The following is a 57,671-nucleotide window of genomic DNA, read 5'->3' as shown; positions in this document are numbered from 1 at the left end:
GTGACGCCATCTGCGGCTTCGCGTTCAGCAGGGCTTCCGCTTTGGCCACGGCATCCATCTGCGGAATTGCACCCTGTGCGTCGTAATACAGGCCGATGCTCAGATTGACCTTGTGCGCACGATCGTCCTGCTTGAAGGTTTCCATCAGGGTGAGAATTGGATCGCCAGCATAGGCATCAACATTTTGAAACACGGTGCAGATCTCCATTTAATAATCAGTCATTCTGACGACGGTTAACCCCGCGTCACATAGTCATCCAGAGGATATTACACGAAGTAACGGCCCGGGCGATGGTTCATGGCAATAATCAGGTTCAGGATCAGCGCGCCGATAATTGAAGCCACCAGCATCTCGCGGCTGACCACAAACAGCGAAGCCAGCACTACACAGGTATCGACACCCATTTGCAGTTTGCCGGCGCGGATACCGTAGCGATCCTGTAGCCACAGCGCGAGGGTGTTGATGCCCCCGAGGCTGGCCTTGTGGCGGAATAACACTATAGACCCAATACCCGTCACTACGTTACCGAACAATGTCGCATAAAATGGGTCCAGCGCCGCAAAATGAATAAACATCGGGTGCAGCTGGGAGAACAGCGACACCAGGCCGACCGCACAGAAGGTTTTAAGGGTGAATGCCCAGCCCATACGTTTCACCGCCAGCCAGTAAAACGGCAGGTTGATGGCAAAAAAGGCCAGGCCAAAGGTACTTTTGGTGATGTAGCTAATCAGGAAGGCGATCCCCGCCGTGCCACCGGTCAACGCCCCGGCCTGCTTCATCAACGTGACGCCAAATGAGACCATCAGCGTACCCAGCACGATCGCCATAATATCTTCGACCAGGGTATGGGGGATTTTTACGGGTTGTTCTACGACGTTATCCATCTTGTTTCTCGGGGGCTAAGTTGTGCGATTATCTGCCTGATAGTTAGCAAAAATCGCACCAGCTCAGAGTGTGTAAAGCCCTCTGAATCATCCCGAAAAATTAACCCGTTGAATAAAATGCGCTTTAATTTTACATTTCGTGCGTAAAATTCGATTTATGTCGTCATTTTACGCATATTTCATGGTTTATTCGCACAGTTCACGCATCAGCAATGATGCAGATGCACGAAAACAGTGCATACAATGCACTATTTTGGCGCATTGTACTCACACCTGCGCCAGCATGCCGTTCTCTTTCAGGCGATTCAGCACCACCGAGGTTTTCACATGCGCGACGCTTTTATGCCCGGCCACCAGCTGGCTAATCAGCGCACTTAACCCCGCAAGATCGGCCACCGCCACCTTCAGCACATAGTCGGCATCGCCGGTTGTTTTGTAGGCGTCTACAATCGCCGACTGCTCCGCCACCATGCGGTGGAAGCTGTCAACGTACTCCTGGGTATGGTTGATCAGGCGCACTTCAATCAGGCCAATCACCCCCATGCCCACCGCGTCTGGCGACAGCCGTGCGTGATAACCGAGGATCAGGCCCGCCTGTTCAAGATTGATGCGCCGGCGGGAGCACTGAGAAGCAGATAATCCGACCAGGTCACTCAGTTCCTGGTTGGTCAGACGCCCGTTGCTTTCCAGTAAAGTCAGTATCTTAAAATCAAAATCATCGATCTGGGTCATCGTCATTCCATACCGGTTCAGGGGACAGCTTACTGACAGATAACCGTATTTTTTGTCGTGTTGTCCAACACTATTTTTTGCGGGGGATGAAACGGAGATCGAACCGGGAAGGAAGTGCGGCCCAACGCGGAGCCGCCTGTTTCACTTTGATATTATTCGTCGTCGTACTGCGGACCGGCGTAGTTATCGAAACGCGACCACTGGCCGTTAAAGGTCAGACGCACCGTACCGATAGGGCCGTTACGCTGTTTACCGAGGATGATTTCGGCCACGCCTTTGAGGTCACTGTTTTCGTGATACACCTCATCGCGGTAAATAAACATAATCAGGTCAGCATCCTGCTCGATGGAGCCAGATTCACGCAGATCGGAGTTGACCGGGCGCTTATCCGCACGCTGCTCCAGCGATCGGTTAAGCTGCGACAGCGCCACCACCGGCACCTGTAGCTCTTTCGCCAGCGCCTTTAACGAGCGGGAGATTTCAGCAATTTCCAGCGTACGGTTATCCGACAGCGCAGGCACGCGCATCAGCTGCAGGTAGTCGATCATAATCAGGCTGAGGCCACCGTGCTCGCGGAAGATACGGCGGGCGCGGGAACGCACTTCGGTCGGGGTCAGGCCGGATGAGTCATCAATAAACATGTTCTTCTTTTCCAGCAGAATACCCATAGTGCTGGAAATACGCGCCCAGTCCTCATCATCGAGCTGGCCGGTACGAATTTTGGTCTGATCCACGCGCGACAGCGAGGCCAGCATACGCATCATGATCTGCTCGCCGGGCATCTCGAGGCTGAAAATCAGCACCGGTTTATCCTGCAGCATCGCGGCGTTTTCGCACAGGTTCATCGCAAAGGTGGTTTTACCCATCGACGGACGCGCAGCAACGATAATCAGATCCGAGCGCTGAAGCCCGGCGGTCTTTTTGTTGAGGTCCTGATAGCCGGTATCCACGCCGGTCACGCCATCGTGCGGCGTCTGGTACAGCGATTCAATACGGCTGATGGTGGCTTCGAGGATCTGATCGACGCTTTTCGGCCCTTCATCTTTGTTGGCGCGGTTTTCAGCGATCTGGAATACGCGGGATTCCGCCAGATCGAGCAGATCTTCACTGCTGCGCCCCTGCGGATCGTAGCCCGCATCGGCGATCTCATTGGCTACCGAGATCATCTCGCGCACTACCGCACGTTCGCGCACGATGTCGGCATAGGCACCGATATTCGCTGCACTTGGCGTGTTTTTCGACAGTTCGGCAAGATAGGCAAAGCCGCCTACCATGCTCAGCTCGCCTTTGGTTTCCATCGATTCGGAGAGCGTAATCAGGTCAATGGGTTTACCCATTTCCAGCAGGCGCTGCATTTCCGCAAAGATCATGCGGTGCGGACGGCTAAAGAAGTCCTGCGCCACCACGCGTTCAGAGACGTTATCCCAGCGTTCGTTATCCAGCATTAAACCGCCCAACACCGACTGCTCAGCTTCCAGCGAGTGCGGGGGCAGCTTCAGACCTTCCATCTGGCGATCGCGCGGCTCTCGGTTTTCGAAGGATTTGTTGGTGGGTTTATTTCCTGCCATAGTGATGTGCTACCAAAAATCGTGTGGGGGGACGCGTAAGTATACTCGTTTGCACCGCTGCCGTCCTCCTGCTTTAAGTCCGAACCCACGGAGTGAACATGGCAAAACGTATACAAATCAGCCAGCACGGCGGGCCTGAGGTGATGCAGGCGATCGATTTCGATCCCACCGATCCGCTGGTCGGTGAAGTGCAGATTGAGAATAAGGCGATAGGGATTAACTACATTGATACCTATGTGCGCAGTGGTCTGTATCCCGCATCGCTCCCGACCGGGCTGGGCAGCGAGGCCGCCGGGATAGTGAGGCGCGTGGGGCCTGGCGTGACGGCGCTGAAGCCGGGCGACCGCGTGGTTTACGCTCAGGCAACGCTGGGCGCCTACAGCGAGCTACACAATGTGGCGGTGGACCGGGTGGCGCTGCTGCCCGATGTGATTTCTTTTGAGCAGGCCGCCGCCTCATTTCTTAAGGGCCTGACGGTTTATTATCTGCTGCGCCAGACCTACGTGGTGCAGCCCGACGAGCGCTTCCTGTTCCATGCCGCCGCCGGTGGCGTTGGACTGATTGCCTGTCAGTGGGCGAAGGCGCTGGGCGCGCATCTGATCGGTACCGTGGGCTCTGCGGAAAAAGCGCAGCGGGCGAAAGATGCCGGTGCATGGGCCACCATTAACTATCGCGAAGAGAATATTGCCGAACGCGTCAGTGAGCTGACCGAGGGGAAAAAACTGCGCGTAGTGTATGACTCGGTCGGCAAAGATACCTGGGAAGCATCGCTCGACTGCCTGCAAAGGCGCGGGCTGATGGTCAGCTTTGGCAACGCCTCCGGCCCGGTGACCGGGGTGGATCTGGCTGTTCTGAATCAGAAAGGTTCGCTGTATGTCACCCGCCCTTCGCTCTACGGCTATATCACCACCCGCGATGCGCTGACCCAGGCCAGTAACGAACTGTTCTCTCTGCTGGCCAGCGGCGCGATTAAAGTCGATGTGCCGGAGTCGCAGAAGTTTGCGCTGGTGGATGCCCGCCAGGCACATCAGGCTTTGGAAAGCCGCCTGACTCAGGGTTCGAGCCTGCTAATCCCATAAACAAATGGGGCCTCCTTGCGGAGGCCCCATTTGTTTCTTTCTTTTTTTAGTTCGCGCTGGGTGTAGGGTCAGCGGCGATGAATACGCTTTGTTTCAATCCAGCCATCCTGACAGAATTTATAAGCAAAAAATATGTTTAATTGCGAATTGCTCTGAATAATTTTTCACGATGTGATCCAGAGCGCATTAGTTTCTGTAGCGCAATCACAACCTATTGAAATCATCAGGATAAGCGGTTTCTACCACCGTCGGGCAGTTTAATATAAGCGCGATATACCCACACCGCAGCGATCGCCAGCAGCAGCCACGGCAACAATTTAATCACAATCGCGAACAGCCCGCCGACAAACATTACCAGCGTTGCGACGATCAATGCCGCCACAATCCCCAACAGGGAAATGCCGGTCAGCATTAACATTAGAAAGAAACCGAGCACAAACAGGATCTCAATCATGACACTCTCCCATCAATAATCACTGGGAGAGGTATTACAAGAAGCGTGCCATATAGGGACAAGAGATAATTCATTGAAAAATATGAGAAATGATTGACCAGGCTTAAAAAAACCTGGTCAATTTAATCAATGTCTGGTTAAGCGTTAACCACGATCTTATCAGCAACCAGCGACAGCGCCTGCTCAACGACGTCAACGCCCGCACCCGCTTTGTGCGCATTTTCACTGAGGTAGCGACGCCACTGACGCGCGCCGGGAATGCCCTGGAACAGGCCAAGCATATGGCGGGTCACGTGACCAAGGTAGGTGCCCGCAGCCAGTTCGCGCTCAATGTACGGATACATTGCCCGCACCACTGCAACCGTATCGGCAACCGGCTGCGTGCTGCCAAACAGCTCGCCGTCAACGTGGGCCAGCAGGCCCGGGTTTTGGTAGGCTTCACGCCCCATCATCACGCCGTCCAGGTGCTGCAGATGGATTTTCGCCTCTTCCAGTGATTTCACGCCGCCGTTTAACGACATCGTCAGATGTGGGAAATCACGCTTTAGCTGGTAAACGCGATCGTAGTCTAACGGCGGGATTTCGCGGTTCTCTTTCGGGCTGAGGCCGAAGAGCCAGGCTTTACGCGCGTGAATAATAAACGTCTCACAACCACCTTCTTCCGATACCTTACGGATAAAGTCGCAGAGAAATTCATAGCTGTCCTGGTCGTCGATGCCGATGCGGGTTTTCACCGTAACCGGAATCGAAACCACGTCGCGCATCGCTTTAATGCAGTCGGCAACCAGCTGCGCTTCGCCCATCAGGCAGGCACCGAAGCGACCGTTTTGCACGCGATCAGAAGGGCAGCCGACGTTAAGGTTCACTTCGTTATAGCCACGCTCTTCCGCCAGCTTCGCGCACTGCGCCAGCGCGGCCGGATCGCTGCCGCCCAGCTGAAGTGCAACCGGCTGCTCCTCCTGGCTGTAGGCCAGATAATCACCCTTACCGTGAATAATCGCCCCGGTGGTGACCATTTCGGTATAGAGCAGACTCTGACGGGTCAGCTGGCGATGGAAGTAGCGGCAGTGGCGATCGGTCCAGTCAAGCATCGGAGCGATGGAGAAGCGATGTGCAGGGAATTTTTCCAACTCATCGGCGTTATCGATGTGCAGAGACATGGATTGTGATTCTTGATTCTGATGCATTTAAATTCTTTGGAGGAGAATGGATAAAACATGTCCTACTATAGCACAGTGCAGGTTCAGTGAGCAGAGGCGCAAATCTAGCCTTGTCGCTTCTTTTATTAAAACAGTCGTGAAACGGCCTGATGATTGTGCTTTCAACCCCGTGTATATCTGCGTATGTGCCTTCTTTACAAGCTCATAATCGGGACTCAGATGACTTTCAGCCGATCAATGATAAATGGGTTAGCCTGTAGCAATAACAGTAACTTTCTTGGCGCGCCGGTTGGCTGACGCCGTTTCGTTTCCCAACTTTTGACCAGGCCATAGCTGACACCCACAGCTACGGCAAAATCCTGCTGCCTCAAACCGGTCGCCTCGCGTATTGCTCTGACATCAATTTCACTAAAAGTATGAATATGTTCCAGAGCTGGCTGAAGTTAATGATTCCTGCTGAACAGGCCATTCGGGAGCAGTACAATTATCAATCAAATAAGGTGTACATGGTACATTTTTAATGATCCATTTTATTTTTCTGGAAGGTGTCCCGGAAAACACGAAGCGACGGCAAATTCGGCGTTTTGTGGCAGACGTGATAAAATAACATCTTGATCATGCCTGAGGGAAAACGATGAATATTACCAGTGCCGAAAGAATCCTGTCGCAGGCGGAAGTGATTTGTCAGCAGCGCAGCGTGCGGCTGACCCCGCAGCGTATGGAAGTATTGCGCCTGATGACTGAGCACAACGCTTCAATTAGCGCCTACGATTTGCTGGATTTACTGCGGGCATCGGAACCTCAGGCCAAGCCCCCTACCGTTTATCGTGCATTGGATTTCCTGCTGGAGCAGGGTTTTATTCACCGCGTGGAATCCACCAACAGCTACGTTGTTTGCCATCATTTCGAAGAACCGTCGCACACTTCTGCGATGCTGATCTGCGATCGCTGCGGTTCGGTGGCCGAGCAGCATGCGGATGGCGTTGAAGAAATCCTTAAAAAGCTGGCGCAGAAAACCGGTTTTACCCTCGCCCATAGCGTGATTGAGGCGCATGGTTTATGCCAGCGATGCAGCGAAGTGGAAGCCTGTACCCATCAGGATGCCTGTGACCACGATCACAGCGTGCAGGGCAAAAAACGCGGGCGTTGAGGATAGTCTGTCTGCGGAAGCGAAAATCCCGCAAGACGGATATTCAGTCTGCGTCAACGAAACTGATATGCGCTAACGATGTTACGTGGGCTAAAAACAGTGTTGATTCAGCGGGTGGTAGAGCTCGGCGGGGGTAAAGATTTAACAGTGGCAGTAGTTGAAGCGCTTTGGTGGCACGTTCCTTGTGCCAGGGGGTAGGAGCTTCATCCTGAATACATATCATTACCAGCGATGATTGTTGCGGCTTTCCCAGTCGCTGAGTTCCTTTTCGGCCTGGTCTTTCTGGTAACCATAGCGTTCCTGAATTTTACCGACCAGCTGGTCGCGTTTACCTTCCACAACCGTCAGGTCGTCATCGGTAAGCTTGCCCCATTGCTCTTTCACTTTCCCTTTAAACTGCTTCCAGTTGCCGCTGATTTCATCATTGTTCATAACAGACGCCTTCTGGCTGAGATTACTGGTCTGGAATATTTCTATTCGTCACTCCGCTCAATAACCAGATAATTATCTGACTAAACGCCGAAATTACAGATAATTATAGTGCAAATTTCGGAAGGTGCTGCGCACAGGCCAATCTGAGTGCCTTCAAAGCCTGAAATCCAACGCTAGAAATCAAAAAAAACCAGCCCGTTCAGCAAGCTGGCCGTTGTTCAGGGAGAAGTAAGCAAATATTTCCGTCAGCGCGACAGGGTAAACCAGGTGCCGTTTCGCCAGTGCCGCTGCCAGATAAACCACAGGCTGATACCGCGCAGCAGCAGGAATACCGTTACCGCCAGCCACAAACCGTGATTGCCCAGCAGCGGAACGGTAAACAGCGTCAGCCCAAAGCCCGCTGCGGCCACCACCATGCTGTTACGCATTTCGCTGGCGCGGGTGGCACCGATAAACATGCCGTCCAGTAGATAGCAGCCTACGCCAGCCAGCGGCATCACCACCTGCCACCATAAATAGCGATCGGCCAGTTCCCGCAGAGGCTCCAGAGAGGTCAGTAGCGCCACAATATGCTCACCGCCGAAGGCATAAATCAACGAGAACGCCAGCGCCACAACGCCGGACTGGCGGCAGGCCGCGTGCCAGACGCTGAGCAGCTGTCGGCTGTTTCCCGCGCCAAAGGCTTCACCCGAGCAGGCTTCCACCGCATAGGCGAAACCATCCAGCGCATAGGCGGTGAAGGTCAGAAACATCAGCAGAACCGCATTGACGGCAACAATATCGCTACCGAGCCGGGCACCGAAGATCGTCAGTGAGGCAAAGCACACCTGCAACAGCAGCGAACGCAGCATAATGTCGCGGTTCAGCCTCAGCAGGCGGGCCAGATTACCGCGCCATGCACTCAGCAGCAGACGCAGCGACAGGCCACGCATCACCATCGCACGCCACACCAGCAGCAGGCCCACGAGCAGGCTGACGTATTCAGCGATAGCCGTCGCGGCAGCGGCGCCCTGCACGCCCCACTTCAGGCCGATAACAAACCACAGATCCAGCAGGATATTCACCAGGTTGCCCACCACCAGCAGGATCACCGGCGCACGGGCATACTGCACGCCAAGCAGCCAGCCGAGCAGAACCAGGTTCGCCAGCGTGGCGGGCGCGCTGAGCCAGCGGATCTGCATAAACAGATCGGCCTGATGCAGCACGTCTTTACTGCCGCCGGTCAGCCCCAGCGCCAGATGAGTCAACGGCGCTTTCAGCAGAATAAAGGTGAAACCTGCCAGCAGCGCCAGCAGCAGCGGCTGCATTAATGCTCGCGCCAGTGCGGGCTTGTCGTTCGCACCGAAAGCCTGTGCGGTCAGCCCGGTGGTGCTCATGCGCAAAAACAGCAGCAGCATGAACAGGAAGCTGGTAATGGTGGTGCCAATCGCCACGCCGCCGAGGTAGGTCGGGCTATCGAGATGGCCAATAACGGCGGTATCCACCAGCCCGAGCAGTGGCACGGTAATATTGGAGAGGATCATCGGCAGCGCCAGCCGCCAGAGATTTTTATCGGCAACCGTCAGCAGTCGCATTATTTTCCAACCGGAAGCAGGGAGAGACGAAGGATCGCAAAACGCGCCGCAGAGGGCAACGCGTCAGGTTTACCAGGGAATTACAGCCAGTTGCCGTTGCGGATAACACCGACGGCCAGACCTTCAATAGTCAGCGTCTGCTGGCGCAGATCGACAACGATCGGCTGAAACTCGCTGTTTTCCGGCAGCAGGTGAACGATGTTACCCTGTTTTTTCAGGCGCTTAACGGTAACTTCGTCATCAATACGCGCCACAACAACCTGGCCATTACGCACGTCTTCCGTTTTGTGCACCGCCAGCAGATCGCCGTCCATGATGCCGATATCTTTCATCGACATGCCGCTAACGCGCAGCAGGAAGTCCGCATTGGGTTTGAACAGTTCCGGGTCCACCGAGTAGTGACCTTCGATATGCTGCTCGGCCAGCAGCGGCTCACCGGCGGCAACGCGGCCAATCAGCGGCAGCCCCTCTGCTTCTTCCATCATCAGACGAATGCCGCGTGATGCACCGGAAACGATCTCAATCACGCCTTTCCTGGCCAGCGCTTTCAGGTGTTCTTCAGCAGCATTGGGGGAACGGAAGCCAAGCTGCGAGGCAATTTCTGCCCGCGTCGGCGGCATGCCGGTCTGGTTAATGTGGTCGCGAATCAGGTCGTAAACCTGCTGCTGCCGTGCCGTTAGTGCTTTCATCCCGCCCCCTGGTTGTTTATACAGTCAACTGTCAGTATATACAGGTATTTGCGCGTTGAAAACCCAAAGCTGGCTAAAAAACAGCAGTTTGTTGAATTTCGGAAAACCTATCGCAAATGTGCGATCAAGAGCATTGCCCACACAAAAACTGCCAATATTATACTTAATAATACGGCGGCGGAGCCCATATCTTTGGCACGCCCGGCCAGCGGATGAATTTCACTGCCGATACGGTCTACTACCGCCTCAATGGCGCTGTTAAGGATTTCGACGATAATCACCATCACCACAGAGCCGATCAGCAGCACGCGGGTGACGGCGTCAACATCCAGCCAGCAGGCGATCAGGATGGCGATAATGGCGGCGATGGCTTCCTGGCGGAATGCCGCTTCATGTTGCCAGGCAGCACGTATACCTTTCCAGGAATAGCCCGCTGCTTTTACAATTCGAGTCAATCCGGTGGCGTTATTTGCCATAATCAGGGAACCCTTTGGGAAGTTTAACGTCAATGAGAGGGTGTAGCACATTTTGCAATACCACAGATTCTGTTAGCGCTTTCTGGTATGCTTGCGGCGCTTTGCTAACAAGAGGCTTCATGTTGTCTATGTCAGGTTGGCGTAATTTATATTACAAACTGTTGAATCTGCCAGTGAAATTCCTGGTAAAAAGTAAGGCAATCCCGGCCGAACCGGTTGCCGAGCTTGGGCTTGATACTTCTCGCCCTATTATGTATGTGCTGCCTTATGATTCAAAGGCCGATCTCCTTGCCCTGCGCGAACAATGCCGCAAACAGGATCTCCCCGATCCGTTGCATCCGCTGGAGATCGACGGCACCATGCTGCCCCGCTATGTGTTTATCCATGACGGTCCGCGCGTGTTCCCCTATTTCGTACCAAACCTTGAGTCGGTTAAGCTGTTCCATGACTATCTGGACCTGCACCGTAATCATCCCGATCTGGATGTACAGATGGTGCCGGTATCGGTGATGTTTGGCCGTGCGCCTGGGCGCGAAGTACAGGGTGTCGAGCAGCCGCATCTGCGGGTGCTGAACGGCATTCAGAAGTTCTTTGCGGTGATCTGGCTGGGTCGCGACAGCTTTGTGCGTTTCTCGCCTATCGTTTCTCTGCGCCGCATGGCGACCGAGCACGGTACCGATAAAACCATCGCGCAGAAGCTGGCGCGCGTGGCGCGTATGCACTTCGCCCGTCAGCGGCTGGCCGCCGTCGGCCCGCGTCTGCCGGTGCGTCAGGATCTGTTCAATAAGCTCCTGCAGTCCAAAGCCATCGCCAAAGCGGTGGAAGATGAAGCGCGCAGCAAGAAAATTTCCCACGAAAAGGCTCAGCAAAACGCCGTTGAGCTGATGGAAGAGATTGCGGCGAACTTCTCCTATGAGGCTATTCGCCTGACCGATCGCGTGATGGGTTGGACCTGGAGCAAGCTGTATCAGGGCCTGAACGTTAGCGGCGGCGAGCGCGTGCGCCAGCTGGCGCAGGATGGTCACGAGATTGTCTATGTGCCCTGCCACCGCAGCCATATGGACTACCTGCTGCTCTCCTACGTGCTTTACCACCAGGGGCTGGTGCCGCCGCATATTGCTGCCGGGATCAATCTGAACTTCTGGCCTGCCGGCCCGATTTTCCGCCGCCTGGGTGCCTTCTTTATCCGTCGTACCTTTAAGGGTAACAAGCTCTACTCCACGGTGTTCCGTGAGTACCTGGGTGAACTGTTTACCCGCGGCTATTCGGTTGAGTACTTTGTGGAAGGTGGCCGTTCGCGCACCGGACGCCTGCTCGATCCGAAAACCGGCACATTGTCGATGACCATTCAGGCGATGCTGCGCGGCGGTAATCGCCCGATCACGCTGGTGCCGATCTACATCGGCTATGAACACGTGATGGAAGTGGGGACCTACGCGAAAGAGCTGCGCGGTGCGACCAAAGAAAAAGAAGGCTTTATGTCGATGGTTCGCGGGCTGCGTAAACTACGCAACCTCGGCCAGGGCTACGTCAACTTTGGTGAACCTCTGCCGCTGGTGACCTATCTGAACCAGCGCGTACCGGAATGGCGCGACTCTATCGATCCTATCGAAGCCCAGCGCCCGGCGTGGCTGACTCCGGCGGTCAACGATATTGCGCAGAAAGTGATGGTGCGCATTAACAATGCCGGTGCGGCGAACGCCATTAACCTGTGTGTTACGGCGCTGCTGGCATCGCGCCAGCGCTCTATGACCCGCGAGCAGCTGACTGAACAACTGGATTGTTACCTACAGCTGCTGCGCAACGTGCCCTACTCCAGAGACTCTACGGTGCCGGATGTCAGCGCTGAAGCCCTGCTGGAACATGCACTTGGCATGAACAAGTTTGAGCTGGAGCAGGACAGTATCGGTGAGATCGTCATTCTGCCGCGCGAGCAGGCGGTTCTGATGACCTACTATCGCAATAACATTCACCACATGCTGGTGATGCCGTCGCTGATCGCCGCCATTCTGATACAGCATCGCGAACTGAGCCGCGAGGAGCTGCTGCGCCAGGTCAGCGTGGTTTATCCGATGCTGAAGAGTGAGCTGTTCCTGCGCTGGGAAATCAGCGAGCTGCCTGCGGTACTGGATGCGCTGGTCGCCGAAATGGCGCGTCAGGGACTGCTGCTGGCCGAAGAGAGCAGCCTGCATCTGACCCCGGGCCGCTTCCGTACGCTACAGGTGTTGGCTGCCGGCGTGCGTGAAACCCTGCAGCGTTATGCCATTACCTTCTCAATTCTCAGTGCTAACCCGGCGATTAACCGCGGTACGCTGGAAAAAGAGAGCCGTACCATGGCTCAGCGCCTGTCGGTGCTGCACGGCATCAATGCCCCGGAGTTCTTCGATAAAGCCGTGTTCACTTCGCTGGTACTGACGCTGCGCGATGAAGGCTACATCAGTGATTCCGGTGATGCACAGGTTGAGCAGACCCAGAAGGTCTACCAGCTGCTGGCAGATCTGGTGACGCAGGATGTGCGCATGACGATTGAGAGTGCCGTCGCACACGACTGATAAAACCCGCTGGTTTAGGCAAAAAAGAAGGGGCAGACCGCAAGGTTGCCCCTTTTCTATTATTTCTTCTGCTACCAGATGCTCAGTGCAATACCGACAAACAGCACCAGTCCGACATAGTTATTGTTCAGGAATGCCTGGAAGCACTTCTCACGCTGGCGGTCGGCAATCAATTTCTGCTGATGGATAAATAATACAGCAGCGAGTAACAGCCCCCAATAGAAGATGCCGCCTAAACCACTCAGCCAGCCGGTGAGCGCCAGCAGGGCAAGGGTCGCCAGCTGCAGCAGCCCGATAATCAGCTTGTCCTGGCGGCCAAACAGAATCGCCGTTGATTTCACGCCAATCTTCAGATCGTCGTCGCGGTCAACCATCGCATACTGCGTGTCGTAGGCCACCGTCCAGCAGATATTGGCCAGGAACAACAGCCAGCAGGTTAACGGCAGGGTTTCGTTTACCGCCGCCCAGCCCATCGGAATAGCCCAGCCGAAGGCCGCGCCCAGCACCACCTGTGGCAGATGCGTGTAGCGCTTCATAAACGGATACATCCACGCCAGCAGCAGCCCGCCCAGTGACAACCAGATGGTCATGCTGTTCATGGTCAGCACCAGCAGGAAGGAGATCAGCACCAGGCTGACGAAAAGCACTTTTGCCTCACCGCTGGTGACCGCGCCGCTCGGCAGCGGACGTTGCCGGGTGCGTTTAACATGGCCGTCGATTTTACGGTCGGCAAAATCATTGACCACGCAGCCTGCCGCACGCATAAAAATCACGCCCAGCACGAAGACAATCAGCACGTTAAGCGGCGGCACCTTCATTCCGGCCAGCCACAGCGCCCACAGCGTCGGCCACAGCAGCAGCAGCGTGCCAATCGGTTTATCAACCCGCATCAGGCGGATATAGGCAGAAAGCTTACTCATTTGCAGACTGGTCTCCACGCTACTGATTCTCCTCAGTGTTCGGATGGGCATACAGGGGAGATGCCGGTAAAAAGAGTTCCGTCAGCAGCAGTGGTTTATCCGACAGGCGCAGGCGCGAGCGCCGCCCCCACAGATTACCGCTGCGGCCAACGTCAATAAAATCGCGGGTTAAGGTCGAGCTGGTAAACAGATAGCGCCCGAGGGGCACGGTACCCAGCTGCTGCAGCTTCTGCTCCGGGCCAATCAGGGTTGATTCCGGCACCAGCGTTCTCGCCACCAGCCAGGGAATGCCATCGCCGCACAGCTCGATTTCCCTCAGCCAGAAACGGCTGTCTGCGGGCAGCAGTTCAGCATCACTTCCGGCCTCCTGCGCGGCAATAAATCCTTCACGCAGCAGGTTTACGGTCACCTGCTGGCAATGGCGTTCAAAACGCCGGGTCATCGAGTCTTCTTCCATCAGCCAGTCGAGCAGGGAAGCGGTTAACAGGGACGATGATTCGGGTAGCCAGTCGATAGCGCGCAATAGCGGCAGCGCGTTCTCAGCCATAGCACTTCTCCGCAAAAAATTCAGAAGCAGAGTGTAACGCAGACACCAGAGCCAAACCTATCAAAGCGGGGCAATTACGCAGAAATTTATGGGTAGCACAGAAGGACGGAAAAAAGGTGCGCCGCACGGCGCACCAGTCATGGAGCCAGCCCAGCAATATGGGGATGTTATCCCTTGCCTTTCACACTGCTGATAAAGGTTTGCCGCGCCGATGTGGAGCCCAGACGCTCGGCTTCATTCATCAGACGCAGTGCTTTGTCGATATCCCCCGCCTTCACCGCCTGGCGGATGCCCTGGTTGAAGTAGGTTTCGGTGTCGCTGAGCATCGGTTCCGCTTTCGCCGCCGGAACCGCTGGTGCAGGCGCAGCAGCTACCGCTGCCGGTGCAGTCGTACTGCCAACCACCACCGGTTGCGGCTGCGGCTGGTTAAACACCTGGCCTATCATCACGTTGCCGCTGCCCTGCTCCGCTTTCACCTTCAGCGTAATCTGGCCGTCGCTCACGTGAGCGGCAACGGGATCGGGAATGGACGGCACGGCGTTACCCACGCCTTCAGCATAGGCCTTCGCCGGGTTTTTCAGCTGAGTCGTGGTGGTGAGATCCTGACGGGTGGTATACACCAGCAGGTAAATTTGTTTTTGCCCCAGTGCCGGCGTTAGCTTCAGCGTCCCTTCCAGCCGGTCCTGCGAGACAACGCCGGGTTTCTGATACGGGAAGTAGCTGCCGGGATAGAAGGCGGCCGGGCGCATTTGTTCGTCCAGCACCAGGACATTAGGTACATAGACGCGGCGATCTTTCACCACGCTGGTGAGGGTAATTTCCAGCGAGCCGCGGTCGGCTGGCAGGGTCACGGCCGCAACCGGACCGGTAATTTCGCCCTGGTTCAGGCTCTGGGAGGAAGCGTTCAGCGCAATGTCGTTACTGGCAGGTGGCGTGACCGGCAGCCAGGAGAGGCGCTGGAGTGCAGAAGCCGGAATGGCCGGGGCCACCGCCGTATTCTGTGGTGAAGTAAAGGTTGCCGCCGTAGCGGGCAGGATTGATGCGGAAGTCAGTCCCGCAATCAGGCACAGTGACAGCAGATTTTTTTTCATTTTATGTTCCTTGAACGGGCTACCCCGATCCCGCCAGGCAATGCAGTTTCGGGGCTTAAGAGAGACGGGTGGGCCTGAGCTGGCCCACCCGCGACTGGCTGTTACCACCAGGCTTCCATCTGTACGCCGAAGCTGACTTCGTCGTCGTTACCGCGGCTGAAGGTTTTAGCGCTGGTATCGCTGTAGGCGGTGCCGGAGGTGTATCCGGTATCGTCAGAGGTGGCGTAGCCCCACTTTTCATCCCACTTCGCGTAGGTAGCAAATACGCGGATCGCCGGGCGCGACCAGATGCTGTCACCGGCCTGCCACTGCTGGGCCAGGGTCACTTTATACTGACTGTTGCGCTCGCCGGTTTCCTGCGACTTCACGTTGTCGTAGCCCACTTCCAGCAGGGTGCTCATGATCGGCGTCCATTTGTACATCGGGCGCACACCCGCGGTGTACCAGGTGGTGCCGTTTTTATTGTCGCGATCCAGATCCTGGAACATGGCAACGTACATCAGGCCCCACTTGTCGTTAAAGTCCAGCGCACCGTGGTCGATCACGCGAATCATATGGCCGTTGTTATCGATGCTCGAACCTTCTGAGCGGCCGTTACGCTGCGAGGTCAGCGCATCGGTGGCGTATTGCACGACAAATTTGTTGTAGCCGTTATAGATAGTCTGGGTGTGCTCGCCGGTCAGCATCCAGCCATCTTTGGTAGCGCCGTCCGCCAGAGAATAACCGTCCTGCACGTTGGCACGACCGTAGTCCACGCCCAGTTCCAGTACGCCGCCCGGGTTCACGTTCAGCTCGGCCACGCGCACGTCGAAGGTGTCGTTAACCGTCGGAACCTGTTTCTGCTGGTTATCGATAAAGCCGTAGGAGCCGCCCGCTTCACCGTTGCGGGTCACCGCCATGGACAGTTTACCTGCGCCCAGATCGATGTTTTCCACACCTGCACCCGGACCGGAGATGTCCCAGTAGTAGAAGTCGATCATGTGAACATCATGACGCTGGTAGAAGCGCTTACCGGCCCACAGGGTCGATCCTGGCAGCCAGTCGATCAGGTTTTTACCCTGAATGTTCACCTCACGAAAGCCCGGGTCAACGCTTTCGAAATCTGAACGCTGTGAGACGGCATACGCCAGGTTGGTATCGAAGTAGAAGCTCTTGTCACCCTCTTTCCACAGTTCCTGACCCAGTTTCAGCTCCGCATAGGTTTCACATTCGTTACCCAGACGGTATTTGCTGTTGGCACCGGTAGCCTGAAAACACTGCTGCTCGCCGCCGCTACCGGTCCAGCCGATACCCGAACGCGCATAGCCTTTAAAATCAACCGCTGCCGCCTGGCCGGAGATGGCCATCGCAATGGCCACTGCCAGAGGATATTTCAGCTTAATCATTATTGTGCTCCTGTTATCACTGCTTTAGCTGGAGTGCTTCTACACCCGGTTCCTGTTGCAGCCGACGACAGGCGCTCCCATCTTCACGGAAAAGATGGCAGCGCTGCGGCGGCAGGCCGATGGCGTAATGGGCACCTTCTTCTACCAGCACCACGTCATTCTGGCGGTAGACCAGGTTCTGACGCAGGGCGGGGATCTGGATATGGATCTGGGTTTCGTGGCCAAGCTGTTCGACAACCTGCACCACGCCGGAAAGACTGACGTCGGCAACCTCGCTGGGCAGCAGGTGCTCGGGGCGAATACCGAGCGACATATTGCTACCGGGCTGGACGTCAGCGCTGTCTACCGGCAGCCAGATCTTCTGGCGATTCGGCAGCTCCACCTGCACCTGATCGATAGCGGTGGCGGTGACTTTGACCGGCAGAAAATTCATCTTTGGCGAGCCGATAAAACCGGCGACAAAGCGGTTAGCGGGATAGTGGTAAAGCTCAAGCGGTTTACCGACCTGAGCTATGCGCCCCCCTTCCAGCACCACGATTTTGTCGGCGAGGGTCATCGCCTCAACCTGATCGTGGGTGACGTAAATCATCGTGCGCTGAAGGCGCTTGTGCAGTCGGGAGATCTCGATGCGCATCTGAACGCGCAGTGCGGCATCCAGGTTGGACAGCGGTTCATCAAGTAAAAAGACCTGTGGTTCCGCTACCAGCGTACGGCCAATCGCCACGCGCTGGCGCTGGCCGCCTGAGAGGGCCTTCGGCTGTCTGTCCAGCAGGTGGGCCAGCTGCAGCACCTCGGCCACCTTATTGACCCGCTGCTGAATTTCCGCTCTCGCCACGCCGGCCAGCTTCAGGCCAAAGGACATATTTTCCGCCACGGTAAGATGGGGATAGAGGGCGTAGGACTGAAACACCATGCCGACACCGCGACCGGCAGGAGGGACGTCATTCATCCGGCGATCGCCAATGAGCAGCTCGCCCAATGTGATCTCTTCCAGCCCGGCAATCATGCGCAGCAGCGTTGATTTTCCGCAGCCTGATGGCCCCACGAACACCACGAACTCCCCTTCGGCAATCGTCAGGTCAATCGCATCTGATACCACCACGTCACCCCATGCTTTGGTGACATTATTCAGCACCACGCTGGCCATCCGCTTCTCCCGTCCACTGACTGTTGATGGCCGGAGTGTGCGGCAGCGCGCGGAAAGCTAACTCATCCACCGCTGGATTTTTTATGGGGGAGGAGAAAGGAGGATGAGAAAAACGCCCCCGCCATCAGCCATCGGGTCGGCGGGCGAATTTCGTGACGGCACTGGCAAAAATAACGGCTGTTTTTTGTGGCCGGGAACGCAGAAATGGATTTTTTGTTAATTCGATCACAGAAAGTGATTGGGGGGAGTAGAGCCGGGGATGACGCAGTTCTCCTTGCTTAACAGCAGACTGCAACCGCATCCCGGCTTCATACCCTTAGAGGAACGAATAATGGCGAAGTTCAGATTAGCGAGTAAAACACTGCTGCTGTGTACCCTTTCCAGCCTGTTGCTCCCTGCGCTGGCGCAGGCAAAAATAGAAGAAGGCAAGCTGGTTATCTGGATCAACGGCGACAAGGGTTATAACGGCCTGGCGGAAGTCGGTAAGAAATTTGAGCAGGATACCGGCATTAAAGTGTCGGTAGAACATCCGGACAAACTGGAAGAGAAATACCCGCAGGTGGCGGCCACCGGTGACGGCCCGGATATCATTTTCTGGGCGCACGATCGCTTCGGCGGCTATGCCCAGTCCGGTCTGCTGGCCGAAGTGTCCCCGGATAAAGCCTTCCAGGACAAGCTCTATCCCTTCACCTGGGACGCCGTACGCTATAACGGCAAGCTGATTGGTTATCCGATCGCCGCTGAAGCGCTGTCGCTGATTTACAACAAGGACCTGCTGCCTGAGCCGCCAAAAACCTGGGAAGAGATCCCGGCGCTGGATAAAAAGCTGAAGGCCAAAGGCAAAAGCGCCATCATGTTTAACCTCCAGGAGCCGTACTTCACCTGGCCGCTCACCGCCGCTAACGGCGGTTACGCCTTTAAGAAACTCGCCGACGGCAGCTATGACCTGAAAGATGTTGGCGTGGCGAACAAAGGCTCGCAGGAAGGGTTACAGTTCCTCGTCGATCTGATTAAGAACAAGCATCTGAATGCCGATACCGACTTTGCCATTGCCGAAGCGGCCTTTAATAAGGGCGAAACCGCGATGACCATCAACGGTCCGTGGGCATGGGGCAACATCGACAGCGCGAAAATTAACTACGGCGTGGCCCTGCTGCCGACCTTTAAAGGCCAGCCGTCGAAACCGTTCGTCGGCGTGCTGAGCGCGGGCATTAATGCCGCGAGTCCAAATAAAGAGCTGGCGAAAGAGTTCCTGGAAAACTACCTGCTGACCGATGACGGTCTGGCGAAAGTCAATGCCGATAAACCGCTGGGCGCAGTGGCGCTGAAGTCGATGCAGGAGAAGCTGGCAAAAGATCCGAAAATTGCCGCCACCATGGAGAACTCGCAGAAGGGTGAAGTGATGCCAAACGTGCCGCAGATGAGCGCCTTCTGGTATGCAGAACGCACCGCGGTGCTGAACGCCATCAACGGCCGTCAGACGGTCGATGCCGCGCTGAAAGATGCCCAGGCGCGTATTACTAAATAATCCCCGTTGTCTGCCAGGCGGGCGGAAACGCCCGCCGCTGCTGTAAGGAATTTTTATGGCGAACGTTGCCGGTAAGCATGGCCTGAAGTGGCTGATCGTTACCCTGTTTGCGCTGTTTACCGGCTACCTCGTGGTGCTGATGTATGCGCAGGGTGAAGTGTTGTTCGCCGCGCTAACGCTGATTGTTCTCAGCGTTGGGCTGGTGATTTTTGCTCAGCGTCGGGCCAGCGCCTGGCGTTATGTCTATCCGGGACTGGCGGGCATGGCGCTGTTTGTCCTCTTCCCGCTGGCGGCGACCATCGCCATCTCCTTTACCAACTACAGCAGTACCAACCAGCTGACCTTTGAACGGGCGCAGACGGTGCTGCTGGACCGCCAGTATCAGGCGGGAGAGCGCTATAACTTCAATCTGTGGCCGCAGGGCAATCAGTGGGTGTTGCAGCTGACCGCCGACGGCAAGCCTGGCTACCTCTCAGAGCCGTTTAGCTTTGATGATAAAACGCCACAAACCCTGACGCTGAAAGAGAGCGCGGAAACCCCGCAGGGCGAGCGCGCCATGCTGCGCGTGGTAACGCAAAACCGCCAGGCGCTGGGGCTGATTACCGCCACCCTGCCCGACGGTAGCAGCGTGCGGATGAGCTCGCTGCGCCAGTTCTCCGGGACGCAGCCGCTGTATAAGCTGGCGGCGGATGGCAGCCTGGCCAATCAGCAAACCGGCACGGTTTACTGGCCGAACGATGAGGTTGGTTTCTATCAGGCAAAGGATGCTAACCAGCTGTGGAGCGGCGATCGGCTCAGCCCCGGCTACACGGTGAGCATTGGCTGGAAAAACTTCCTGCGGGTGATGACCGACGACGGCATCCAGAAACCCTTTATCGGTATCTTTATCTGGACGGTGGTGTTCGCGCTGCTGACGGTGATCCTGACCACGGCTGTCGGGATGGTGCTGGCCTGTCTGATGCAGTGGGAGGCATTGAAGGGGCGTGCGGTATATCGCCTGCTGCTGATCCTGCCCTACGCGGTGCCGGCCTTTATCTCTATCCTGATTTTCAAGGGGCTGTTTAACCAAAGCTTCGGCGAAATCAATATCATGCTCAACGCCCTGTTTGGCTTGAAGCCGGCCTGGTTCAGCGACCCGACGCTGGCACGCAGCATGCTGGTGGTGGTCAATACCTGGCTCGGCTATCCCTACATGATGATCCTCTGTATGGGGCTGCTGAAGGCGATACCGGACGATCTGTATGAGGCCTCGGCGCTGGACGGTGCCACCACCGTGCAGAATTTCTTCCGCATCACGCTGCCGCTGCTGCTGAAGCCGCTGGCGCCGCTGATGATTGCCAGCTTTGCGTTTAACTTTAATAACTTTGTCCTGATCCAGCTGCTGACCAACGGTGGACCGGACCGTCTTGGCACCACCACGCCGGCGGGCTATACCGACCTGCTGGTCAGCTATACCTGGCGTATCGCCTTTGAGGGCGGCGGCGGGCAGGACTTCGGCCTGGCGGCGGCGATTGCCACGCTGATTTTCCTGCTGGTAGGCGGACTGGCGGTACTGAATCTCAAAGCCACCCGCATCAAAGTTGACTGAGGTAAGACATGGCTATCGTACAACCGAAATCGCAGAAACTGCGCCTGCTGCTGAGCCATCTGCTGCTGCTGGGCTTTGTGGCCATCATTATGTATCCGCTGCTGATGGTGCTGGCCATCTCGCTTCGCCCGGGGAATTACGCGATCGGCTCGCTGCTGCCGGAGCATATTTCCTGGGATCACTGGAAGCTGGCGCTCGGCATCCCGGTGGTCCATGAAAACGGTAACGTGACGCCGCCGCCGTTCCCGGTGCTGCTGTGGCTGTGGAATTCAATCAAGGTGGCAGCCATCAGCGCAGTGGGCATCGTTGCCCTCTCTACGACCTGCGCCTACGCCTTTGCCCGTATGCGCTTTCGCGGCAAATCCAGCCTGCTGAAAGGAATGCTGATTTTCCAGATGTTTCCGGCGGTGCTGTCGCTGGTAGCGCTCTATGCGCTGTTCGACAGGCTGGGACAGTATCTGCCGTTTATCGGGCTGAATACCCATGCGGGTCTGATCTTCGCCTACCTCGGCGGGATTGCGCTGCACGTGTGGACGATTAAAGGCTATTTCGAAACGATTGACGGTTCGCTGGAAGAAGCTGCTGCGCTGGACGGTGCCACGCCGTGGCAGGCGTTCCGTCTAATCCTGCTGCCGCTGTCGGTGCCGATTCTGGCGGTAGTATTTATTCTGTCATTTATTGCGGCCGTTACCGAAGTACCGGTGGCTTCGCTGCTGCTGCGCGACGTTAACAGCTACACGCTGGCGGTGGGGATGCAGCAGTATCTCAACCCGCAGAACTATTTATGGGGCGATTTTGCCGCAGCTGCCGTGCTGTCGGCGCTGCCGATTACCCTGGTGTTTATTATCGCTCAGCGCTGGCTGGTTAACGGCTTAACCGCCGGAGGCGTGAAGGGCTAGTCTGATTTATTTGCCACTGCTGCTGTTCTTGCTTCGTTATATCCTGTGTTTCAGGCGGCCTTGTGGCCGCCTGTTTTTTTTTATTCGCGCTTCAGGCGATTGCTGTTCGCCAGCCACAGGGTGATCACCAGAATCAGAATCGCCAGGCAGTAGGCCAGGGTATCAAACGGGTTTTTATGGTCAACGATGATCAGGCGGATAATCGCAGTAATGCCGATGTAGACAAAGTAGCGCAGCGGAAAGTGATAACCCGACTGGAAGTACTTCACGATCAGCGCGATAAACTCAAAATAGAGAAAATAGATCACGATGCCTTCTATCAGCAGATACGACGACGTCTGTTCCCCGGTGTTCAGCAGAACGTTCGCCAGATGAATCGTCTCCTTACCGAGGAAGATCACCAGGATAACGGCCAGCGCAATCAGGCCGGCGTTCAGCAACATCTGCAGGGCAAAGGCCAGGCGGGTGGCCGGAGTATTGCGTACGGGGGGAGTCATGTTCACACCTCTAAATAGTTGTTATCTGTCAGGTATCCCGACAGATAACACTATGCGTTAGTGTGACGCAGATCACAAGATGAAGGGTTCTGGATTACCCTATTTCAGCGCCGCGATGGCACGTCGCAATCTGGGTAAAGCGCTCTCAATCTGCTCGGGGAGCACAGCGCAGACGGCGGCGCGAAACCAGCAGATCTGCCCCGACATGCCGAAGAAGCTAAACGGCACCAGAGCAAAACCCGCCTCATCAATCAGATAGCGACTTATTGCTGCAGCGCTGTCCAGCACGCCCCCCTGCGGGGTCACTTTTCCTGTCAAATTGAACTGAATGGATAAGTAAATACCCCCCATCGGCTCGATCGAATCAACCGGTAGCCCTGCGTTTTTTAACTGCTGCACCCCCTGATGTAGCAGCTGCAACGACTGTAGAATTCGCGTTTTGAAGACATCAAGATGCTCGAACAACCTCTGGTGATCGCTGAGCAGCGCCGCCGTAGCCAGCTGTTCTGCTTTAGGTGCGATGGCACCAATATGCTCAATCATCAGCGTGATTCTGTCGATAACATCTGCCGGCCCCATCCCCCAGCCTACTCTGACACCAGTGGCAGCAAAGGCTTTTGAGCCGCCGTCAACCACGACCGTATACGGCTTCAGTTCGGGTCGAAGTTCAACCGGATGGTGATGCTGCAACGCCTGATAGGTGAGCATCCAGTAAACCTGATCGAAGATGATAAACAGCGGTTTTTGCTTGTTACTCCGCCGACGGTCATTTTCCTCCAGCACCAGATCGCAAATCGCTTCCAGCGCCTCACGAGTAAACATTGTGCCCGGCGGATTTTGTGGTGAGCAGAGTGAAATCACACGCGCATCGCTGATATACGGGGCAAGCTCAGCGGCGGTGGGGAGAAACTGATTTTCCTGGTGGGTTTCCACCGCAATTCCCTGCGCACCGCACAGCGTTGCGTAGTAAACATTATTCCACGAAGGTGCAGGGTAAATAACCTTATCACCCGAATCGACCAGCACCAGTAATGCAATGTAGAGCAGCGGACGCGATCCGCCTGAAATCACAATTTCATTGGCGGGATCGTAGTCGCAGCTGAAGTGCATATTAGCCAGTCGGGCAATCGCTTCGCGCAGCGGCAGCACGCCCTCTAACGGTGGGTAGTCATTTTGGAAAGCGTCATAAGCCTGATGTATCCCCTGTTTCAGTGTTGTGGGCAGCGGAAAAAGCTGCGTATCGAAATCACCAATAATCAGATCGCAAATTTCCTTACCCGCAGAGGTCTGCTGCTGAACATAAGAGGCCAGCTTAATAATATCTGAATAATCAAGCCGTTCAGCGACCCGGGAAAGGCGTGGAGGTGGTGCAGGATGTTTATTCAGCGGCGAAATCTGCGCGTCCGGTGTTCCTGCTTCGTTTAGTGCGGCATTCGAGGACATAAAAATTGTACTCAGTAAGATTAACGTTCAATCCCTGCACGGGATGAGGTGCGGCGAGAAAAACACGAAATCAGCATCAGGCCGGGTTGTGTGCCGAAACAGTCTCGATAAGCGCAATCGCTCGGCAGACCTCAGCGATGGCGAAGTCGATTTCCTCATCGGATGTTTCGCGACCGAGGCTGAAACGCACGGTGGATTGCGCCAGCTCGTCAGATAATCCCAATGCTTTTAATACATGGCTGGGAGCCAGGCTGCTGGAGGTACAGGCAGAGCCCGTGCTGATCGTCAGCGTGTTTTTTAACAGCTTAAGGAGCTTGCCGCCGTCAACGTGGCGAAAAGAGAGGTTGGAAACGTGTGCCAGGCGTTGGCTACCTGCCCCGTTAACCTGAATATGACCCAGCGCCAGCAGGGCGTTTTCCAGGCGATCTCTTTGCCGTACTGTCGTCATCAGCCCTTGTTCAAGCTCCTGCGCGGCCAGCTCGGCGGCCTTACCAAAACCTACAATACCCGTCACATTCAGCGTGCCGCCACGCATCCCCTGCTCGCCGTGCCCGCCGGTAATCTGTGGCTGAATATCTACCACCTTTTTGCCATGGCTGTGGCGCAGATAAAACAGACCAACGCCCTTCGGACCATAAATTTTATGTGCCGATCCGGTCATGATATCAACAGGGATATTTTTCAGATTGATCGGTAACTTACCTATTGCCTGAGTTGCATCTGACATAAACAGGATATTATGTTGCCTGGCCACTGCTGATATCTCTTCAACCGGGTTGATTACTCCGGTTTCATTATTGGCATACATCACGCAAATCAGAATGGTTTCGGGCGAAATCAGCGCCCGCATCACCTCGATATCAAAACTGCCGTTCGGCAACGGCGGAATGAGGGAGACTCGGGCACCCTGCTTCTCCAGATCTTTCAGCGTTGCCAGCACAGCGGGGTGCTCAATAGAGGAGGAAATGATGTGGTTTCCCTGCTCACTCAACGCGCTGTACACGCTACGCAGCGCCAGATTGTTACTCTCGGTTGCGCCGGAGGTGAAGATGATTTCGCTGCTCTCTGCACCCAGCAGCGCGGCGATTCGATCGCGGCTTTTCTCTACCGCCTGATGCGCTTTGAAACCATGGTAGCTGGACAGGCTGGCTGCATTACCAAAATTGCCGGAGAAATACGGCAGCATCTCTTTGACGACCTCAGGATCGCAGGGCGTTGTTGCATTGTAGTCAAGGTAGACGGGTGTTTTCTTTGTTGTTCTCATTATTTCTCTCCACGGGATTATAAAATTAATTATAATGCGGCCACTGTCATGGCATTTGATATGGTGTGAATAATAAAATCATCTTCATCAAACGGAGAGAGAAATACATTGGTGATTTTTACATCTTTCAGGGAATTGTTTTCAGGGTGCAGAAATATTTTTGTCGCCACGCTGGCACCATTAATTACTTTATTATAGTCATCCGTTTCGGAAAAATCGATAATATGCACAGAATGGACCTGAGGATTTTGACTAATAACCTTATGGTAAATATCGCTATAGTGTTGCGCCATAATTACAGGGCATTTAGCTATCCAGGTGTCTTTGGACTTTGATTCTGCCAGCAGCACCCGTTGATTATTCTCATTAATAAAATAAATATTCTCGGAATGATTATTTTTTTCGATATCAAGATGCGCGAAAGAAGAGTGCTGGTGCTGTACAAGAATTTTTCGTAATGACTGTATCCCGCGATTTTTGCAGGTCCGTTCTCCCTGTACAAACAGGCGATCGCGCTTAACTATTCTACTTGCGGCGAGAATCTTTTCAATTCCAGCGGGAAGTTCACCGGCTAAACGCTGTTCAGCATCGCTGTCAGACGGCAGGCTAGATATTTCACACACCTCCGCTCCGCACTGTAAACCTAAGTCATCGATTAATATACCCAGGGCAACTTTAATGTCCTTTTTATGCTTAATAATAATATTATTAGCAATATCAATGGCCAGTTCCAGTGAGTTTGTTGAAAAATCAGTCAGGCTATAGCGGGGATCAAAGTGACCACCTTCAAGATAAAAAAGAGGTATTTCTGGAATCTGAGTGATGACATCACGATTGATAATATCAATCAACTGTTTCCCCACGTTCCCGAGGTCAGCTTCAGTTAATTTCATGGCAATTACCTTTATTAAAAATATTAATATTGGAAACAATGATTCCATTCATTTATTTCAGCTTATAAAATCCATGACGGATTTATTAGCAATATAGGCCTTCCCCTAAGGGGAGGGTCTATAGGACTAAATCCAATTCCCAGGGTAATTCTAAATAAAAAAAAAGGGCCGGTTAACGGCCCTTTAGCGACAGCGATTGCAACTAGTGGAAGTTGCGATCGCGATCGGTGGTCATATCGTACAGCTCGTACTTACGTCCCAGCTGCTGGCCGCCGTCACGCGTCAACGGTGTCCAGTTGATATTGGCACGGCTGCGGGTTGGACGGATGCTGAACAGATCCATCGGCACCGAGATGTAGAAGCCCTTGGTGAAGTCACCCTCGCCGTAGTCTTCTGACGATACGTTGGTCTTGGTGGCGTAGACGCCCGCTCTGACACCGCTGTCGAACTGTTTGGAAACATCCAGCGTTACGCCTTTATCCTCGGCGAGGTACTGGCCGACGCTGGCTTTCACCAGCACCTGATCCATAAACGTCGGCTGCCAGTAGACGGTGAGGTTACCGACTTTCGCATGATAGTCGGTGAACTTCATCATGTTGTCCCAGTCACGCTGTTTAACGTAGTTAGCGTCCAGCCCCACTGCCCAGCTGGAGTCCAGAGGACGATACAGCAGCTCACCACCGGCACCGCCGTACATGGTTTCCAGATAACCACCGTACACCTGGCCGTAGAAATCACCGCCCAGGTAGTGCATGTAGTTCGCCTGCAGGTTGTTCACATAAACGTCATTTTCAACGTACTGACGGATGTGGGTTCGTACACGTGGCAGCGGCGAATTACCCGGTGAGTTGGTGTAGTTGAATTTGTTGTAGTTGTTCGCCACGTTAAAGAACAGGCTACCGTCGAGCAGCAGGTGATCCGTCAGCCACAGATTGGCACCGGCAGAGACCCCGATCTGGTACATGTAGAAACTTTCCGGACCACCGAACGACTGGTTAAGCACCGGCGACAGGCTGTAGTCGAAGCGACGACCATCGATAAAGTAGCCCTGCTCGGTACGTTCTGGTGCAACCGGGTTGATTCGCTCCTGCTGCAGCGTCTCTTCACGCCCCAGCGGGTAGCCTTCCAGCTGGCGCTGCAGGCTGGCCACGTCGGTTTTGGTGGTCACCTGCGGCATATGATGGCGCTGTTCGGTCAGCTCAATGGTTTTCACGCCTTTCGGCAGATGATTGGCCAGGATAACGTTGGCGCGCTCGATTGCTTCCTGGTTATCACGGTACTTGGTCTGCTCGCCGCTGGCGTACAGCGTGTCGCCCTTCAGCTGAATATGCGGCGCTTCAAAGCCGGCATTGTACTTCAGGTCGGTCAGCTGACTGGCGGTCACCGTTGAGTCGAGGAAGCGGCCCTGCGGCTGTGGCTCGTAAGCTTTCTTCGGCGTATCAAGGTGCGGCTGGGTCAGCTCGTTAAAGTTGGTACGCAGGGTGAAGCCGGCCATAACGGTATTACCGCGCTCGTAGCTGACGTTAACGTCTGCCCAGTTGGTAATCCGGTAGATGGCACCGACGTTAACCTTGCTTTTCTGTTCCAGCCTGCCGGCAAAATCGCCCTGATAGTCGTTACCTTCATACTCCATTTTCAGACGCAGCGGCTGCCACGGGGTCTGGTATTCAATCCCGCCGAATACCGCCATCGGGCCCTTAAAGGAATCGCCCAGGCTTAACGCGCCCGGCGTATGATTGCCGTCGGAGCGGTAGCAGTATTTTTCACTGGCTTTACAGAACGGGTTAGTCACGTTGCCGCTGTTGCCGAGGTAGCCCCAGCCGACGCCCAGGGTGAAGTCAAACGGTCCCCAGGCCTTGGTACCCACCACGTATTCGCTGTCGAACAGGCCGGTACCACCGATATCGCGTTTACCCACTGACACTTCCGGCAGCCAGAATCCCTCTTCCCACAGGCGCAGCTTCAGATCGAAGGCTTTATCTTTATAGGTTTGATTGCCACTGAAGTCTTCGTACGAGCTGTACTTACGGGTACGGACGTCGGTATAGCGGATCGTTGTTTCCAGCCACGGGAACAGCTGTAGTGAAGTGGAGTAAAAGCGGTACTGGTCGTTGTAGCGATAGTTCAGGCTGAACTCGCCCTCTTTGGCCATACGCGCCGTCGGCACCTGCAGCAGGCCAATACCGCCGAAGTCGGACTGTGAAGGTCCGATCGGTTCGGGATAGGAAGCCGCCTGAACCTGGCAGGCACAGGCGATGGAAAATGAAAGCAGGCTGAGAAGATAACGTTTTTTCATCAGTCAGGGGTCCGGTGCGTCAAAACAGAAACGATCTGCTGGTTAAGGTCGGCAAGGTCGCTCGGCAGCGCCCAGGATGAGAAACCAATAAAGATAGTGCTGCCTGCCTCCAGCTCGACGTGGCGGCGATTCCAGTAGGCAACAGGAACCTCGGTCACCTCGCCCAAAGGTGATATCACCAGCGCCACATTGCGCTCTGCACCGCTCTGGTGGGCACGCGATTCGAGGTAATCCGCCACCGGGCGTCCGGCCACCCACGGCGTGGTGCCCGCACCATCAACGGCGCCGGCCAGTCTGACAGAGGTCGGTTTAGCCACGGTATAGACGCTGTATTCCCCTACCAGGCGGCGATTGGCCTGTGGTTGGGTGCGCACCCAGTCAGGGTCAAGATTGACCAGCTGGCGGCCGGTCACCTTCAGCGAAGCAATCTGCTGGCGCACATTTTCAACTACCGCGGCTTCGGCGAGATCGTTATCGCTGCGCAGGTTATCGCGCCACACCTGTAGGCGGGTGACGACGTCCTGCTGCTGACGAAGCGCCACCGCCGTGGCCAGCTTTTCACCGATCACCGTACCGGGCCACCAGGTTTTTCCCTGCAGCGCCGGGCTGGATACCAGCTGTGCCAGATTTTCCACGTGGCTGACGACGGCAGTTTGCGACTGCCCCGGGTAAAACACCGTGACCTCGCTGTCCGCCAGAGCCTGCAGCGACAGCGATGCCACTATCCCTGCGAGAAGAGTTGTGATTTTTTTCATGATTTCGCAGGCTTCAGAATAGTGGTTGCCACAGGGAAGTAGTCCGCTCCCAACATTTGTACAGCCTGGCGGACCTGTCCGCTGGAAGTATCCACCCAGAAGGTATTACGCCAGGTTTTACCACTCTCCGTCAGCTCGACTTCTTCCTGCCAGACGCGGCAGGCAACCTGACGACCGCCCAGCTGCAGCACTTCATCTTTGAGGCGGGTAAAGTGGGAGACCGCAGTGCCGGTCCGCAGCTGGCCTCTTTCCGTCCAGCTAAGCACACGTGTCCAGCTCGACCCATCCGTCAGGCGCAGCGCAGCACGCAGCGGGTCCTGTTGCAGATTGGTCACCTCATTGAGGTTATCCGCCAGGCCGAGGGTTTTCACCAGGCGACCGGATTGCGTCACTACCGTTGCGCGATCCTGGGTGATCCATTTCTGCTGACCATCCTCGTTAAAGCCCATCACCACGAAGATCTGCTGGCCGCCGTCAAGGCGCAGATACATGCTGGCGTAAGGAATATTGGCGATCTGTTGGTTGGTTAACTCAATGTCGTCCTGGCCAAGAACAGCCAGCTTAATGGTTTCACTCAAGCCCTTTTGGGTTTGTGTACAGGCCTGAAGTAACAGGCAAAGCAGCAGCAATGGTAGGTTTCGCACCAGTGGGATCCCTGAGCTAAAGAATTCAATCTGAAAATAACCACACTTTCGTGTGGTTATGTTTAATGTTAGTACTTAGCGGGTGGTGCTGGTGGTCGTGGTGGTCGTGGTTCCGGTGTTGGAACCATCGCCGCCGCCTGACGTAGCCAGCGCAATACCTGCAAGCGCCGCAACCGCACCGATACCGATGGCAGTTGACGTGCCCGCAGACAGTGCAGCAGCTTCAGTACCTGCGGCAGTGCCGTCAGTATTAGCAGAAGAGCCAGCTACATCGCCAGGAGCGGCGAAGGCAGCTGAAGCAGTTGCTAAGTACAGTATGGCTGCAGTAGCACATAAGACTTTTTTCATTACACTTTCCCTTCACAGTATGAATGGACACCAGGGCCTGGATGGTTCCTGGCATCTTCATTATGGGGAAATAACTCCCAGAAATCAGCGCCCCTTCCAGGTATTGAAAAAATAGTTTTTTACACTTGAATTACAATTAAAAAGATATTTTCAATTATATAAAACGCCATAAAACACATACCACAGAATATAATTCTGGTTTTCACTAAAAATCAGCATTATGCCGTTAAAACACGGGCATAGTGTAATATCGTATTTTCAAACACGACAAATAGAAACAAAAATGTTTGAAATCATGGCGTTATTGCCATTTTTTTCTTATGAAATTCAGCGAAGTAATAGATTTTGGCACGACTTTTTTAGGATTAATCTCACCAACTAAAGATGAACTTTCAGTATTTTCAGGAAAAACCTCAGAGTAGATGAGAGGCAAAAGTCGAGGTTGTCGGCGTTCCGGGTAGGTGCGGCAATAATGACGGGACAGAGCTGGCCGGCGATAAACAATAAAAAACCCCCGAACGATCGGGGGTTTCAGCTCGCAGGAGGAATAATTAACGCCAGGATTTATAGCGGTTAATCAGACCATTGGTCGAACTGTCGTGGCTGTTGACGTCTTTACCATCTTCGAGCTCTGGCAGAATACGGTTAGCCAGCTGTTTACCCAACTCCACACCCCACTGATCGAAGCTGAAGATATTCAGGATGGCGCCCTGAGTAAAGATTTTGTGCTCATATAGCGCAATCAACGCACCCAGGCTGTACGGGGTGATTTCGCGCAGCAGGATGGAGTTGGTTGGGCGATTGCCTTCAAACACCTTGAACGGAACCACATGCTCTACGGCGCTGGCGGCTTTACCGGCATCGGCAAACTCTTTCTCCACCACATCACGCGACTTACCAAACGCCAGCGCTTCGGTCTGTGCGAAGAAGTTAGACAGCAGCTTGCTGTGGTGATCGCCCAGTTTGTTGTGTGAGATCGCCGGGGCGATAAAGTCGCATGGCACGATCTTGGTGCCCTGGTGAATCAGCTGGTAGAAAGCATGCTGGCCGTTAGTACCCGGCTCACCCCAGATAATCGGACCGGTCTGGTAGGAAACAGGATTGCCGCTACGGTCAACGTACTTACCGTTAGACTCCATATTGCCCTGCTGGAAGTAGGCAGCAAAACGGTGCATATACTGGTCATACGGCAGAATCGCTTCGGTTTCGGCACCGAAGAAGTTGTTGTACCAGATACCGATCAGCGCCAGCAGCACCGGCAAGTTCTTCTCCACTGGCGTATCGGCGAAGTGGCGGTCCATAGCGTGCGCACCGCTTAACAGCTTCTCAAAGTTATCGAAGCCGATGGACAGTACGATCGACAGACCAATCGCCGACCACAGTGAATAGCGGCCGCCAACCCAGTCCCAGAACTCAAACATGTTGTCGGTATCAATACCGAACTCCGCCACGGCTTTACCATTGGTAGACAGCGCCGCGAAGTGTTTCGCCACGTCGCCCTGCTCGCCGGAGGTCAGGAACCAGTCGCGCGCGCTGTGGGCGTTGGTCATGGTTTCCTGGGTGGTGAAGGTTTTAGATGCCACGAGGAACAGCGTGGTTTCCGGGCTCAGGCCTTTCAGCGTTTCGGCAATGTGCGTGCCGTCAACGTTGGAAACGAAGTGCATTTTCAGATGATTTTTATACGGGCGCAGCGCTTCGGTCGCCATAAACGGCCCCAGGTCAGAACCGCCGATGCCGATATTCACCACGTCGGTGATCGCTTTACCGGTAAAACCTTTCCACTCGCCGCCGATAATGCGCTCGGAGAAGCTTTTCATCTTCGCCAGCACCGCATTCACTTCCGGCATCACATCTTTGCCATCTACTACGATCGGGGTGTTGCTGCGGTTACGCAGGGCAACATGCAGTACGGCACGGTCTTCGGTGCGGTTAATTTTCTCACCGGAGAACATCGATTTGATCGCGTCCTGCAGTTCGGTCTCTTTAGCCAGCGCCTGCAGCTTGGTGAGCGTTTCAGCGGTAATGCGGTTCTTGGAGAAATCGACCAGCATCTGGTCATCAAAGGTCGCGGAGAACGCGGCAAACCGGTTGTTGTCCCTGGCGAAAAGGTCAGCAATCTGAACGTCTTTCATTTGTTCAAAATGCTGCTGCAGTTCCTGCCAGGCAGCGGTTTGTGTCGGATTGATATTTTTCATAGCAACACACTCTTTTTATTTAAGAATCGTAAATCAGACCGGACAACATCGTACCTGTTTGCGGGGATCGTCCCCCCTTTTCCTGTAACAGGTTTCGGCTATCAACAGCGGAAAAACTGTGGCTTGCCCGGACGCTATTTCGCATTCTGTCGGTGAGGATGATTCACACTAAGTATTTAAGTATGACGATGAAAGAAAAAAATTTACAGTCCGTACCGTGCTTATAAACATCAAGGGTGCCAACAGGCGGCGCTTTTTTAGCCGCGGATGATTAGTAAGATTGATATGACTGAGGTAATAAGGAAAATGAATAATCATCAGCCTCCCGACGTTGACACCAGCGCCATAACCCGATATTTCTACACGCCTGATAACGCGCGCATGTGCGCGCAAGCCAGAAGAGGCGCGTCGCCCAGGCAGTGTGTTTGAGGACCCGTATCCATTGATTACACATCAGGGGGAGCGACGCCGAGGTATTAACCACGCGGAGTGGGGCATATCGACTGCAGGGGCTGAATCCTCTGAGTTGTCACCTGGAACGTTCGCAGTCGAACGTGCCGCAAGGTGGAGCGCTTCTGGGTGACTCGTAGTTGTCCCTTTCTACGTCTGACCCGTTTCTGCTCTTTCCTTGTGCCAAGGCTGAAAGTTAAAACCTGACACGAGGTAGTCATAGTCATGTCCCAGAATTTAATCGTGGCGAAATTTGGTGGCACCAGCGTTGCCGACTTTGCCGCTATGAACCGCAGCGCCGATGTGGTGCTGTCCAATCCTGATGTCCGTCTGGTCGTCCTTTCCGCATCTGCGGGTGTAACCAATCTTTTAGTTGCCCTGGCTGAAGGCCAGCCGCTGGAACAGCGTGCCGCCCTGCTGGACAATATTCGTCGTATTCAGTACGCCATTCTTGATGAACTGAAGCAAAACCAGGTGATCCGTGAAGAGATCGACCGCATGCTGGACAATATTGCCACGCTGGCCGAAGGTGCCGCGCTGGCAACCTCTGCCGCGCTGACCGATGAACTGGTCAGCCACGGTGAGCTGATGTCTACCCTGCTGTTCGTGGAAATTCTGCGTGAGCGTGACGTTACCGCGCAATGGTTTGACGTGCGTAAAGTGATGCGTACCACCGATCGCTTTGGCCGTGCCGAACCGGACGTGGCCACGCTGGCCGAACTGGCCGCTGAGCAGCTCAAACCGCGTATTGCCGAAGCGCTGATCGTTACTCAGGGCTTTATCGGTAGCGAAGAAAAAGGCCGAACCACCACCCTGGGCCGCGGCGGCAGCGACTATACCGCGGCATTACTGGGCGAAGCGCTGCATGCGGGACGTGTGGATATCTGGACCGACGTTCCGGGCATCTATACGACCGATCCGCGCGTGGTGCCTGCCGCAAAACGCATCGATGTGATTACCTTTGAAGAAGCCGCCGAGATGGCGACCTTCGGCGCCAAAATCCTGCATCCGGCCACGCTGCTGCCTGCGGTGCGCAGTGATATTCCGGTGTTTGTCGGTTCCAGCAAGGAGCCGTCTGCGGGCGGCACCATGGTGAGCAATAAAACCGAAAATCCACCGCTGTTCCGCGCGCTGGCGCTGCGCCGCAAGCAGACTCTGCTGACCCTGACCAGCCTGAATATGCTGCACGCCCGTGGCTTCCTCGCCGAGGTGTTTAATATTCTGGCGCGTCACAATATTTCCGTTGACCTGATCACCACTTCCGAAGTGAGCGTGGCGTTGACGCTGGACACCACCGGTTCTACTTCAACCGGCGACAGCCTGCTGACGCAGGCGCTGCTGACCGAGCTTTCCTCGCTGTGCCGCGTGGAAGTGGAAGAGAATCTGGCGCTGGTCGCCATTATCGGTAACGAGCTGTCCAAAGCCTGCGGCGTCGGTAAAGACGTTTTCAGCGTGCTGGAGCCGTTCAGCCTGCGCCTGATCTGCTACGGCGCCAGCAGCTATAACCTGTGCTTCCTGGTGCCGGGTCAGGACGCTGAACAAGTTGTGCAGGCGCTGCACCGCAACCTGTTCGAGTAACCTCTCATCGGGCCAGTCGCCGCTGGCCCGACACCCCTTTTTTTTGATGCTATGATGCGGCGGGTCGTATTTTCCTCGTTCCGGTCAGTGCGGCTGTGCTATGGCAAATTTTCAGTTAAATAACACAACATTAAACGTCCCATCCTCCTTTCAGCGACGGCTGGCGGAACATCGCTGCCGGTTTCCGAATCGGCCTGAACCGCTGGTGCCGCTGCGGAGATCAAGGGCTTAAAAGGATGCTTTTCTATGCTTGCTACTGTTACCCGACTGTTCCCCCTCTGGGCAGTCCTGCTCTCCGTCGCCGCCTATTACACGCCGACCACCTTTACCGGCATCGGGCCTTATGTCACTTACCTGCTGATGCTGATTATGTTCGGTATGGGCGTGACGCTAAACATTGATGATTTTAAGCGTGTGCTGACCCGCCCGGCGCCGGTCATCGCCGGAACTTTCCTGCACTATCTGGTGATGCCGCTGGCGGCATGGGCGCTGGCAAAATTATTTAATATGCCACCCGATCTTTCTGCAGGGATGATCCTGGTGGGCAGCGTGGCGAGCGGCACGGCGTCAAACGTGATGATCTATCTGGCAAAGGGCGATGTGGCGCTGTCGGTGACGATTTCTTCCGTTTCCGCGCTGGTTGGCGTATTTGCTACCCCGCTGCTGACCAAGTTCTACGTCGATACCCATATTCAGGTCGATGTGGTGGGCATGCTGCTGAGCATCGTTAAAATCGTCGTAGTACCGATTGGCCTGGGCCTGATTATTCATCACACCCTGAACGGCGTGGTGAAACGCGTGGAACCGTACCTGCCGGCGTTTTCGATGGTCTGCATTCTACTGATCATCAGCGCGGTGGTAGCGGGCAGCCAGAGCTTTATTGGTTCGGTCGGTCTGGTGGTGATTATCGCGGTGATCCTGCACAACGCCATTGGCCTGCTGGGCGGCTACTGGGGCGGCAAGCTGTTTGGCTTCGATGAGTCCACCTGCCGCACGCTGGCGCTGGAAGTGGGGATGCAGAACTCCGGTCTGGCGGCAACGCTGGGCAAGCTGTACTTCTCCCCGCTGGCGGCCCTGCCGGGCGCGCTGTTCTCGGTCTGGCACAACCTGTCAGGTTCGCTGCTGGCCGGGTACTGGTCGGGTAAGGCGATTAAGGATAAGAAGAGGCCGTAATTCGGCTTTGTATTGGTGGCCCGGAAGACCGTGGAGGGAGATTTAGTCGCTTCGTTTCCGTGCCCGGGCGACCATTACGGGGCAGAACGCCGGGTCGCCGTTAACACGTCCGTGTGGGCTTGGCTGCGGCATCCCTGCCGCAGACACCCGGCTTATCTTCCCCGTAACGTTCACCTTATTTATCAATGCGTTGCTTTGAAATACCCCAAAACGTTCGCTTTTTAATGCATCGTGTTGATTTGGGAAGTCCAGCTCACCCTCATATAGAATCGCTTCAGATATCACTGTCCTCAATTCACAGCGAAACCGTAGCTTGTGGGCAATCGGTGACGGGCGGGTTCGCGGACCGTTGAGCGCAGGGACGCGCGAATCGAGGCCACACGGATGTGTCCACGCCGAGTCCGCGAACCCGCCCGACACCGATACGCCAGACTCTGAACAAGCAGCAACACCTCAAACAAAACGACACCGCTCAATCAGACACCGATCGAACTGCGACATCACTCATCGTCTTTATCATCATCCGCCTGCTCCAGTACGCTGTAGGCCACCGCACAGAACAGCGAGTTCAGGCGCTTCATATCGCCCAGCAGCCCCAGGTGCAGCGAACTGGTTTCGATACTCTGCACGTTATGCTGATGCAGCCGATCGACATGAGCATGGGAATAGCGGCGGTTGGTGATGCGGAAACGATGTTTAGAACGGCGCAGGCGTTTAGCGCTGGTCAAATCGCGGGAGAGAAATACCGGCAGGCTGAGGCGCAGATTGCTGGTTAACAGCTCAAGCTGCGCATCCAGCTCCTGCATCCCTTCAACGGAGAATGCCCGGCGCGCGGCCAGCGATTTATCCGCCACGTCACCGCTCATACGTTCCAGAATATCCCCGGCCTGCTCCAGGTTCAGCGCCATTTCGATGATTTCCGCCCAGCGCCGCGAATCCTCTTCCGGCAGGTCTTCCTTCGGCATCTGCGCCAGATAAAGCTTGATCGCCGTGTACAGCACATCGACGTCATCATCGAGCTTACGGATCTCCCGGTCCTCACGTAGCTCACCGTGAATCACCTTGCCGAAGGTGGCCAGCATCTGCTCCAGCACATCGCCCATACGCAGCGTTTCACGTGCCGCATTCGCCAGCGCCAGCGCCGGGGTATCGAGCGAGCTGGTATCAAGGTGCTTCGGCTTCAGCCGCAGCTCAGTTTCCGGCTCTTCGTGGATCAGGCGCTTACACAGCCCGGCCATCGGCTCGGCAAACGGCACCATAATCACACAGCGGATCAGGTTGTAGAAAACGTGGAAGAAAATCACCAGCTCTTCATCACTGACCGGCAGCTTCGCCAGCCATTCCGCCAGCAGATCGACAAACGGCAGCACCATCAGCGAGCCGATAAATTTAAACAGCAGGCTGCCGAGCGCAACACGTTTCCCGGCGGCGTTTGAGGTGCTGTTATTCAGCATCGCCAGCAGCCCGCTGCCGAGATTGGCCCCGATCACCAGGCACAGCGCCACTTTAAAGGAAATCACGCCGGTGGCGGTCAGCGTGGCGGTGATCAGCACCGCCGCCAGGCTGGAGTAGCTGATAATGGCAAACACCGCGCCAATTAGCGCATCCAGCATCACATCGCCGGTCAGCGAAGAGAACAGCACTTTCACCCCGGACGCCTGGGTGATCGGCGCGGCGGCGGCAACAACCAGCTGGAGCGCCAGCAGGATTAGCCCAAGGCCAATGCTGGCACGGCCGAGTTGACCGGCGCGGGTTTGCTTACGACTAAGGAAAAATACCACGCCGAAGAAGATAAACAGCGGCGATAGCCAGGAGAGATCGAAGGTCAGAATACGGGCCATCAGCGCCGTACCGACATCCGCACCGAGAATGACCACCAGTGCAGGCGTCAGCCCAACAAGATTCTGGGCGACAAAGGACGTCACCAGCAGCGTGGTGGCATTGCTGCTCTGAACCAGCGCGGTGACGCCGATCCCGGCGAGAAACGCCATCGGTTTTTTTTCTACGCTACGGCTGAGCACCCGACGCAAATCGGCACCGTAAACGCGCATAATACCGGTACGCACAATGTGAGTTCCCCACACCAGCAGCGCCACGGCAGAAAGAAGATTTAACAGGGTTAACACCGGATATCGACCTCACAACTTCTGTACCATTATCAAACGCAAAGCCGAGTTCACTTTGCATCTCACAGCGGTAAGTTTAGCCGATATACAGAAAAAATCTTTTTTATCAGCGTGATATCAGGCAACTTCCCGCATCGTATGCTTATCCAGCACCAGCCCCACCTGATAACCCGCCGGATGCAAATCGTCCACCGAGCGGTTCAGCACGTCCACCAGCAGCTCAACGTCGCCGACCTGAACCCGGTAGCGAATGACGTTGCCCAGCAGGCTATGGCTGATAATTGATGCCGGTATCCCCTGATCTGGCGGGCACAGCATCATCGATTCGGGGCGGATAGCCACCTGACCGCTGAACCGCTGGCCGGTCAACTGCAGCGCCTGATCGGGGCTGAGCAGATTGTAGTTGCCCATAAATCCGGCAGCGAACAGATCGGCGGGCTGGGTGTAAAGCGCCTCGGCGTTGCCACTCTGCACGATTTTTCCCTTGTTCATCAGCACAATCCGATCGGACATCGTCAGCGCCTCTTCCTGGTCGTGGGTGACGAACAGCGTTGTCAGATTCAGCTCCTGCTGAATACGGCGGATCTGATCGCGCAGATGGCGACGGATACGCGCATCCAGCGCAGACAGCGGTTCGTCCAGCAGCAGCAGGCGCGGCCGCGTGACCAGCGAACGCGCCAGCGCCACACGCTGACACTGGCCGCCGGATAGCTGATGCGGATACCGGCGGGCAAAATCGTTCAGCTCAACCAGATCCAGCGCGTCCGCCACCCGCTGCTGGATCTCGGCGGCGGGCAGTTTCTGCATTTTCAGACCAAACGCGACGTTGCGTTCAACGGTCATATTGGGAAACAGCGCGTAGCTCTGAAACACCATGCCGATAGCGCGCTTCTGCGGCGTCACCGGCACGATATCCTCTCCCCGCAGCAGAATACGGCCGCTATCTACGGTGGTCAGCCCGGCAATGCAGCGCAGCAGCGTCGATTTACCGCAGCCGCTGGGTCCTAAAAGCGTCACCAGTTCGCCTTCGTCGGCGCTGAATTCAATATCCTGAAAGATGCTGGTCGGGCCATAGCTCTTATTCAGTTGGGTCACATTCAAATACGACATCTTCAGCCTCGTTCACGATTCAGGGTATTGGCCAGCCAGGTGACCAGCAGGACAACGACGAAATAGGAGATCACCAGCGCGCTGCTGAAGTGCCCGCTGCTGTTACGCACGTTATAGAGGTAAACCTGTAGCGTTTCATAACTGGTGCCGACCAGCAGGTTAGCGAAGACAAACTCACCGATCAGGAAGGAGAACGAAAGCAGCACGGCAATCGTCGCGCCTTTGCGCAGATTAGGCAGTACCACCAGTAGCGCCGCCTGCCAGGTGCTGGCGCCCAGCAGGTGGGCGGCATCGATTAGCTCGCGCAGGTTAATCGCCTGCATATTGTTGGCGATGGCGCGGTAGATAAACGGCAGCGCGATGGTGAAGTAGCAGCCGATCAGAATCCACGGCGTGCCGGTCAGCATCAGCGGCGGCGATGAGTAAAGTTGCAGCAGCCCCACTGACGACACCACTGGCGGAATGGCAAACGGCAGCAGGATCAGGATATTCATCACCGCATCGAGTTTCGGGAAGTAGTAAGCGATCACAAACATCGTCGGCAGCACCAGCAGCAGCGAGAACAGCAGCGATCCCAGGCAAATCAGCAGCGAATGCCCGAGTGCGACGAGGAAACGCGGATCGCTCCACAGCTGAATCAGCCATTTGAAGGTTAAGCCGTCGGGCAGAATCGTTGCACCCCAGCGGGTGGCCAGTGCGTAAAACAGCGTGGCCACCAGCGGCAGCGCGAGGATGATAAACACCAGCCAGACAACAATCCTGTGGTAAACGTATTCACTTTTCGACATCGTTCCTCCTGCCTTAGCGCGCATACTGGTAGCTGCGGCGCACCATCCACTGATGAACCACGGTGATGATCGACATCAGCACCACCAACAGCATCGCCAGCGCGCTGCCCATATTAGGGTCGAGCGAAACGTCGCCGGAGACCAGCGCCGCGATACGTACCGGAATGACGTTATAGTTACCGGTGGTCAGCGCATAAATCGTGGCGTAGGCGCCCAGAGCGTTCGCCAGCAGGATCACGAAGGTGCCCACCAGCGCCGGGGTCATTACCGGCAGACCGATGTGCCGCCAGTAGCGCCAGCGGCTGGCTCCCAGCAGCGCGGCCGACTCCTGCCACTCCTTTTTCAGCCCGTCAAACGCCGGATAGAGCAGTAGAATACCCAGCGGGATCTGGAACCAGGTGTAAACCACAATCAGCCCGTCGGTGGAGTAGAGCTTAAAACCCTGCATGATTTCGTATTTACGCATCAGCAGCGTCAGGCAGCCGTTCAGGCCGAGCAGGATCACGAAGGCAAACGCCAGCGGCACACCGGCAAAGTTGCTGGTCATGTTGGTAAAGGACATCAGAAAACGGTGCAGCCTGCCGCCGCCGAGCTGGTGCAGCGAATAGCCGCCCAGCAGCGCGATGATCAGGCCGTACACGCTCGACCAGAATGAGATATCCAGCGAGAAGCGTATCGCCTGCTGGTAAAACGTCGAGGTGAGGATGTCGGTGTAGTTGGCCCATCCCCAGGCCTCGTTCATTTCGCTGTAAAAGCTGTTAACCGCAATCCAGACCAGCGGCGCGATCTGAAACGCGATATAGAACACCGCGAACGGCAGCAGGCAAAGCAGCGCAAGCCCCTTTCCTTTCGTCATGCGAGCTCCCCGGACCGCAGCAGCGGTGTACAAACTGGCTTATCATGCGGTACGCCGAGGATCTGGCACAGCGTGCCGCACAGCTCGGTTTGCTTCGGCGCGGCGTCTGCACACAGGGAAAACGCTGAACCGAAGACGAACAGCGGCACCTCAGTCTCTTCCGGCAGGATACCGCCGTGACTGCGGTCGTCGTTCATACCGTGATCGGCAGTGACGATAACCTGGTAGCCCTGGCGCAACCACTCCGGCATCCACTGTGACAGATAGCCGTCGGCCATGCGCGCGCGGTTACGGTACTGCGAGGAAGAGAATCCGTGCTTATGCCCGGTATCGTCGATGTTCATCGGGTGGATCAGCAGAAAGTCGGGCTGATGGTTCAGCCGCAGGCTTTCGGCATCTTCAAACAGGTGCGAATCGGGATAGACGTCATCGGAATAAAAATGGCCATACTGGATCGGCAGCTCGACGGCTGTCGTATGGCGATCGCGAGCGGGTACAAACGGCGTGCGGTTATACAACTCGCTGACCCAGTGATAGGCGGCCGCCGCGGTGGTCAGGCCGCCCTCACGGGCATAGTGAAAAATGCTTTGCTGCGTGCTCAGACGGCTCACGCCGTTGTGAATAATGCCGCTTTTCACCGGCGTAATGCCGGTAAGAATGCATTCATACAGCGGCCGCGAGAGCGATGGTAGCTCGCAGGTGATCTGATAGCGCTGCCCGTTACCCTGCGCGCATTCCGCATGAAGATAGCCCATCGCATCGCGCGCAACCTGAAAGTTAAGACCGTCCAACACTACCAGAATCGTTTTCATCGTCTGACCTTATTGCTTCATGTTAATGATGACGTTTTCCTGCCACATGCGCGGCAGCGCTTTCGAGGCTTTATCCCAGGCGGCCTGGTCGGCAACCGGGTGAGCGTTTTTGTACTCGCTGGCCGGCAGCAGTTTGGCCTGTACATCTTCCGGCAGGGTCAGATGCTCGGCGCGGATTGGACGGGCGTAGCCGCGCGCCAGGTTGATCTGACCGGCATCGGAGAAGATATATTCACGTGCCAGCTTGGCGGCGTTCGGGTGTTTAGCGAATTTGTTGATGATGGTGGTGTAGCCGGAAGTGATGGAACCGTCGGATGGGATCACCACTTCAAAGCGGCTGCGGTCAATCTGATCGCGGTAGTTCAGGCCGTTAAAGTCCCAGACCACGGCAACCTGGATTTCGCCTTTTTCAATGTTGGCAATCACCGGATCGGTCACGCCCAGACGGCCTTCTTTCGCCAGATCGCTAAAGAAATCCAGCGCAGGTTTCAGGTTCTTCTCGTTGCCGCCCAGCGCATAGCTTGCCGCCAGTACGCCGTTCGCCGCCTGTGCAGCGATGCCGACATCGCCGATGGTAACGACGTATTTGCCTTTTTTCAGGTCGGCCCAGCTGTGCGGGATATCCTTCACCTGGTCTTTATTGATAATGAAAGCGATGGTGCCGGTATAGGCCAGCGCCCAGTGGCCGTCTTTATCTTTCGCCCAGTCAGGAATTTGATCCCAGGTGCTCGGTTTGTAAGGCTGGGTAACGCCCTTCTGCACGGCTAACGGACCAAATGAAGCCCCCACGTCACCGATATCGGCGCTGGCATTGCTTTTTTCAGCGGCGAATTTGGCAATTTCCTGCGCGGAGGACATGTCGGTGTCGCTGTGCTTGATGCCGTACTTGCTGGTGATATCTTCCCAGGTGCCTTTCCAGTTAGCCCAGCTGTCTGGCATGCCGACGCTGTTGACCTGACCTTCCGCGCGGGCGGATTTTTCAAGCGCTGCCAGATCGGCGTCGGCCGCCCAGCTGCTGGCCGAAAACGACACAACGATGGCACTTGCTAACACGGATGCGAACAAAGATTTCATACTGATGCTCCAGGTGATAGGGTTAATGGCCTTCTGGACTAGTCCAGCAAGAACCGAGCCAATCTAACCTGGCACAGTGAATGTTTTATGACAGCGCGCGCAGGCTGTGGACTAGACCAGCAACGCCTGCCAGGATCGTAAGTGGTATGGAAAGACGGGCTGCGCGCGATTTATGTGCAGACTCGCACTAATTTGAGGCGCTGATGTGATGAAATCATTAACTGTGGATGTCATTTGCCGGTCGCTGGCCGCCCGTATTCGCCAGGGCGACTTCGCCGACAGCGGACGCCTGCCCGCCGAACGCATCCTGAGCGAGCAGTTCTCCACCACGCGCATTACGCTGCGCGAGGCGCTGGGCCAGCTGGAAGCGGAAGGCATGATTTATCGCGAACTGCGCCGGGGCTGGTTTATAGCCCCGCCGAGGCTGGCCTACGATCCGCTGTTGCGCAGCCACTTTCACGCGATGGCCGAACGCCAGGGGCGCAGCGCCCGTACCGAGGTGCTGGATGCGCAGACGGTGGCAGCAGATGCAGGGCTGGCGGCACGGCTGGAAATGCAGGAGGGGGAGGACGTTTACCGTATCCGTCGCCTGCGGCGGATTGATGAGCGCGCAGTGCTGTACGTGGAGCACTATCTGAATCCGCGCTATTTCCCACGGCTGCTGGAGCACGATTTAACGCGCTCGCTGACCCAGCTTTATCAGGAAGAGTACGGCATTCGCTATGGCCGTGTGGGCTTCACCATGCTGCCCGCGCCGCTGCCAACCTTTGCCGCACCGGCGCTGAAAGTGGCGGCGGGCAGCCCGGCGCTGTTTATCACCCGGTTGAACCGTGACCAGCATGACCGGGTGATAGACTGCGACTGCGAATACTGGCGCTACGATGCGCTGTATATTGCCGTTGAGGTGGATTAGTCCGCGTCGTAACCCAGGTTCGGTGCCAGCCAGCGCTCCACTTCAGTCACCGACATGCCTTTACGCTTCGCATAATCTTCAATCTGATCGCGCTGTAGCTGGGCCACGGCGAAGTACTTGCTATCCGGGTGGCTGAAGTACCAGCCGGACACCGCCGCGCCGGGCCACATAGCGAAAGATTCAGTAAGCTTCATGCCAGTACGTGCTTCCACATCCAGCAGCTGCCAGATCGTGGCTTTTTCGGTGTGTTCCGGGCAGGCCGGGTAGCCCGGTGCGGGGCGGATGCCCTGGTAGTTCTCGCGGATCAGCTCTTCGTTGCTCAGGTTTTCGGTGGCGGCAAAGCCCCAGATCACCTTACGCACCCGCTCATGCAGGTATTCGGCAAAGCCTTCGGCCAGGCGATCGGCCAGCGCTTTAATCATAATTTTATTGTAGTCGTCGTGCTGCGCATCGAAGGCTTCCGCCAGCGCATCCTCTTCCAGCCCGCCGGTCACGGCAAACGCACCAAGGTAATCGGCTTTTCCGCTGGATTTCGGCGCGACATAATCGGCCAGGCAGTAGTTCGGGAAGTCCGTTTTTTCTGTCTGCTGACGTAAGTGATGACTCACTTGCAAAACTTCGGTGCGCGACTCATCGCGGTAAATTTCTACGTCATCCCCCACGCGGTTAGCCGGGAAAATCCCCACCACGCCGCGCGGATTGAGCGTACCGTCGGCGCTGAGCTGGTCCAGCATGGCGTTAGCGTCGGCAAACAGACGTTTCGCCTCTTCACCCACAATTTCATCTTCCAGAATGCGCGGATATTTCCCCGCCAGCGACCACGTCATAAAGAACGGCGTCCAGTCGATGTAGTTACGCAGGGTTTCGATGTTAGCGCTCACTTCGCTTACGCCCAGCCGGTGCGCTGGCGGTGGGGTGTAGTTATCCCAATCGAAGCTGAAAGCATTATCGCGTGCTGCCTGCAGGCTGACCGGCGGCGTTCGCGGCTTTTTACGCGCGTGCTGGATGCGCACGGTGTCGTACTCTTTCCGCGTGCGGGCGACAAAATCGTCGTATTGCGTCGCCGACAGCAGAGACGACACCACGCCGACGGTGCGCGAGGCGTTCTGCACGTAGACCGTCGGGCCGCTGTAGTTCTGCTCGATCTTCACCGCCGTATGCGCCTTCGAGGTGGTTGCTCCACCGATCAGCAGCGGCAGGGTAAAGCCCTGGCGCTCCATCTCCTTCGCCACGTTGACCATCTCATCCAGCGACGGCGTGATCAGCCCGGACAGGCCGATAATATCGGCGTTGACCTCGCGGGCGGTTTTGAGGATTTTGTCACTCGGCACCATCACGCCAAGATCGATAATTTCGTAGTTATTACACTGCAGCACCACACCAACGATGTTTTTACCGATGTCGTGCACGTCACCCTTCACCGTCGCCAGCACGATTTTACCGTTGGTGCTGCCCTTCTCTTTGCTGGCTTCAATATAGGGTTCCAGATAGGCCACCGCCTGCTTCATCACGCGGGCGGATTTCACCACCTGCGGCAGGAACATTTTGCCTTCGCCGAACAGATCGCCGACCACGTTCATGCCGGCCATCAGTGGGCCTTCGATCACTTCAATCGGACGAGTCGAAAGTTGGCGAGCGGCTTCGGTATCTTCTTCAATAAACTCGGTGATACCTTTCACCAGCGAGTATTCCAGACGCTTAGCCACTTCCCAGCCGCGCCACTCGGCCTGCTGCTTGTTGCTGTCGTCATCGGCTTTGCTGCCGCGATACTTTTCCGCCAGTTCCAGCAGGCGCTCGGTGCCGTCGTCGCGGCGGTTCTGCACCACGTCCTCGACCGCTTCTCGCAGGTCGTCGGGCAGATCGTCATAAATCGCCAGCTGACCGGCATTCACAATGCCCATATCCATCCCGTTACGGATGGCGTGATAGAGGAATACGGCGTGAATGGCTTCGCGTACCGGGTCGTTGCCACGGAAGGAGAATGACACGTTAGACACGCCACCGGAGATCATCGCGTGCGGCAGTTCGCGTTTGATGTCTTCACAGGCGCCAATAAAGTCCATGGCGTAGTTGTTGTGCTCTTCAATGCCGGTGGCCACCGCAAAGATATTCGGGTCAAAGATGATATCTTCCGGCGGGAATCCCACCTCTTCGGTCAGCAGTTTGTAGGCGCGGCGGCAGATTTCGATTTTTCGCGCGCGGGTATCCGCCTGGCCGACTTCATCAAAGGCCATCACCACCATCGCGGCACCATAACGGCGCACCAGCCGCGCGTGATGCAGGAACGGCTCTATGCCCTCCTTCATCGAGATGGAGTTCACGATGCCCTTACCCTGGATGCACTTCAGCCCTTTTTCGATCACCTCCCACTTCGAGGAGTCGATCATAATCGGTACGCGGGCAATATCCGGCTCGCCGGCGATCAGGTTAAGGAAACGCACCATCGCCGCTTCGGCATCGAGCATCCCTTCATCCATGTTGATGTCGATCACCTGCGCGCCGCTTTCCACCTGCTGACGGGCGACATCCAACGCTTCGTTGTATTTTTCTTCTTTGATCAGCCGCTTAAACTTCGCCGAACCGGTAACGTTGGTACGCTCGCCGACGTTAACAAACAGCGAATCGCCACGGATATTCAGCGGTTCCAGCCCGGAAAGGCGGCAGGCAACCGGCACCAAAGGCAGCGGGCGCGGAACCACGCCCTCGACGGCCGCCGCCATCGCGGCAATATGTTCCGGCGTGGTGCCGCAGCAGCCGCCAACGATATTCAGGAAACCGGCCTGCGCCCATTCGCCGATCTGGTCCGCCATGGTTTTGGCATCCAGATCGTATTCGCCAAAGGCGTTTGGCAGACCGGCGTTAGGGTGAGCTGACACATAACCTTCAGCGATGCGCGACAGCTCGGCCACGTACTGGCGCAGTTCGTCCGGGCCCAGCGCACAATTCAGGCCGAATGAAAGCGGCTCTGCGTGGCGCAGCGAGTTGTAGAAGGCTTCGGTTGTTTGCCCGGAGAGCGTACGGCCGGAGGCATCGGTAATGGTGCCGGAGATCATCAGCGGCAGCGCTACGCCCAGCGCCTCGAATTCCGTCTGTACGGCAAAAATCGCCGCCTTGGCGTTCAGGGTATCGAACACCGTTTCAATCATGATGATGTCTGAACCGCCCTCCACCAGCGCACGGGTCGATTCGCGGTAGGCTTCCACCAGCTGATCGAAAGTGACGTTACGGAAGGCCGGGTCATTTACATCCGGGGAAATCGAGCAGGTGCGGTTAGTCGGGCCTAATACCCCGGCAACGTAGCGCGGGCGCTCCGGCGTTTTTGCGGTCCATTCGTCGGCGCAGGCGCGCGCCAGTTTCGCCGCCGCGTAGTTAATTTCTGCCGACAGCGATTCCATCTGGTAATCAGCCATGGCAATGGTGGTGGAGTTAAAGGTGTTGGTTTCCAGGATGTCCGCACCGGCGGCAAGATAGCCGTGATGGATCTCGCTAATAACATTGGGTTGAGTCAGCACCAGCAGGTCGTTGTTACCTTTCAGGTCGCAGGGCCAGTCGGCAAAGCGCGTACCGCGGAAATCATCTTCTGCCAGCCGGTAGCTCTGGATCATGGTTCCCATGCCGCCATCCAGCAGCATGATGCGTTTCGCCAGCTGCTGGTGCAGCGCTTCAATTCTGTTGCTCACCACTCTTGCCCCTTCACTCGTCGCCTGCTGGCGCCACTGCCAACACGTCATACTGGCACAACTTTTACGTGGGTAACAGCGATGGCGGATGAGACATTTTCAGATCAATAAGCTACTGATCCGACCAGATCGCAACGCGTTGCATTATTAGCCAATAAAACGAAAATGATTTCCATATGGTGAAAAATAAAGGACTCAGATATGGCTACCCCCGTCCCGGTTAAACGCGGCAAGAAACCCCGTACTGCCAGCGCCCAGGCAGCACAACCTGCTGGCCAGGTTCAGTCATTAACCCGCGGCCTCAAGCTGCTGGAGTTCATTGCCGAGTCCCACGGCAGCGTGGCGCTGACCGAACTGGCCCAGCAGGCCGGGCTGCCCAACTCCACTACACACCGATTACTGACCACCATGCAGCAGCAGGGATTTGTGCGCCAGGTGGGTGATTTAGGCTTATGGACCATCGGCGCGCACGCGTTTGTGGTGGGCAGCAGCTTCCTGCAAAGCCGTAACCTGCTGGCGCTGGTGCATCCGATGCTGCGCAGGCTGATGGAGGAGTCAGGCGAAACGGTAAACCTGGCGGTACTGGATCTTAGCGATCATCAGGCGGTGATTATCGATCAGGTGCAGTGTACCCAGCTGATGCGTATGTCGGCCCCGATTGGCGGCAAGCTGCCGATGCACGCCTCCGGCGCGGGTAAAGCGTTCCTGGCCAATCTCAATGAGAAGCAGGTGACCGAGCTGCTGCACCGCCAGGGGCTGCATCACTACACGCCGAAAACGCTGATGTCGCCGCAGAGCCTGAAAGATAACCTGGCACAGACGCGCAAAGCGGGCTATTCCTTTGATGATGAAGAGCATGCGCTGGGATTACGCTGCGTTGCGGCCTGCATTTACGATGAGCATCGCGAACCGTTTGCCGCACTGTCGATTTCCGGCCCGATTTCCCGTATCACCGACGATCGTGTGACCGAGATCGGTGCGATGGTGATCAAAGCGGCAAAAGAGATCACCCGCGAATACGGCGGCAGTCACTGACCGATCGCCAACGCAGTCTATTGATGATTTTTCAACGCTGGGGGTTTTAGATGGATAAGGATGTTCAGTATCAACTGATTTGTAAGGGCAATCTGCGACAGATACGGGTTTGCGCCCGATCTGCGACGTCTGCAGACAACAGGAGGAACCGGTCCAATGACTGAATCACGCCGGTCCCTCGATCGACGCCTGGTCAGCGCGCTGCTGGTCACCGTTTGCCGCTTACTCACCGGCATTCGTTCCCGCTGGCACAGCGAGCCCGCGCCGGAAAAAACCCGCATCTATTATGCCAACCACAGCAGCCACCTCGATGGCCTGGTGATTTGGGCCAGCCTGCCGCCGCAGATGCGCAGCCAGGTTCATCCGGTGGCGGCGGCGGACTACTGGCTTGGCTCCCGCCTGCGGCGCTATCTGGCGTTGCGGATTTTCGGCGCAGTATTGGTTGAACGCCGCCCTGCCGGTGAGCGTGAGGCGAAACCGGCAGAGGCGTACACTGTGGATATCATCACGGATATGCAGCGCGCCAGCGCAGAACGGGCCCACAGCGAAGGCGGCAGCACGCTTCCGCAGCAAAAGCCGGTTGAGGCAGAGGGTGCGATCCTGCCCGTACCGGAGCGTGAAGAAAGCAGTTCAACGATGAGCAAGGATGTTCTGCTGCCGCTGAAGCAGGCGCTGGACAGTCAGCACTCGCTGATCCTGTTCCCCGAAGGTACACGCGGCAGCGGCGAGCAGCTCAACAGTTTCAAGAGCGGCCTTTATCACCTCTCCAAAGCCTATCCGCACGTCGAACTGGTTCCGGTTTGGCTGGATAATCTTAACCGGGTGCTGCCTAAAGGGTCGCGACTGGTGGTGCCGATTATCTGTAGCGCCACCTTCGGTGTGCCGCTGCCGGGTGCGGAAGACGGGGAAGACAAACAGGCTTTTCTGGCAAGGACTAAAGCCGCACTGGAGGCGATTGCACCATGAAAATCTGGGATTCTGAACTGAGCTGGCTGCTGTGCGGCCTGTTTGGCCTGCTGCTGGTGGCCAGCATCATTGGCGGCGTGCTGGCAAAGTTTAAGCAGAATGACACTATCGCCAACCTGAACGCGCGCATTCGCGCCTGGTGGGTGATGTGTATTATCTCCGTACTGGCGATGACGCTTGGTCCTGTTGGTTCAACGGTGCTGTTTATGCTGATGTCGTTCTATGCGCTGCGGGAGTGTATTACTCTGCTGCCGACGCGCCGCAGCGATCATGAGGCGCTGTTCTGGTGCTTCTTTGTCATCCTGCCTTTGCAGTACCTGCTGGTCGGCATTGAGTGGTACGGCGTGTTTGTCATCCTGATCCCGGTTTACGCCTGGCTGTTTATTCCGGCCCGGCTGGCGCTGGCGGGGGATACCAGCCACTTTCTGGAACGCGCCGCCAAAATTCAGTGGAGCATGATGATCGCCGTTTACTGCATCAGCCACGCTCCGGCCCTGCTGATGCTGCAGATCCCCGGCTATGAGCAGCAGAATATCAAGCTGCTGCTGTTCCTGATGATTGTGGTGCAGATTTCTGACGTGCTGCAGTATGTGTTCGGCAAGCTGTGGGGCAAGCGCCCGATTGTGCCGAAGCTCAGCCCGAATAAAACGGTCGAGGGCTTTGTCGGCGGCATCCTCAGCGCCAGCCTGGTCGGCATGGGGCTGTGGTGGATAACGCCCTTTGCGCCGTGGCAGGCGTTTCTGATTTCACTGCTGATCACCCTGCTCGGCTTCCTGGGCGGCCTGTGCATGTCGGCAATCAAGCGCGACCGGGGCGTGAAGGATTTCGGTGCCATGCTTGAGGGGCACGGTGGCATGATGGATCGCATCGATTCACTCTGCTTCGCCGCGCCGGTATTCTTCCACGTGGTGCGCTACTTCTATACCTGATTTTCAGCACGCCTGGCCGAGCTGGCCGTCGCCGTAGCGCTGGCAAAAGCGCTGCCGACGGCGGTAGGCAAAGACATCTTCAATGTGTCCGTTACGTATCCGCTGCTGTAATTCGCGCCAGAAGTCGGCGCGAAACAGTTCACCGTGCATATCGTCAAACAGCCGCGCTATCTTTGGGTCTGCGCAGAGGTAGTGGCGAAACTCTTCCGGGAAAACATCCTCCGGTGCCACGCTGTACCACGGCTCATGGCTCAGTTCGTCTTCCGGGTAGCGCGGCGGTGGAATGTCGCGGAAGTTCACTTCGGTCATATAGCTGATTTCATCATAGTCGTAGAACACCACGCGTCCGTGGCGGGTGACGCCGAAGTTTTTATACAGCATATCGCCAGGGAAAATGTTGGCTGCCGCCAGCTGCTTCACCGCGTTGCCATACTCTTCAATCGCATCGTGCCGCTGCCGATCGTCGGCCTGTTCCAGCCACAGATTGAGCGGCGTCATCCGGCGTTCCATATACAGATGGCTGATGATTAACATCTCCCCCTGCTGCTGTAGTTTTTCCGGCACCTCATGCCACAGCGCAGCCAGCAGATCCGGGCTGAGCCTTGCCTGCTCAATGGCGAAGTTTTCAAACTCCTGGGTGTCGGCCATGCGACCAACGCGATCGTGCTCTTTGACCAGCTGATAGCACTGGCGAACTCGCTGCGGCGTGACGTCCTTCTGCGGCGCGAAGATGTCTTTAATCACCTTAAACACCCGGTCAAACCCCGGCAGCGTAAACACCAGCATCACCAGCCCCGGCACGCCGGGGGCGATAACAAACTGTTCGCGGGTAGCGGCCATGTAGTTGAGGTATTCCCGGTAGCTTTCCGTTTTGCCGTGCTTCTGGCAGCCAATCGCCATATACAGCTCGGCGGTGGTTTTCCCCGGCAGGATCTCCCGCAGCCATTCCACCAGCGCGGCAGGCAGCGGCGCATATACCATGAAATAGGATCGGGCAAAGCCGAAGACGATACTGGCTTCGCGGTTGCGGGTCAGGCAGGTATCGATAAACAATTCGCCCGCGTCGCTGCGGTGGATGGGCAGCAGGAACGCGCATACCCCGGAAGGGGTGCGCAGTTTAGCCACCAGCCACGCCGCTTTATTGCGGTAAAACAGCTCGTTGGCGACCTGTAACGTTGCCTGCTGCAGGTCGCTTTCGCTGAAGTTTTCCCGCAGATGGCTGATGATAAAAGTGATATCCCGCGCCAGATCCTGCCACGGCAGGCGCAGTGGCAGATCGTGCAGCAGGCGATTCAACAGCGGCTGCCAGCCTGCCGACGCGCTGAACTCCCGCGCCAGCGGCCGCGGAATCGTACGAAAGCGCCGCTCGGGCTGGGAGCTGAAAATAAACAGCCGTTCTGGCGTCAGCGCCTGATGGCTGAACAGACGGCAGTAAACGGAGTTGAAGAAGCTTTCGGCAATTTCAAAACGCGGATAGTCCGGCAGCAACCCGGTGTAGATGCTTTTTACCTGCTGCAGGAGGTCGCGATCTTCAGACTGCGTACCGGTGATGCAGCGCAGCTGTTCAACAACCAGCCCAACGTGGTGGTCGTAAAGATGGATACGCGCTTTCATCGCCTGCTGCACCGCCTGCCAGTCGGCCTGCTCAAAGCGCTGCTGGGCACCGGCGGTAATTTCCAGAAAGCGGCCGTACTGGGCATCGAACCCCTGCAGGATAGTCTGGGCTATCAGCGTTTCCCTCTCCGACATCGCTCACCTCATTAACCGGCTAAACATGTTGTGGCGGGCCAGATAGCCCGCCCGCTTATCAGAACTGATCTTCTTCGGTAGAACCGGTCAGTGCGGTGACGGAAGAACTGCCGCCCTGGATAATGGTGGTCACGCGGTCAAAGTAGCCGGTCCCCACTTCCTGCTGATGGGAAGAGAAGGTGTAGCCTTTGTCGATAGCGGCAAATTCAGGCTGCTGTACTTTTTCCACGTAGTGGCGCATTCCCTCCCCCTGCGCGTAGGCCTGCGCGAGGTCAAACATGTTGAACCACATGCTGTGAATGCCCGCCAGCGTGATAAACTGGTATTTGTAGCCCATGTCCGACAGCGCCTGCTGGAACTGAGCGATGGTGCGATCGTCGAGGTTCTTCTTCCAGTTAAACGACGGCGAGCAGTTGTAGGCCAGCAGCTTGCCCGGGAAGCGGGCGTGAATGGCTTCGGCAAAGCGTCGCGCCTGGTCGAGATCCGGTTTTGACGTTTCGCACCACACCATATCGGCATACGGCGCATAGGCCAGTCCGCGGCTGATAGCCTGTTCGATCCCGGCTCGGGTGCGATAGAACCCTTCCTGGGTGCGTTCGCCTGTGACGAATTCACGGTCGTACTCGTCGCAGTCGGAGGTGATCAGATCGGCGGCGTCGGCATCGGTGCGGGCGATCAGCACCGTGGGTACGCCCATCACATCCGCAGCCAGCCGTGCGGCAACCAGCTTCTGTACGGCTTCCTGGGTTGGCACCAGCACTTTACCGCCCATATGCCCACACTTCTTCACCGAGGCCAGCTGGTCTTCGAAGTGTACCCCTGCTGCACCTGCCTGAATCATTGACTTCATCAGCTCAAAGGCATTCAACACGCCGCCAAAACCGGCTTCCGCATCGGCCACGATCGGCAGGAAATAATCCACGTAGCGCGGATCGCCCGGATCAATGTCGTTGGCCCACTGGATCTGATCCGCACGCTGGAAGCTGTTGTTGATGCGTTCAACCACCGACGGCACAGAGTTCACCGGGTAAAGAGACTGGTCCGGGTACATGCTGGAGGCCAGGTTAGCGTCGGCGGCCACCTGCCAGCCGGAGAGGTAAATCGCCTCAATGCCGGCTTTCGCCTGCTGTAATGCCTGGCCGCCGGTCAGTGCACCGAGGCTGTTAACGTAGCCTTTTTTCGCGCCGCCGTTGAGCAGTGCCCACAGTTTTTCAGCGCCCTGCTGTGCCAGCGTACAGGCCGGATTGACCGAGCCGCGCAGTTTTACCACCTCTTCCGCGCTGTAAGGGCGGGTAATGCCTTCCCAACGTGCATCGCGTCGGGATTGTTCGATTTGTTGGATCTGTTGGGTACGTGAGGTCATAGCAATGTTCCTTGTCAGGTTCAGGGAAGTAAGCGGTAGCCGGGTAACGTCAGGAATTCAACCAGTTCAGATTCGGTCGTGATACGCTCCATTAATGCTGCGGCCTCTTCAAAGCGCCCCTGCTCGAAGCGCTGGCCGCCGAGTTCTTCGCGGATGACCAGCATCTCTTCGGTCAGCATCTTGCGGAACAGTGCTTCGGTCACGACTTCACCGTTTTGCAGGGTTTTGCCGTGGCGTATCCACTGCCAGATGGAGGTACGGGAGATTTCCGCCGTAGCGGCATCTTCCATTAGCCCGTAGATCGGCACGCAGCCGTTACCGTTAATCCAGGCCTCGATGTACTGCACCGCAACACGAATATTGGCGCGCATTCCTGCCTCGGTACGCTCACCGTCGCAGGGTGCCAGCAGCTGTTCGGCGGTGGTGGCGGCGTCCTGTTCACGCGTTACGTGCAGCTGGTTGAGCTCGTCGCCCAGCGTCTGGTTAAAGACCGCCATCACCGTATCCGCCAGGCCAGGATGGGCAATCCAGGTGCCGTCGTGGCCGTTGCTGGCTTCGCGCTGCTTGTCGGCTTTCACCTTGTTCAGCACCCACTCGTTGCGCTCCGCGTCTTTACTCGGGATAAAGGCCGCCATGCCCCCCATGGCGAATGCGCCTCGGCGGTGACAGGTTTTGATCAGCAGTCGCGAGTAGGCATCAAGAAAGCCCTGATCCATGGTGACCGACTGCCGATCCGGCAGAACGCGGTCGGGATGGTTTTTTAGCGTTTTGATGTAGCTGAAGATGTAATCCCAGCGGCCGCAGTTCAGGCCCACGATGTGATCGCGCAGGCTCCAGAGGATCTCATCCATCTGAAACACCGCTGGCAGCGTTTCGATCAGCAGCGTGGCTTTGATCGTACCGCGCGGCAGATCGAAACGATCTTCGGCGTAGCTGAACACCTCACTCCACCAGGCGGCTTCCTGATGGCTCTGCGTTTTTGGCAGGTAGAAATAGGGGCCGCTGCCTTTTGCCAGCAGCGCTTCTACGTTGTGGAAGAAGTAGAGGGCGAAATCAAACAGGCTGCCCGGGATCGCTTCTCCCCGCCAGGTGACATGTTTTTCCGGCAGGTGCAGGCCGCGCACGCGGCAGATCAGTACCGCCGGATTCGGCTTCAGCTGGTAGATCTTACCCGCCTCATTGCTGTAGCTGATGGTGCCGTTAACCGCATCGCGCAGATTGATCTGCCCGGCGATCACTTTGTCCCAGCTTGGGGCCAGTGAATCTTCGAAATCGGCCATAAACACGTTGACGTTGGCATTCAGGGCGTTGATCACCATCTTGCGTTCAACGGGGCCGGTAATTTCCACCCGACGGTTCTGCAAGTCCCGCGGAATGCCGCGGATCTGCCATTCACCTCTTTTAATGGAATCCGTTTCCGAAATAAAATCAGGCAGCTCACCATCGTCAATTTTACGCTGAGTTTTCGCACGTTCTGCCAGCAGCGCGTTGCGCTTTGGCGTGAAGTGCGTCACCAGTTCGGTAAGGAAATCGACCGCTGCACCCGTAAGAATTTCGCGTTCCTGCTGGCCAGGCTGGCGCTGAAAGGTGAGTTCCGCGCTGATTAGCTGTTGTGTCATACCCCTGCTCCTGTCAGTTTCGTCCGCCTGGCGTGACGATCGTTAAGTGGACAATCTTTAACCCGCAGGATCAAAATATAAACAGATAATTTTCAAAATCAAAAACTATTTCCATTTTAAATATTAAATGATTTTAATTGATTGATTTTAATGTGAATAAAAATATTTAAAGATAGGAAGGTGTTTTCATCATGATTTTTAGCACGTGACGAAATGGATCGATTCAGCAGATAGTCACGGGAAAGGTTGGATTACGGTAGGGGGAAATGGCAATGAAATGAAGGTAAAGATCGACCCGCCCCCAGGAATACGCTTAACGATTATACCTGCGATCGGGTGAGGTGAAATTAGTCCAGCGTTGGGTTCATATGACGAAGATCGAATGGTGTTATCTGGTAGACGTAGTAGTTTAACCAATTTGAAAACAACAGGTTGCCATGACTTCTCCAACTCGCGCTTGGCGGAAGCTCGGGGTTATCCTGCGGGAAATAGTTGTAGGGGATTTCAGGGTTAAGCCCCGCATCGTAGTCGCGGTGGTATTCCCCCGAGAGCGTCAACGCATCGTATTCAGGATGGCCGGTAACGAAGGCCAGGCGTTTATCCTTGCTGGCAAACAGGTAAGCGCCGGTTTTTTCAGATTCGGCAAAGATTTCCAGATCGGTGTAATCACGCAGGATCTGCGCCGGGAAATCGGCATAGCGCGAATGTGGCGCCAGGAACGTGTCATCAAAACCCCGCGTCAGCAGCGCGTGGGGATGAAGGATCTGATGTTCGAATACGCCGGATAATTTGTTTTCCCGCGTCTGCTTCGGGATACCGTAGAGGATGTTTAACGCGGCCTGTACCGCCCAACAGACAAACAGCGTGGAGGTCACGTGCTCACGCGCCCAGTGCAGTACCTGCTGGATCTGCTGCCAGTAAGCAACATCGCAGAAATCGACCAGCCCAAGCGGTGCACCGGTCACGATCAGCCCATCATAGTTATCGTGCTTGATGTCTTCGAAATTGCAGTAGAAGTTATTGAGGTGCTCGCTGGGCGTATTGCGGGACTCACGACTGTCGATACGCAGCAGCTGAATATCAATCTGTAACGGCGAATTGGAGAGCAGACGCAAAAACTGATTTTCAGTTTCGATCTTCTTCGGCATCAAATTCAGTACCAGCACCTTCAAGGGACGGATCATCTGAGTACTGGCACGAGTTGACGTCATAACAAAGACGTTCTCATTGCGCAGAAAACTCACGGCTGGTAATTCATCAGGTACCCTGATCGGCATGGTCAACTTCCTCACTACATACGTTTATACGTTTAGACATCCAGATGCCTGAAGATAGCGTGATGCATGGCAAAAGTCGAGTTGTTCATATGATAGTTGAAAATGTTTCAGGGTGGGGAGCAACCAGCGGATACCGTTGTTAGTTATCACGGTGATGATGCGATCGGAGCTGGCTACAAGGAAAACTCAGAAGTCGTAACTCAGGCGTACAAAATTCACATCGCCCAGCCTGTCGGTGCTGGAGGTAAACATGTGCTCATAATCGACGCTAAAACCATAGGCAAAACCAAGCAGCAGGCCCAGACCGTTATCGATGCGCTTATAGTCCCTGCCGCTGACGTATTCCAGGCGATCGCCCATAAAAAACGGCTGCACGGTTTTCAACCCTGCGCGATCGATATGAAAGTTGTAGCCAGCATAGTATTCAACGCCCCAGGCATTGCCGGCAAAGTAGTTATCCGTTCGGATCGATTGAGTTTGCAGGAAGTTTTTATACCAGCCGCCGCCAACAGCAAAGGTCCAGTTATCAGGCACCCAGCTAAGGGCCGCGCCCATAATATGCTGGTTATAGGTTTTATCATCGTCAGCACCGGGATGCTTAATGGTCGCACGCGTTTCATTCCACGCCATGCCCAGGCTGAGATCGTCGGCGATATGGTAGTCAAAACCCAGCGATCCTCCGCCTTTACGGCGATAATGCGTGCCGTCTCCCACGACATATTCGCTATCCGGAAATAACCAACCCGCATACAGATCGACGCTGCCGTAACTGTTTTTAAACTTCAGCTGCTTACGCGGGCGGTATGAACCGTCATAGGCCCCATTGATACCGACTCCTGATGCCTGGGCGAGCATATCATCATCCCAGAGGTCGGTTTTTGCCGCGACAATATCATAGTAGACGCTGGTTTGCTGGCCGATGGTCAGCTCCCCCATATCATCGGCCTTCAGCCCGGTGTAAAGCATACGCCGGGTAGTGTAGGTGCTGCCCTTCTCAAAGTGATTTTTCCAGTCAAACATCGCAGGCATGTTCACACCGACTTCATAATAGGTATACCAGCTGACGCCATCACGCAGATAATAGTCTGCGGCAAAGCCAAAGCGGGTTTGATTATCGCCATCATCGAAGCCATTTCGCTGATAGGAGCCTTTATCACTGCCGCCCATCACGTCATTGAACTGAGGCCGGATACTGCCATTTACGGAGAGATTGAGCCTGCTCAGCCAGTCCGGGTTGTCTCTATCCTGCTGTAAAAGCGTAATTTCCGCGCAAAGATCGCTATTCCAGCAGGCGAACATCAGCAGGCTGGCTTGGATGGCATATCTTTTTTTGGGTGTATTCATCTGTTCCTCAACTTCCCTTTTGAGGTTGATTGTCATAAGCCGTCTATTTTGGGTGAAAAGCGGGAGAATATCGGGGATATTTTGTGCGCAGATTGCGCCGGGAAGCATGTTCTGTCGCCAGTACGTACCGGTAACACGCTGATTTCCGTTCCACGGCGAGTCGTCAGGAAGAGATTTTTTTACGCGTAAACGCAAAAAGGCCATCCTTCAGGATGGCCTTCTGCTTTATCTGATGCCTGGCAGTTCCCTACTCTCGCATGGGGAGACCCCACACTACCATCGGCGCTACGGCGTTTCACTTCTGAGTTCGGCATGGGGTCAGGTGGGACCACCGCGCTACAGCCGCCAGGCAAATTCTTTCTGCCCTGTCCTGTGTCTTTTGTGCTGATACTGCGTTGGCTGCGTTCGCGTCGTTCAGTCACATACTTATGTATGCTTCTTCCCGCCGTCTCGCCTGCCGCCTTGTCTCAGCGCAAAATCCTTCGGACTTGTGTCCGCAGAACAGTGCTAAATTCTTTATCCGTCACAAGCTGAAAACTGTTCGTGTTGTCTCTCAACACTCACCAGAACGCTTCTGGTGTTGTAAGGTTAAGCCTCACGGGTCATTAGTACCGGTTAGCTCAACGCATCGCTGCGCT

Annotated in this window: 48 protein-coding genes, 1 rRNA gene, 1 pseudogene and 1 riboswitch (1 of these 51 running past the window's edge); of the genes and pseudogenes, 12 read left to right on the top strand and 38 right to left on the bottom strand. The window is 55.9% G+C overall.

Going from position 1 to position 57,671, the window contains the following annotated elements:
- The 4 genes from AC07U6_RS08405 to dnaB all read right to left on the bottom strand — a co-directional run.
- Positions 1-193: the 5' end (the start) of an amino acid aminotransferase gene (locus AC07U6_RS08405; RefSeq protein WP_494764127.1), read on the bottom strand. Its footprint begins 1,001 nt before the window's first position; only the first 193 of its 1,194 coding nucleotides appear in the window; the start codon lies at positions 191-193; the stop codon falls past the left edge of the window.
- A 74-nt stretch (positions 194-267) separates the two neighbouring features.
- Complete coding sequence (locus AC07U6_RS08400) at positions 268-885, bottom strand: YitT family protein (protein WP_494764128.1); 618 nt, start codon at positions 883-885, stop codon at positions 268-270.
- A 267-nt stretch (positions 886-1,152) separates the two neighbouring features.
- Positions 1,153-1,617 (bottom strand): Lrp/AsnC family transcriptional regulator, encoded by a 465-nt coding sequence (locus tag AC07U6_RS08395; protein ID WP_494764129.1) that lies wholly within the window; start codon positions 1,615-1,617, stop codon positions 1,153-1,155.
- Positions 1,618-1,769: 152 nt separating this feature from the next.
- Positions 1,770-3,185: a replicative DNA helicase gene (gene dnaB, locus AC07U6_RS08390; RefSeq protein ID WP_494764130.1), complete on the bottom strand. Its 1,416-nt coding sequence runs from the start codon at positions 3,183-3,185 to the stop codon at positions 1,770-1,772.
- Between the two features lie 98 nt (positions 3,186-3,283).
- Between dnaB and AC07U6_RS08385 the strand changes: the two genes are divergently transcribed.
- The gene (locus AC07U6_RS08385) at positions 3,284-4,264 is read left to right on the top strand and encodes a quinone oxidoreductase (protein WP_494764131.1); all 981 of its coding nucleotides are present in this window, start codon (positions 3,284-3,286) and stop codon (positions 4,262-4,264) included.
- Between the two features lie 223 nt (positions 4,265-4,487).
- On the opposite strand, the gene pspG is transcribed toward AC07U6_RS08385, so the two are convergent.
- From pspG to AC07U6_RS08370, 3 genes and pseudogenes are all read right to left on the bottom strand, one after another.
- On the bottom strand, positions 4,488-4,718 hold the full coding sequence (gene pspG / locus AC07U6_RS08380; RefSeq protein ID WP_494764132.1) for an envelope stress response protein PspG: 231 nt from the start codon (positions 4,716-4,718) through the stop codon (positions 4,488-4,490).
- A gap of 137 nt (positions 4,719-4,855) precedes the next feature.
- Complete coding sequence (dusA, locus tag AC07U6_RS08375) at positions 4,856-5,905, bottom strand: tRNA dihydrouridine(20/20a) synthase DusA (RefSeq protein ID WP_494764133.1); 1,050 nt, start codon at positions 5,903-5,905, stop codon at positions 4,856-4,858.
- 188 nt (positions 5,906-6,093) lie between these two features.
- Positions 6,094-6,315 (bottom strand): annotated as a pseudogene (locus AC07U6_RS08370) (helix-turn-helix domain-containing protein); the annotation flags it as partial.
- Positions 6,316-6,518: 203 nt separating this feature from the next.
- Here AC07U6_RS08370 and zur point away from each other — a divergent pair.
- On the top strand, positions 6,519-7,028 hold the full coding sequence (zur, locus tag AC07U6_RS08365; RefSeq protein WP_494764575.1) for a zinc uptake transcriptional repressor Zur: 510 nt from the start codon (positions 6,519-6,521) through the stop codon (positions 7,026-7,028).
- Positions 7,029-7,250: 222 nt separating this feature from the next.
- On the opposite strand, the gene AC07U6_RS08360 is transcribed toward zur, so the two are convergent.
- The 4 genes from AC07U6_RS08360 to AC07U6_RS08345 form a co-directional block, all read right to left on the bottom strand.
- Complete coding sequence (locus AC07U6_RS08360; RefSeq protein WP_123332006.1) at positions 7,251-7,460, bottom strand: CsbD family protein; 210 nt, start codon at positions 7,458-7,460, stop codon at positions 7,251-7,253.
- A gap of 245 nt (positions 7,461-7,705) precedes the next feature.
- Positions 7,706-9,034, bottom strand: coding sequence for an MATE family efflux transporter DinF (gene dinF, locus AC07U6_RS08355; RefSeq protein ID WP_494764134.1), 1,329 nt, complete (start codon positions 9,032-9,034; stop codon positions 7,706-7,708).
- 80 nt (positions 9,035-9,114) lie between these two features.
- Positions 9,115-9,723, bottom strand: a complete 609-nt coding sequence (gene lexA, locus AC07U6_RS08350) for a transcriptional repressor LexA (RefSeq protein WP_494764135.1) — start codon at positions 9,721-9,723, stop codon at positions 9,115-9,117.
- A gap of 107 nt (positions 9,724-9,830) precedes the next feature.
- Positions 9,831-10,199, bottom strand: a complete 369-nt coding sequence (locus tag AC07U6_RS08345; RefSeq protein ID WP_494764136.1) for a diacylglycerol kinase — start codon at positions 10,197-10,199, stop codon at positions 9,831-9,833.
- A gap of 128 nt (positions 10,200-10,327) precedes the next feature.
- Here AC07U6_RS08345 and plsB point away from each other — a divergent pair, with 128 nt between their 5' ends.
- Positions 10,328-12,751 (top strand): glycerol-3-phosphate 1-O-acyltransferase PlsB, encoded by a 2,424-nt coding sequence (gene plsB, locus AC07U6_RS08340; RefSeq protein ID WP_494764576.1) that lies wholly within the window; start codon positions 10,328-10,330, stop codon positions 12,749-12,751.
- Between the two features lie 71 nt (positions 12,752-12,822).
- Here the strand turns inward: plsB and ubiA are convergent, their stop codons facing one another.
- From ubiA to malK, 5 genes are all read right to left on the bottom strand, one after another.
- A complete protein-coding gene (gene ubiA, locus AC07U6_RS08335; RefSeq protein ID WP_494764137.1) occupies positions 12,823-13,671 on the bottom strand; it encodes a 4-hydroxybenzoate octaprenyltransferase in 849 nt (282 codons plus the stop codon).
- Between the two features lie 19 nt (positions 13,672-13,690).
- On the bottom strand, positions 13,691-14,218 hold the full coding sequence (gene ubiC / locus AC07U6_RS08330; RefSeq protein WP_494764138.1) for a chorismate lyase: 528 nt from the start codon (positions 14,216-14,218) through the stop codon (positions 13,691-13,693).
- 167 nt (positions 14,219-14,385) lie between these two features.
- On the bottom strand, positions 14,386-15,309 hold the full coding sequence (gene malM / locus AC07U6_RS08325) for a maltose operon protein MalM (RefSeq protein ID WP_494764139.1): 924 nt from the start codon (positions 15,307-15,309) through the stop codon (positions 14,386-14,388).
- 101 nt (positions 15,310-15,410) lie between these two features.
- A complete protein-coding gene (locus tag AC07U6_RS08320) occupies positions 15,411-16,694 on the bottom strand; it encodes a maltoporin (RefSeq protein WP_105592308.1) in 1,284 nt (427 codons plus the stop codon).
- A gap of 16 nt (positions 16,695-16,710) precedes the next feature.
- Entirely contained in the window at positions 16,711-17,841 is a 1,131-nt protein-coding gene (gene malK / locus AC07U6_RS08315; protein WP_494764140.1) for a maltose/maltodextrin ABC transporter ATP-binding protein MalK, read from the bottom strand.
- Between the two features lie 331 nt (positions 17,842-18,172).
- Here malK and malE point away from each other — a divergent pair, with 331 nt between their 5' ends.
- Genes malE through malG form a run of 3 tightly spaced genes read left to right on the top strand, consistent with a single transcriptional unit; the run spans position 18,173 to position 21,856 of the window.
- Positions 18,173-19,369 carry a maltose/maltodextrin ABC transporter substrate-binding protein MalE gene (gene malE, locus AC07U6_RS08310; RefSeq protein WP_494764141.1) on the top strand — a complete coding sequence of 399 codons (1,197 nt, stop codon included), beginning with the start codon at positions 18,173-18,175 and terminating at the stop codon, positions 19,367-19,369.
- Positions 19,370-19,424: 55 nt separating this feature from the next.
- Entirely contained in the window at positions 19,425-20,957 is a 1,533-nt protein-coding gene (gene malF / locus AC07U6_RS08305) for a maltose ABC transporter permease MalF (RefSeq protein WP_494764142.1), read from the top strand.
- 8 nt (positions 20,958-20,965) lie between these two features.
- Entirely contained in the window at positions 20,966-21,856 is an 891-nt protein-coding gene (malG, locus tag AC07U6_RS08300) for a maltose ABC transporter permease MalG (protein WP_494764143.1), read from the top strand.
- A gap of 80 nt (positions 21,857-21,936) precedes the next feature.
- On the opposite strand, the gene psiE is transcribed toward malG, so the two are convergent.
- The 9 genes from psiE to pgi form a co-directional block, all read right to left on the bottom strand.
- A complete protein-coding gene (gene psiE / locus AC07U6_RS08295) occupies positions 21,937-22,353 on the bottom strand; it encodes a phosphate-starvation-inducible protein PsiE (RefSeq protein ID WP_494764144.1) in 417 nt (138 codons plus the stop codon).
- A 99-nt stretch (positions 22,354-22,452) separates the two neighbouring features.
- Positions 22,453-23,796 (bottom strand): pyridoxal phosphate-dependent aminotransferase, encoded by a 1,344-nt coding sequence (locus tag AC07U6_RS08290; RefSeq protein WP_494764145.1) that lies wholly within the window; start codon positions 23,794-23,796, stop codon positions 22,453-22,455.
- Between the two features lie 76 nt (positions 23,797-23,872).
- Positions 23,873-25,060: a cysteine desulfurase family protein gene (locus AC07U6_RS08285; protein WP_494764146.1), complete on the bottom strand. Its 1,188-nt coding sequence runs from the start codon at positions 25,058-25,060 to the stop codon at positions 23,873-23,875.
- A gap of 29 nt (positions 25,061-25,089) precedes the next feature.
- Positions 25,090-25,953: a hypothetical protein gene (locus AC07U6_RS08280; protein WP_494764147.1), complete on the bottom strand. Its 864-nt coding sequence runs from the start codon at positions 25,951-25,953 to the stop codon at positions 25,090-25,092.
- 202 nt (positions 25,954-26,155) lie between these two features.
- A complete protein-coding gene (locus AC07U6_RS08275; protein WP_494764148.1) occupies positions 26,156-28,249 on the bottom strand; it encodes a YjbH domain-containing protein in 2,094 nt (697 codons plus the stop codon).
- Positions 28,249-29,004, bottom strand: a complete 756-nt coding sequence (locus AC07U6_RS08270) for a capsule biosynthesis GfcC D2 domain-containing protein (protein ID WP_494764149.1) — start codon at positions 29,002-29,004, stop codon at positions 28,249-28,251. Before AC07U6_RS08270 ends, AC07U6_RS08275 begins: the two co-directional genes overlap by 1 nt.
- Positions 29,001-29,648 (bottom strand): YjbF family lipoprotein, encoded by a 648-nt coding sequence (locus tag AC07U6_RS08265; protein ID WP_494764150.1) that lies wholly within the window; start codon positions 29,646-29,648, stop codon positions 29,001-29,003. Before AC07U6_RS08265 ends, AC07U6_RS08270 begins: the two co-directional genes overlap by 4 nt.
- 75 nt (positions 29,649-29,723) lie before the next feature.
- The gene (yjbE, locus tag AC07U6_RS08260; RefSeq protein ID WP_494764151.1) at positions 29,724-29,996 is read right to left on the bottom strand and encodes an exopolysaccharide production protein YjbE; all 273 of its coding nucleotides are present in this window, start codon (positions 29,994-29,996) and stop codon (positions 29,724-29,726) included.
- 551 nt (positions 29,997-30,547) lie between these two features.
- Complete coding sequence (gene pgi / locus AC07U6_RS08255; protein WP_494764152.1) at positions 30,548-32,191, bottom strand: glucose-6-phosphate isomerase; 1,644 nt, start codon at positions 32,189-32,191, stop codon at positions 30,548-30,550.
- Positions 32,192-32,581: 390 nt separating this feature from the next.
- A riboswitch (Lysine riboswitch) is annotated at positions 32,582-32,774 on the top strand.
- A 92-nt stretch (positions 32,775-32,866) separates the two neighbouring features.
- Between pgi and lysC the strand changes: the two genes are divergently transcribed.
- On the top strand, positions 32,867-34,219 hold the full coding sequence (lysC, locus tag AC07U6_RS08250; RefSeq protein WP_494764153.1) for a lysine-sensitive aspartokinase 3: 1,353 nt from the start codon (positions 32,867-32,869) through the stop codon (positions 34,217-34,219).
- A gap of 246 nt (positions 34,220-34,465) precedes the next feature.
- The gene (gene panS, locus AC07U6_RS08245) at positions 34,466-35,392 is read left to right on the top strand and encodes a ketopantoate/pantoate/pantothenate transporter PanS (protein ID WP_494764154.1); all 927 of its coding nucleotides are present in this window, start codon (positions 34,466-34,468) and stop codon (positions 35,390-35,392) included.
- 500 nt (positions 35,393-35,892) lie between these two features.
- On the opposite strand, the gene AC07U6_RS08240 is transcribed toward panS, so the two are convergent.
- The 6 genes from AC07U6_RS08240 to AC07U6_RS08215 form a co-directional block, all read right to left on the bottom strand.
- Complete coding sequence (locus tag AC07U6_RS08240; RefSeq protein ID WP_494764155.1) at positions 35,893-37,518, bottom strand: Na/Pi cotransporter family protein; 1,626 nt, start codon at positions 37,516-37,518, stop codon at positions 35,893-35,895.
- 117 nt (positions 37,519-37,635) lie between these two features.
- On the bottom strand, positions 37,636-38,628 hold the full coding sequence (locus AC07U6_RS08235; RefSeq protein ID WP_494764156.1) for an ABC transporter ATP-binding protein: 993 nt from the start codon (positions 38,626-38,628) through the stop codon (positions 37,636-37,638).
- A gap of 2 nt (positions 38,629-38,630) precedes the next feature.
- Positions 38,631-39,416, bottom strand: a complete 786-nt coding sequence (locus tag AC07U6_RS08230; protein ID WP_494764157.1) for an ABC transporter permease — start codon at positions 39,414-39,416, stop codon at positions 38,631-38,633.
- Positions 39,417-39,429: 13 nt separating this feature from the next.
- Entirely contained in the window at positions 39,430-40,272 is an 843-nt protein-coding gene (locus AC07U6_RS08225; RefSeq protein WP_494764158.1) for an ABC transporter permease, read from the bottom strand.
- Positions 40,269-41,084: an alkaline phosphatase family protein gene (locus AC07U6_RS08220; protein ID WP_494764159.1), complete on the bottom strand. Its 816-nt coding sequence runs from the start codon at positions 41,082-41,084 to the stop codon at positions 40,269-40,271. The genes AC07U6_RS08225 and AC07U6_RS08220 overlap by 4 nt, the downstream gene beginning before the upstream one ends.
- Before the next feature lie 9 nt (positions 41,085-41,093).
- Positions 41,094-42,158: an ABC transporter substrate-binding protein gene (locus tag AC07U6_RS08215; RefSeq protein ID WP_494764160.1), complete on the bottom strand. Its 1,065-nt coding sequence runs from the start codon at positions 42,156-42,158 to the stop codon at positions 41,094-41,096.
- A 208-nt stretch (positions 42,159-42,366) separates the two neighbouring features.
- Here AC07U6_RS08215 and AC07U6_RS08210 point away from each other — a divergent pair, with 208 nt between their 5' ends.
- Positions 42,367-43,071, top strand: coding sequence for a UTRA domain-containing protein (locus AC07U6_RS08210; RefSeq protein ID WP_494764161.1), 705 nt, complete (start codon positions 42,367-42,369; stop codon positions 43,069-43,071).
- On the opposite strand, the gene metH is transcribed toward AC07U6_RS08210, so the two are convergent.
- Complete coding sequence (gene metH, locus AC07U6_RS08205) at positions 43,068-46,751, bottom strand: methionine synthase (protein ID WP_494764162.1); 3,684 nt, start codon at positions 46,749-46,751, stop codon at positions 43,068-43,070. The two genes, AC07U6_RS08210 and metH, sit on opposite strands and share 4 nt — an antisense overlap.
- A gap of 201 nt (positions 46,752-46,952) precedes the next feature.
- Here metH and iclR point away from each other — a divergent pair, with 201 nt between their 5' ends.
- The 3 genes from iclR (at position 46,953) to AC07U6_RS08190 (ending at position 49,681) form a co-directional block, all read left to right on the top strand.
- Positions 46,953-47,786, top strand: coding sequence for a glyoxylate bypass operon transcriptional repressor IclR (gene iclR / locus AC07U6_RS08200; protein ID WP_105595781.1), 834 nt, complete (start codon positions 46,953-46,955; stop codon positions 47,784-47,786).
- Positions 47,787-47,942: 156 nt separating this feature from the next.
- Positions 47,943-48,752 carry a lysophospholipid acyltransferase family protein gene (locus AC07U6_RS08195; RefSeq protein WP_494764163.1) on the top strand — a complete coding sequence of 270 codons (810 nt, stop codon included), beginning with the start codon at positions 47,943-47,945 and terminating at the stop codon, positions 48,750-48,752.
- Positions 48,749-49,681, top strand: a complete 933-nt coding sequence (locus AC07U6_RS08190) for a phosphatidate cytidylyltransferase (protein WP_494764164.1) — start codon at positions 48,749-48,751, stop codon at positions 49,679-49,681. The genes AC07U6_RS08195 and AC07U6_RS08190 overlap by 4 nt, the downstream gene beginning before the upstream one ends.
- 3 nt (positions 49,682-49,684) lie before the next feature.
- On the opposite strand, the gene aceK is transcribed toward AC07U6_RS08190, so the two are convergent.
- The 6 genes from aceK to rrf all read right to left on the bottom strand — a co-directional run bounded on the left by aceK (position 49,685) and on the right by rrf (position 57,383).
- The gene (aceK, locus tag AC07U6_RS08185; protein ID WP_494764165.1) at positions 49,685-51,430 is read right to left on the bottom strand and encodes a bifunctional isocitrate dehydrogenase kinase/phosphatase; all 1,746 of its coding nucleotides are present in this window, start codon (positions 51,428-51,430) and stop codon (positions 49,685-49,687) included.
- A 58-nt stretch (positions 51,431-51,488) separates the two neighbouring features.
- Positions 51,489-52,793, bottom strand: coding sequence for an isocitrate lyase (gene aceA, locus AC07U6_RS08180; protein WP_494764166.1), 1,305 nt, complete (start codon positions 52,791-52,793; stop codon positions 51,489-51,491).
- 20 nt (positions 52,794-52,813) lie between these two features.
- Positions 52,814-54,412, bottom strand: coding sequence for a malate synthase A (gene aceB, locus AC07U6_RS08175; protein WP_494764167.1), 1,599 nt, complete (start codon positions 54,410-54,412; stop codon positions 52,814-52,816).
- Positions 54,413-54,759: 347 nt separating this feature from the next.
- On the bottom strand, positions 54,760-55,689 hold the full coding sequence (gene metA / locus AC07U6_RS08170) for a homoserine O-succinyltransferase MetA (RefSeq protein ID WP_494764168.1): 930 nt from the start codon (positions 55,687-55,689) through the stop codon (positions 54,760-54,762).
- A 186-nt stretch (positions 55,690-55,875) separates the two neighbouring features.
- Positions 55,876-56,988 carry a porin gene (locus AC07U6_RS08165; RefSeq protein WP_494764577.1) on the bottom strand — a complete coding sequence of 371 codons (1,113 nt, stop codon included), beginning with the start codon at positions 56,986-56,988 and terminating at the stop codon, positions 55,876-55,878.
- Between the two features lie 279 nt (positions 56,989-57,267).
- Positions 57,268-57,383 (bottom strand): 5S ribosomal RNA (gene rrf / locus AC07U6_RS08160).
- Positions 57,384-57,671 lie beyond the last annotated feature (288 nt).

Source organism: Erwinia sp. GW821-FHT03D09 (genome assembly GCF_059420805.1).
This window is presented reverse-complemented; position numbering and strand designations above follow the sequence as displayed.

Coding starts and splice junctions, on each gene's coding strand:
- AC07U6_RS08400 (WP_494764128.1), bottom strand. CDS start 885: ATGGATAACGTCGTAGAACAACCCGTAAAAATCCCCCATACCCTGGTC.
- AC07U6_RS08395 (WP_494764129.1), bottom strand. CDS start 1,617: ATGACCCAGATCGATGATTTTGATTTTAAGATACTGACTTTACTGGAA.
- dnaB (WP_494764130.1), bottom strand. CDS start 3,185: ATGGCAGGAAATAAACCCACCAACAAATCCTTCGAAAACCGAGAGCCG.
- AC07U6_RS08385 (WP_494764131.1), top strand. CDS start 3,284: ATGGCAAAACGTATACAAATCAGCCAGCACGGCGGGCCTGAGGTGATG.
- pspG (WP_494764132.1), bottom strand. CDS start 4,718: ATGATTGAGATCCTGTTTGTGCTCGGTTTCTTTCTAATGTTAATGCTG.
- dusA (WP_494764133.1), bottom strand. CDS start 5,905: ATGCATCAGAATCAAGAATCACAATCCATGTCTCTGCACATCGATAAC.
- AC07U6_RS08360 (WP_123332006.1), bottom strand. CDS start 7,460: ATGAACAATGATGAAATCAGCGGCAACTGGAAGCAGTTTAAAGGGAAA.
- dinF (WP_494764134.1), bottom strand. CDS start 9,034: ATGCGACTGCTGACGGTTGCCGATAAAAATCTCTGGCGGCTGGCGCTG.
- lexA (WP_494764135.1), bottom strand. CDS start 9,723: ATGAAAGCACTAACGGCACGGCAGCAGCAGGTTTACGACCTGATTCGC.
- AC07U6_RS08345 (WP_494764136.1), bottom strand. CDS start 10,199: ATGGCAAATAACGCCACCGGATTGACTCGAATTGTAAAAGCAGCGGGC.
- plsB (WP_494764576.1), top strand. CDS start 10,328: ATGTCAGGTTGGCGTAATTTATATTACAAACTGTTGAATCTGCCAGTG.
- ubiA (WP_494764137.1), bottom strand. CDS start 13,671: ATGAGTAAGCTTTCTGCCTATATCCGCCTGATGCGGGTTGATAAACCG.
- ubiC (WP_494764138.1), bottom strand. CDS start 14,218: ATGGCTGAGAACGCGCTGCCGCTATTGCGCGCTATCGACTGGCTACCC.
- malM (WP_494764139.1), bottom strand. CDS start 15,309: ATGAAAAAAAATCTGCTGTCACTGTGCCTGATTGCGGGACTGACTTCC.
- AC07U6_RS08320 (WP_105592308.1), bottom strand. CDS start 16,694: ATGATTAAGCTGAAATATCCTCTGGCAGTGGCCATTGCGATGGCCATC.
- malK (WP_494764140.1), bottom strand. CDS start 17,841: ATGGCCAGCGTGGTGCTGAATAATGTCACCAAAGCATGGGGTGACGTG.
- malE (WP_494764141.1), top strand. CDS start 18,173: ATGGCGAAGTTCAGATTAGCGAGTAAAACACTGCTGCTGTGTACCCTT.
- malF (WP_494764142.1), top strand. CDS start 19,425: ATGGCGAACGTTGCCGGTAAGCATGGCCTGAAGTGGCTGATCGTTACC.
- malG (WP_494764143.1), top strand. CDS start 20,966: ATGGCTATCGTACAACCGAAATCGCAGAAACTGCGCCTGCTGCTGAGC.
- psiE (WP_494764144.1), bottom strand. CDS start 22,353: ATGACTCCCCCCGTACGCAATACTCCGGCCACCCGCCTGGCCTTTGCC.
- AC07U6_RS08290 (WP_494764145.1), bottom strand. CDS start 23,796: ATGTCCTCGAATGCCGCACTAAACGAAGCAGGAACACCGGACGCGCAG.
- AC07U6_RS08285 (WP_494764146.1), bottom strand. CDS start 25,060: ATGAGAACAACAAAGAAAACACCCGTCTACCTTGACTACAATGCAACA.
- AC07U6_RS08280 (WP_494764147.1), bottom strand. CDS start 25,953: ATGAAATTAACTGAAGCTGACCTCGGGAACGTGGGGAAACAGTTGATT.
- AC07U6_RS08275 (WP_494764148.1), bottom strand. CDS start 28,249: ATGAAAAAACGTTATCTTCTCAGCCTGCTTTCATTTTCCATCGCCTGT.
- AC07U6_RS08270 (WP_494764149.1), bottom strand. CDS start 29,004: ATGAAAAAAATCACAACTCTTCTCGCAGGGATAGTGGCATCGCTGTCG.
- yjbE (WP_494764151.1), bottom strand. CDS start 29,996: ATGAAAAAAGTCTTATGTGCTACTGCAGCCATACTGTACTTAGCAACT.
- pgi (WP_494764152.1), bottom strand. CDS start 32,191: ATGAAAAATATCAATCCGACACAAACCGCTGCCTGGCAGGAACTGCAG.
- lysC (WP_494764153.1), top strand. CDS start 32,867: ATGTCCCAGAATTTAATCGTGGCGAAATTTGGTGGCACCAGCGTTGCC.
- panS (WP_494764154.1), top strand. CDS start 34,466: ATGCTTGCTACTGTTACCCGACTGTTCCCCCTCTGGGCAGTCCTGCTC.
- AC07U6_RS08235 (WP_494764156.1), bottom strand. CDS start 38,628: ATGTCGTATTTGAATGTGACCCAACTGAATAAGAGCTATGGCCCGACC.
- AC07U6_RS08230 (WP_494764157.1), bottom strand. CDS start 39,416: ATGTCGAAAAGTGAATACGTTTACCACAGGATTGTTGTCTGGCTGGTG.
- AC07U6_RS08225 (WP_494764158.1), bottom strand. CDS start 40,272: ATGACGAAAGGAAAGGGGCTTGCGCTGCTTTGCCTGCTGCCGTTCGCG.
- AC07U6_RS08220 (WP_494764159.1), bottom strand. CDS start 41,084: ATGAAAACGATTCTGGTAGTGTTGGACGGTCTTAACTTTCAGGTTGCG.
- AC07U6_RS08215 (WP_494764160.1), bottom strand. CDS start 42,158: ATGAAATCTTTGTTCGCATCCGTGTTAGCAAGTGCCATCGTTGTGTCG.
- AC07U6_RS08210 (WP_494764161.1), top strand. CDS start 42,367: ATGAAATCATTAACTGTGGATGTCATTTGCCGGTCGCTGGCCGCCCGT.
- iclR (WP_105595781.1), top strand. CDS start 46,953: ATGGCTACCCCCGTCCCGGTTAAACGCGGCAAGAAACCCCGTACTGCC.
- AC07U6_RS08195 (WP_494764163.1), top strand. CDS start 47,943: ATGACTGAATCACGCCGGTCCCTCGATCGACGCCTGGTCAGCGCGCTG.
- AC07U6_RS08190 (WP_494764164.1), top strand. CDS start 48,749: ATGAAAATCTGGGATTCTGAACTGAGCTGGCTGCTGTGCGGCCTGTTT.
- aceK (WP_494764165.1), bottom strand. CDS start 51,430: ATGTCGGAGAGGGAAACGCTGATAGCCCAGACTATCCTGCAGGGGTTC.
- aceA (WP_494764166.1), bottom strand. CDS start 52,793: ATGACCTCACGTACCCAACAGATCCAACAAATCGAACAATCCCGACGC.
- aceB (WP_494764167.1), bottom strand. CDS start 54,412: ATGACACAACAGCTAATCAGCGCGGAACTCACCTTTCAGCGCCAGCCT.
- metA (WP_494764168.1), bottom strand. CDS start 55,689: ATGCCGATCAGGGTACCTGATGAATTACCAGCCGTGAGTTTTCTGCGC.
- AC07U6_RS08165 (WP_494764577.1), bottom strand. CDS start 56,988: ATGTTCGCCTGCTGGAATAGCGATCTTTGCGCGGAAATTACGCTTTTA.